At 63.8% G+C, this 56,202-nt stretch carries 53 protein-coding genes, 1 tRNA gene and 1 pseudogene (1 of these 55 only partly in view); 29 read left to right on the top strand and 26 right to left on the bottom strand.

The annotated features are described in order from the left end of the window. A protein-coding gene (locus LB571_RS25975; RefSeq protein ID WP_140662812.1) for an NrsF family protein crosses the window boundary here: on the top strand, positions 1-198 show its end. It extends 441 nt beyond the left edge of the window; only the last 198 of its 639 coding nucleotides appear in the window; its start codon lies off the left edge, out of view; its stop codon occupies positions 196-198. Positions 199-362: 164 nt separating this feature from the next. After that, positions 363-2,345, top strand: coding sequence for a PAS domain S-box protein (locus LB571_RS25970; RefSeq protein WP_015315561.1), 1,983 nt, complete (start codon positions 363-365; stop codon positions 2,343-2,345). A 12-nt stretch (positions 2,346-2,357) separates the two neighbouring features. On the opposite strand, the gene LB571_RS25965 is transcribed toward LB571_RS25970, so the two are convergent. The 7 genes from LB571_RS25965 to LB571_RS25935 form a co-directional block, all read right to left on the bottom strand. Continuing rightward, positions 2,358-3,236: a 3-hydroxybutyryl-CoA dehydrogenase gene (locus tag LB571_RS25965; RefSeq protein WP_015315562.1), complete on the bottom strand. Its 879-nt coding sequence runs from the start codon at positions 3,234-3,236 to the stop codon at positions 2,358-2,360. Positions 3,237-3,445: 209 nt separating this feature from the next. Continuing rightward, a complete protein-coding gene (locus LB571_RS25960) occupies positions 3,446-4,375 on the bottom strand; it encodes an electron transfer flavoprotein subunit alpha/FixB family protein (protein ID WP_140662810.1) in 930 nt (309 codons plus the stop codon). Positions 4,376-4,395: 20 nt separating this feature from the next. Next, positions 4,396-5,145 carry an electron transfer flavoprotein subunit beta/FixA family protein gene (locus LB571_RS25955; RefSeq protein ID WP_140662808.1) on the bottom strand — a complete coding sequence of 250 codons (750 nt, stop codon included), beginning with the start codon at positions 5,143-5,145 and terminating at the stop codon, positions 4,396-4,398. A 232-nt stretch (positions 5,146-5,377) separates the two neighbouring features. Then, complete coding sequence (locus LB571_RS25950; protein WP_140712902.1) at positions 5,378-6,178, bottom strand: rhomboid family intramembrane serine protease; 801 nt, start codon at positions 6,176-6,178, stop codon at positions 5,378-5,380. Between the two features lie 31 nt (positions 6,179-6,209). Beyond that, a complete protein-coding gene (locus LB571_RS25945; protein ID WP_015315566.1) occupies positions 6,210-6,791 on the bottom strand; it encodes a cob(I)yrinic acid a,c-diamide adenosyltransferase in 582 nt (193 codons plus the stop codon). Positions 6,792-6,809: 18 nt separating this feature from the next. Further along, entirely contained in the window at positions 6,810-7,001 is a 192-nt protein-coding gene (locus tag LB571_RS25940; protein WP_015315567.1) for a twin transmembrane helix small protein, read from the bottom strand. Between the two features lie 26 nt (positions 7,002-7,027). Further along, a complete protein-coding gene (locus LB571_RS25935; protein WP_224599144.1) occupies positions 7,028-7,894 on the bottom strand; it encodes an SDR family oxidoreductase in 867 nt (288 codons plus the stop codon). 58 nt (positions 7,895-7,952) lie between these two features. On the opposite strand from LB571_RS25935, the gene LB571_RS25930 reads away from it, so the two are divergent. Continuing rightward, positions 7,953-8,804: a YihY/virulence factor BrkB family protein gene (locus LB571_RS25930; protein WP_015315569.1), complete on the top strand. Its 852-nt coding sequence runs from the start codon at positions 7,953-7,955 to the stop codon at positions 8,802-8,804. On the opposite strand, the gene LB571_RS25925 is transcribed toward LB571_RS25930, so the two are convergent. Both LB571_RS25925 and gluQRS read right to left on the bottom strand, forming a co-directional pair. Further along, positions 8,774-9,676: a DMT family transporter gene (locus LB571_RS25925; RefSeq protein ID WP_140662803.1), complete on the bottom strand. Its 903-nt coding sequence runs from the start codon at positions 9,674-9,676 to the stop codon at positions 8,774-8,776. The two genes, LB571_RS25930 and LB571_RS25925, sit on opposite strands and share 31 nt — an antisense overlap. Positions 9,677-9,813: 137 nt before the next feature. Then, positions 9,814-10,689: a tRNA glutamyl-Q(34) synthetase GluQRS gene (gluQRS, locus tag LB571_RS25920; protein WP_224599141.1), complete on the bottom strand. Its 876-nt coding sequence runs from the start codon at positions 10,687-10,689 to the stop codon at positions 9,814-9,816. A gap of 75 nt (positions 10,690-10,764) precedes the next feature. On the opposite strand from gluQRS, the gene LB571_RS25915 reads away from it, so the two are divergent. Both LB571_RS25915 and LB571_RS25910 read left to right on the top strand, forming a co-directional pair. Then, complete coding sequence (locus tag LB571_RS25915) at positions 10,765-11,406, top strand: DNA-3-methyladenine glycosylase family protein (protein WP_140616848.1); 642 nt, start codon at positions 10,765-10,767, stop codon at positions 11,404-11,406. A gap of 128 nt (positions 11,407-11,534) precedes the next feature. Continuing rightward, on the top strand, positions 11,535-12,092 hold the full coding sequence (locus LB571_RS25910) for an HNH endonuclease (RefSeq protein WP_006328497.1): 558 nt from the start codon (positions 11,535-11,537) through the stop codon (positions 12,090-12,092). A 156-nt stretch (positions 12,093-12,248) separates the two neighbouring features. Here the strand turns inward: LB571_RS25910 and LB571_RS25905 are convergent, their stop codons facing one another. Together LB571_RS25905 and LB571_RS25900 are read right to left on the bottom strand one after the other, a co-directional pair. After that, the gene (locus LB571_RS25905) at positions 12,249-12,767 is read right to left on the bottom strand and encodes a disulfide bond formation protein B (protein WP_140720265.1); all 519 of its coding nucleotides are present in this window, start codon (positions 12,765-12,767) and stop codon (positions 12,249-12,251) included. Between the two features lie 84 nt (positions 12,768-12,851). Next, positions 12,852-13,436 (bottom strand): YqaA family protein, encoded by a 585-nt coding sequence (locus tag LB571_RS25900; RefSeq protein ID WP_140720267.1) that lies wholly within the window; start codon positions 13,434-13,436, stop codon positions 12,852-12,854. Positions 13,437-13,615: 179 nt separating this feature from the next. On the opposite strand from LB571_RS25900, the gene LB571_RS25895 reads away from it, so the two are divergent. Continuing rightward, positions 13,616-13,700, top strand: a tRNA-Leu gene (locus LB571_RS25895). Here LB571_RS25895 and LB571_RS25890 read toward each other — a convergent pair. After that, on the bottom strand, positions 13,689-14,063 hold the full coding sequence (locus tag LB571_RS25890) for a hypothetical protein (protein WP_224599139.1): 375 nt from the start codon (positions 14,061-14,063) through the stop codon (positions 13,689-13,691). The genes LB571_RS25895 and LB571_RS25890 overlap by 12 nt on opposite strands. 106 nt (positions 14,064-14,169) lie before the next feature. Beyond that, positions 14,170-14,664 (bottom strand): MarR family transcriptional regulator, encoded by a 495-nt coding sequence (locus LB571_RS25885; RefSeq protein WP_210161499.1) that lies wholly within the window; start codon positions 14,662-14,664, stop codon positions 14,170-14,172. Positions 14,665-14,684: 20 nt separating this feature from the next. On the opposite strand from LB571_RS25885, the gene LB571_RS25880 reads away from it, so the two are divergent. Next, a complete protein-coding gene (locus LB571_RS25880) occupies positions 14,685-16,220 on the top strand; it encodes an FAD-dependent oxidoreductase (protein WP_224599137.1) in 1,536 nt (511 codons plus the stop codon). A 201-nt stretch (positions 16,221-16,421) separates the two neighbouring features. On the opposite strand, the gene LB571_RS25875 is transcribed toward LB571_RS25880, so the two are convergent. From LB571_RS25875 to LB571_RS25855, 5 genes are all read right to left on the bottom strand, one after another. Continuing rightward, positions 16,422-17,702, bottom strand: a complete 1,281-nt coding sequence (locus LB571_RS25875; RefSeq protein ID WP_140616852.1) for a GNAT family N-acetyltransferase — start codon at positions 17,700-17,702, stop codon at positions 16,422-16,424. Continuing rightward, a complete protein-coding gene (locus LB571_RS25870; RefSeq protein ID WP_224599135.1) occupies positions 17,702-19,102 on the bottom strand; it encodes an oligosaccharide flippase family protein in 1,401 nt (466 codons plus the stop codon). The genes LB571_RS25875 and LB571_RS25870 overlap by 1 nt, the downstream gene beginning before the upstream one ends. Before the next feature lie 154 nt (positions 19,103-19,256). Then, positions 19,257-19,463 (bottom strand): DUF1127 domain-containing protein, encoded by a 207-nt coding sequence (locus LB571_RS25865; RefSeq protein WP_015315579.1) that lies wholly within the window; start codon positions 19,461-19,463, stop codon positions 19,257-19,259. A gap of 60 nt (positions 19,464-19,523) precedes the next feature. Beyond that, a complete protein-coding gene (locus LB571_RS25860; protein ID WP_140787749.1) occupies positions 19,524-20,021 on the bottom strand; it encodes a hypothetical protein in 498 nt (165 codons plus the stop codon). A gap of 427 nt (positions 20,022-20,448) precedes the next feature. Continuing rightward, positions 20,449-20,721: a DUF4242 domain-containing protein gene (locus tag LB571_RS25855; protein WP_023770749.1), complete on the bottom strand. Its 273-nt coding sequence runs from the start codon at positions 20,719-20,721 to the stop codon at positions 20,449-20,451. A gap of 213 nt (positions 20,722-20,934) precedes the next feature. Between LB571_RS25855 and LB571_RS25850 the strand changes: the two genes are divergently transcribed. Then, positions 20,935-23,520 carry a helix-turn-helix transcriptional regulator gene (locus tag LB571_RS25850; RefSeq protein WP_224599133.1) on the top strand — a complete coding sequence of 862 codons (2,586 nt, stop codon included), beginning with the start codon at positions 20,935-20,937 and terminating at the stop codon, positions 23,518-23,520. A 56-nt stretch (positions 23,521-23,576) separates the two neighbouring features. Here LB571_RS25850 and secA read toward each other — a convergent pair whose 3' ends face one another. Beyond that, on the bottom strand, positions 23,577-26,309 hold the full coding sequence (gene secA / locus LB571_RS25845) for a preprotein translocase subunit SecA (protein ID WP_140720276.1): 2,733 nt from the start codon (positions 26,307-26,309) through the stop codon (positions 23,577-23,579). Between the two features lie 261 nt (positions 26,310-26,570). On the opposite strand from secA, the gene LB571_RS25840 reads away from it, so the two are divergent. After that, positions 26,571-27,506 (top strand): peptidylprolyl isomerase, encoded by a 936-nt coding sequence (locus LB571_RS25840; RefSeq protein WP_140616859.1) that lies wholly within the window; start codon positions 26,571-26,573, stop codon positions 27,504-27,506. A gap of 61 nt (positions 27,507-27,567) precedes the next feature. On the opposite strand, the gene LB571_RS25835 is transcribed toward LB571_RS25840, so the two are convergent. Continuing rightward, positions 27,568-28,167 (bottom strand): TetR/AcrR family transcriptional regulator, encoded by a 600-nt coding sequence (locus LB571_RS25835; RefSeq protein WP_140616860.1) that lies wholly within the window; start codon positions 28,165-28,167, stop codon positions 27,568-27,570. Positions 28,168-28,388: 221 nt separating this feature from the next. On the opposite strand from LB571_RS25835, the gene argJ reads away from it, so the two are divergent. The 5 genes from argJ (at position 28,389) to LB571_RS25810 (ending at position 31,568) form a co-directional block, all read left to right on the top strand. Beyond that, positions 28,389-29,630, top strand: a complete 1,242-nt coding sequence (argJ, locus tag LB571_RS25830; protein ID WP_140823952.1) for a bifunctional glutamate N-acetyltransferase/amino-acid acetyltransferase ArgJ — start codon at positions 28,389-28,391, stop codon at positions 29,628-29,630. Positions 29,631-29,659: 29 nt separating this feature from the next. Then, positions 29,660-30,412, top strand: a complete 753-nt coding sequence (locus LB571_RS25825) for a GNAT family N-acetyltransferase (protein ID WP_140824012.1) — start codon at positions 29,660-29,662, stop codon at positions 30,410-30,412. 8 nt (positions 30,413-30,420) lie between these two features. After that, entirely contained in the window at positions 30,421-30,843 is a 423-nt protein-coding gene (locus LB571_RS25820) for a (deoxy)nucleoside triphosphate pyrophosphohydrolase (RefSeq protein WP_140823951.1), read from the top strand. 120 nt (positions 30,844-30,963) lie between these two features. Continuing rightward, on the top strand, positions 30,964-31,278 hold the full coding sequence (locus LB571_RS25815; protein ID WP_015315589.1) for a hypothetical protein: 315 nt from the start codon (positions 30,964-30,966) through the stop codon (positions 31,276-31,278). A gap of 110 nt (positions 31,279-31,388) precedes the next feature. Then, the gene (locus tag LB571_RS25810; RefSeq protein ID WP_015315590.1) at positions 31,389-31,568 is read left to right on the top strand and encodes a Flp family type IVb pilin; all 180 of its coding nucleotides are present in this window, start codon (positions 31,389-31,391) and stop codon (positions 31,566-31,568) included. Positions 31,569-31,588: 20 nt separating this feature from the next. On the opposite strand, the gene LB571_RS25805 is transcribed toward LB571_RS25810, so the two are convergent. Continuing rightward, positions 31,589-32,461, bottom strand: coding sequence for a methyltransferase domain-containing protein (locus LB571_RS25805; protein ID WP_140713095.1), 873 nt, complete (start codon positions 32,459-32,461; stop codon positions 31,589-31,591). Positions 32,462-32,526: 65 nt separating this feature from the next. On the opposite strand from LB571_RS25805, the gene LB571_RS25800 reads away from it, so the two are divergent. Genes LB571_RS25800 through LB571_RS25785 form a run of 4 tightly spaced genes read left to right on the top strand, consistent with a single transcriptional unit; the run spans position 32,527 to position 34,945 of the window. After that, positions 32,527-33,339: a ComF family protein gene (locus tag LB571_RS25800; RefSeq protein ID WP_140713097.1), complete on the top strand. Its 813-nt coding sequence runs from the start codon at positions 32,527-32,529 to the stop codon at positions 33,337-33,339. Positions 33,340-33,364: 25 nt separating this feature from the next. Continuing rightward, entirely contained in the window at positions 33,365-33,634 is a 270-nt protein-coding gene (gene grxC, locus LB571_RS25795) for a glutaredoxin 3 (RefSeq protein ID WP_127280365.1), read from the top strand. Positions 33,635-33,644: 10 nt separating this feature from the next. Continuing rightward, complete coding sequence (locus LB571_RS25790) at positions 33,645-34,523, top strand: carbon-nitrogen hydrolase family protein (protein ID WP_015315594.1); 879 nt, start codon at positions 33,645-33,647, stop codon at positions 34,521-34,523. Beyond that, positions 34,520-34,945, top strand: a complete 426-nt coding sequence (locus LB571_RS25785; RefSeq protein WP_023770735.1) for a DUF1178 family protein — start codon at positions 34,520-34,522, stop codon at positions 34,943-34,945. Before LB571_RS25790 ends, LB571_RS25785 begins: the two co-directional genes overlap by 4 nt. 4 nt (positions 34,946-34,949) lie before the next feature. On the opposite strand, the gene LB571_RS25780 is transcribed toward LB571_RS25785, so the two are convergent. Continuing rightward, positions 34,950-35,435: a MarR family winged helix-turn-helix transcriptional regulator gene (locus tag LB571_RS25780; RefSeq protein ID WP_015315596.1), complete on the bottom strand. Its 486-nt coding sequence runs from the start codon at positions 35,433-35,435 to the stop codon at positions 34,950-34,952. A 100-nt stretch (positions 35,436-35,535) separates the two neighbouring features. Between LB571_RS25780 and LB571_RS25775 the strand changes: the two are divergent. Next, positions 35,536-36,425: pseudogene (locus LB571_RS25775) on the top strand (DMT family transporter). A 75-nt stretch (positions 36,426-36,500) separates the two neighbouring features. Here the strand turns inward: LB571_RS25775 and ubiG are convergent. Both ubiG and LB571_RS25765 read right to left on the bottom strand, forming a co-directional pair. Next, positions 36,501-37,250 (bottom strand): bifunctional 2-polyprenyl-6-hydroxyphenol methylase/3-demethylubiquinol 3-O-methyltransferase UbiG, encoded by a 750-nt coding sequence (gene ubiG / locus LB571_RS25770; RefSeq protein ID WP_015315598.1) that lies wholly within the window; start codon positions 37,248-37,250, stop codon positions 36,501-36,503. 203 nt (positions 37,251-37,453) lie between these two features. Then, positions 37,454-39,292, bottom strand: a complete 1,839-nt coding sequence (locus LB571_RS25765; RefSeq protein ID WP_224599130.1) for a CHASE3 domain-containing protein — start codon at positions 39,290-39,292, stop codon at positions 37,454-37,456. A 243-nt stretch (positions 39,293-39,535) separates the two neighbouring features. Here LB571_RS25765 and LB571_RS25760 point away from each other — a divergent pair, with 243 nt between their 5' ends. The 8 genes from LB571_RS25760 to LB571_RS25725 all read left to right on the top strand — a co-directional run bounded on the left by LB571_RS25760 (position 39,536) and on the right by LB571_RS25725 (position 51,269). Continuing rightward, entirely contained in the window at positions 39,536-40,789 is a 1,254-nt protein-coding gene (locus LB571_RS25760) for an aspartate kinase (RefSeq protein WP_015315600.1), read from the top strand. Between the two features lie 81 nt (positions 40,790-40,870). Then, the gene (gene ptsP, locus LB571_RS25755; protein ID WP_015315601.1) at positions 40,871-43,141 is read left to right on the top strand and encodes a phosphoenolpyruvate--protein phosphotransferase; all 2,271 of its coding nucleotides are present in this window, start codon (positions 40,871-40,873) and stop codon (positions 43,139-43,141) included. Positions 43,142-43,150: 9 nt separating this feature from the next. Next, complete coding sequence (gene prfA / locus LB571_RS25750; protein WP_015315602.1) at positions 43,151-44,230, top strand: peptide chain release factor 1; 1,080 nt, start codon at positions 43,151-43,153, stop codon at positions 44,228-44,230. Further along, on the top strand, positions 44,223-45,101 hold the full coding sequence (prmC, locus tag LB571_RS25745; protein ID WP_140720293.1) for a peptide chain release factor N(5)-glutamine methyltransferase: 879 nt from the start codon (positions 44,223-44,225) through the stop codon (positions 45,099-45,101). Before prfA ends, prmC begins: the two co-directional genes overlap by 8 nt. Positions 45,102-45,405: 304 nt before the next feature. After that, positions 45,406-46,386, top strand: a complete 981-nt coding sequence (locus tag LB571_RS25740; protein ID WP_224599128.1) for a DUF4167 domain-containing protein — start codon at positions 45,406-45,408, stop codon at positions 46,384-46,386. Between the two features lie 218 nt (positions 46,387-46,604). After that, entirely contained in the window at positions 46,605-49,211 is a 2,607-nt protein-coding gene (gene clpB, locus LB571_RS25735) for an ATP-dependent chaperone ClpB (protein ID WP_224599126.1), read from the top strand. 59 nt (positions 49,212-49,270) lie between these two features. Further along, positions 49,271-49,636, top strand: a complete 366-nt coding sequence (locus LB571_RS25730; RefSeq protein WP_015315606.1) for an MmcQ/YjbR family DNA-binding protein — start codon at positions 49,271-49,273, stop codon at positions 49,634-49,636. Positions 49,637-49,784: 148 nt separating this feature from the next. Further along, positions 49,785-51,269, top strand: a complete 1,485-nt coding sequence (locus LB571_RS25725; protein WP_224599124.1) for a L,D-transpeptidase family protein — start codon at positions 49,785-49,787, stop codon at positions 51,267-51,269. 51 nt (positions 51,270-51,320) lie between these two features. Here LB571_RS25725 and LB571_RS25720 read toward each other — a convergent pair whose 3' ends face one another. After that, on the bottom strand, positions 51,321-51,953 hold the full coding sequence (locus LB571_RS25720) for a TMEM175 family protein (RefSeq protein WP_224599122.1): 633 nt from the start codon (positions 51,951-51,953) through the stop codon (positions 51,321-51,323). Positions 51,954-52,207: 254 nt separating this feature from the next. On the opposite strand from LB571_RS25720, the gene LB571_RS25715 reads away from it, so the two are divergent. Continuing rightward, positions 52,208-53,773 carry an MFS transporter gene (locus LB571_RS25715; RefSeq protein ID WP_224599101.1) on the top strand — a complete coding sequence of 522 codons (1,566 nt, stop codon included), beginning with the start codon at positions 52,208-52,210 and terminating at the stop codon, positions 53,771-53,773. A gap of 3 nt (positions 53,774-53,776) precedes the next feature. Here the strand turns inward: LB571_RS25715 and LB571_RS25710 are convergent, their stop codons facing one another. Then, positions 53,777-55,747, bottom strand: coding sequence for a M23 family metallopeptidase (locus LB571_RS25710; RefSeq protein WP_224599083.1), 1,971 nt, complete (start codon positions 55,745-55,747; stop codon positions 53,777-53,779). Between the two features lie 203 nt (positions 55,748-55,950). Here LB571_RS25710 and LB571_RS25705 point away from each other — a divergent pair. Next, a partial coding sequence (locus LB571_RS25705; protein WP_224599080.1) for a hypothetical protein occupies positions 55,951-56,202 on the top strand: 252 nt, incomplete at its 3' end.

The following is a 56,202-nucleotide window of genomic DNA, read 5'->3' as shown; positions in this document are numbered from 1 at the left end:
CTGCGCTATGGCGCGCCGACACGGCCGGTGCTTGCCGGCGCGGTCGCGGGGCTGCTTGCCGGCGGGCTGGCGGCGACTTTCTATGCGGCGCACTGCTTCGACGATTCGCCGCTTTTCGTTGCCACCTGGTACACGATCGCCATCGCGGCTCTCGCTCTGCTTGGCGCGCTCGGCGGGCGGTTTTTCGTGCGCTGGTAGCAGGATACCCACGCCTACACCCCGTGAATACCGATCCTTAATCATGCCGGCAATTGTTTGCCGGTTTTCCATGTCGCCTATGCCCTGGGCGCAACCTTTCCTTAAAATCGATCCTTCAGGGTTTTAACGGGAAAAAGCGATTGCCCACGGGGGTGGCACGAATCGTGACATTGCGAGGTATCATCGGGCCGGGACGGCACAAGCATGCAGCTCTGGCGCTGCTTGTGGCCGGTCTGGCCGTAGTGGCCGCCTCGCTTGTGCTGTCAGGGCTGGACCTTGGCGCGCAAGCCCTCAGACTTTGCCTCCAAATATCGGTCGCTGTGACGGTCTGCGCGCTTTTCGCGGCCTATCTGTTCATCGGTCGAATCTCGGAGGATCGACGGCAGATCACGGACAGCGAGCAGCGGTTCCGCCGGGCCATGGAGGACTCGGCGATCGGCATCGCTATCGTCGGTCTCGACGGGCGTATTCTCCAGACCAATCCGGCCTTTGCCGCCATGCTTGGCTACAGCCGCGACGAGATCGAGGCACTGACCTTCTTCCAGCTCACGCATCCCGACGATGTGCAGATCGGCAGCGAAACGATGGCCGGCCTGAAGGCGGGCACCGTCGATGCCTTCCACTTCGAGAAGCGTTATCTCAAGAAGGACGGCACACCCGTCTGGGCTCATCTTGCCGGCTCGGTTATTCGCGACGAGAAAAGCGGCCGGCCACTCTATCTCGTCTCGCAGATCGAGGACATCGACGCGCGCAAACAGGCCGAGGCGCGCATCACAGAGGCCGAAACGCGCTGGAACTTCGCGCTGGCCGGCGCCGGTCAAGGTGTCTGGGATTTCGACATGCGCAAGGGGGGCACCACCTATTCCTCCACCTGGGTCAAGATGCTGGGCTACGGGGATGGCGAGCTCGATGGTGACCCCGATCGCTGGCTGACGATGATCCATCCAGACGATCGCGCCACGGTCGCGGAGGCCGATCGCGCCCATCTCGCCGGCGAGACGGAATTTTTCGAAGCCGAGTTCCGCATGCGCCACAAGGACGGCCGCTGGATCTGGATCCTCGACCGCGGCAAGGCCATCGAGCGCGATGCGGACGGACACCTGGTCAGAGCGATCGGCAGCTTGATGGACATCACCCGGCGAAAGCAGGCCGAAGAACGGCTCATCGTCTCGGCGGCGATGCTGGCCGACGAGAAGGAGCGGCTGAGGGTGACGCTGCAATCGATCGGGGATGCCGTCATCTGCACCGATGCCGCGAACCGCGTCACTTTCATGAACCCGGTGGCCGAAAAGTTGACCGGCGTTTCCAGTGACGATGCGCTGGGCAAGACGCTGAGCCATGTCTACTGGGCAGTCGACGAGGAGACCGGCCACAGGATCGGGATGACGCGGCCGGTGACAGGCGAAGAGGCGCGCTCCGACCAGAACAGCCGCGCGGTCCTCATCCGCCGCGACGACACGCGCTGCAGCATCCGCCAGGTCGTGTCGCCGATCCTCAACGAACGCAACGAATTCTGCGGTCTGGTGATCGTCTTCCAGGACTTCACCGATGCGCGTGCCCTGCAGCGACAGCTTGCCCATGCCGCCGCGCACGACGCACTGACGGGCCTTGCCAACCGCTCGAGCTTCATCCGCGCCATGGAGGGGATGGTCGATCAGGCGCGCAAGGACGGCACGACGACAGGGGGCCGCCATCAGTTCATGTTCATCGACCTCGACCATTTCAAGCTGGTCAACGACACGGGAGGTCACGCTGCCGGAGACGCCCTGCTGAAGCGGGTCGCTGACGCCGTGCGCGGCGTGCTTGGTCCTGAAGACATCGTCGCGCGCCTGGGTGGCGACGAATTCGCCGTGATCCTGAAATCGGCTTCCACCACCGACGCGAGGATCGCGGCGCGTTCCATCATCGATGCGATAGCGGGCCTGAACTTCACCTGGGATGGCCGGCCGCACGGGATCGGCGCCAGCATCGGGTTGACCGCGATCTGCGCCAATTGCGGCGAAGTCGACGAGATCATCGCAAGGGCCGACGCCGCTTGCTATGCAGCCAAGGCCGCCGGCCGGGGATGCGTTTCGGTGGCGCCGGACGGCAAGGTCAGCGACGATGACAGGTCAGAACCGCCCAAGCCACTCGCCGCGGCCTCGTGAGCGGCAATCACGTCAGCGCGTCGGAACGGGATGCTCGCCGCGATAATCGTAGAAGCCGCGCCCGGTCTTGCGGCCGAGCCAGCCGGCCTCGACATATTTGACCAGCAGCGGGCAAGGCCGGTACTTCGAATCCGACAGGCCGTCATGCAGCACCTGCATGATCGACAGGCAGGTATCCAGGCCGATGAAATCGGCAAGCTGCAGCGGTCCCATCGGATGGTTGGCGCCGAGCCGCATGGCGGTGTCGATGGCATCGACCGAGCCGACGCCCTCATAGAGCGTGTAGATCGCTTCGTTGATCATCGGCAGAAGGATGCGGTTGACGATGAAGGCCGGGAAATCTTCCGAGACGGTGATCGTCTTGTCGAGCTGCTTCACATAGGTCTTGGCCGCCTCGAAGGTCTGGTCCTCGGTGGCGATGCCGCGCACCAGTTCGACCAGCTTCATCAGCGGTACCGGGTTCATGAAATGTATGCCGATGAACCGCTCTGGCCGGTCGGTCTGGGCAGCTAGCCGTGTGATCGAAATCGACGAGGTGTTGGTCGCCAGGATCGCTTCGGGATTGAGCTGCGGACAGAGCTGCGCATAGATCTTGCGCTTGACGGTTTCGTCCTCGGTCGCCGCTTCGATCACCAGATCGGCGCCGGCGAGATCGGCCATCGTCGGTGCCGACGCGATGCGTGCCATGGCCTGATTGCGCAGCTTCTCGTCGAGCTTGCCGGACCCCACCTGACGGGCCATGTTGCCGCTGATTGTGGCAATGCCCTTCTCGATGCGGTCGGGCGATATATCGTAGATCAGCACCTTATAGCCCGAAAGCGCGGAGACGTGGGCGATGCCGCCGCCCATCTGGCCCGCACCAATGATGCCGATCGTCTCGATCTTGCTCATTACCCGATCCCGTCCGGAGCGTTTTTCGCTGGATCGCGAACCGCCCCATCTCTTTGTTTTCCCGCAATTCCCGGCGCAAAAACCCCTGCGCACTGCTGCTGGAATTGCTCTCAGCCTTTGTGGCCTGCTTATTGTGCGGTGCAAACTAAAAGGGTGGGGCGACTTCGTCTACCCCACCCCTCACAATTTAATACGGTTGCGCGGAAGCGTCAAAGCGCCTTCTGCAACTCCGGCAGGATGACGAAGAGGTCGCCGACGAGGCCGTAATCGGCGACCTGGAAGATCGGCGCTTCCTCGTCCTTGTTGATGGCGACGATGACCTTGGAATCCTTCATGCCGGCAAGGTGCTGGATGGCGCCGGAGATGCCGACCGCGATGTAGAGATCGGGGGCGACGACCTTGCCGGTCTGGCCGACCTGCCAGTCGTTCGGCGCGTACCCGGCATCGACGGCGGCGCGGGAGGCGCCGACGGCGGCACCGAGCTTGTCGGCGACCGGCAGGATGACCTCCTGGAATTTCTCCGAGGAACCGAGCGCGCGGCCGCCCGAGATGATGATCTTGGCCGAGGTCAACTCCGGACGGTCGGTCTCCGACAGCTTGTTCTCGACGAAGGTGGACAGGCCGGGATTGGCTGCCGCATTGACCGTCTCGACCGAAGCCGAGCCACCGTCGGGCGCGGCCTGGAAGGAGGCGGTGCGCACGGTGATGACCTTCTTGGCGTCGCTCGACTGCACCGTCTGGATGGCATTGCCGGCATAGATCGGCCGCTTGAAGGTATCGGGCGACACCACTTCGATGATCTCGGAGACCTGCGCGACATCGAGCAGGGCCGCCACGCGCGGCGCGATGTTCTTGCCGGCCGACGTCGCCGGCGCGATGACCGTGTCGTAGGCGCCAGCCAGCGAGACGACCAGTGCCGCCGTCGGCTCGGCCAGGCGCTCGGCGAGTTCGTCGGCTTCGGCGAGCAGCACCTTGCTCACGCCCTTCAGTTTCGCTGCTGCGTCGGCGGCAGCCTTGGCGCCTTTGCCGGCCACCAGCACATGAACGTCCGAGCCGATCTGCAGGGCGGCCGAAAGCGCTTTGGCGGTCTGGTCGGAAAGGGTGGCGTTGTCGTGTTCAGCGATGAGGAGAATTGCCATGTTGTCTGTTCCTTCCGATCTCAGAGCACGCCGGCTTCGTTCTTGAGCTTGTCGACCAGTTCGGCGACGCTCTTGACCTTGACACCCGCCTTGCGGCCGCTCGGCTCCTCGGTCTTGATGACCTTGAGGCGTGGCTTGACGTCGGCGCCGTAATCGGCCGGGCTCTTCTCGTCGAGCGGCTTCTTCTTGGCCTTCATGATGTTGGGCAGCGAAGCATAGCGCGGCTGGTTGAGGCGAAGGTCGGCGGTGACGATCACCGGCATCTTCAGCTCCACCGTCTGCAGGCCGCCGTCGACTTCGCGCGTCACCTTGGCATGATCGCCCTCGATCACGACTTTGGAGGCGAAGGTGCCCTGCGCCCAGCCGAGCAGGGCCGCCAGCATCTGGCCGGTCTGGTTGGAATCGTCGTCGATCGCCTGCTTGCCGAGAATGACAAGGCCTGGCTGTTCCGCATCGACGACGCCCTTCAGCACCTTGGCGACGCCCAGCGGCTCGGTCTGTTCGTCGGTCTTGACCAGGATGGCGCGGTCGGCGCCCATGGCGAGTGCGGTGCGCAAGGTTTCCTGCGCCTGCTGCGGACCGATCGACACGACGATGATCTCTTCGGCCTTGCCGGCTTCCTTGATCCGGATCGCCTCTTCCACCGCGATCTCGTCGAACGGGTTCATCGCCATCTTGACGTTGGCCAGCTCCACCGCCGAACCATCAGCCTTCACGCGCACCTTGACGTTCGCGTCCACAACCCGCTTCACGGGCACAAGGATCTTCATTTGCCTGTCACCTCTTCACGCTAGTTGGGCGCGCTATAGCAGCCTGCGCCCCTTCTGAGTTGTCGAAAGCCGACATTCCTGACTGAATTCCGGCCAGACGGAATTCTGGCCGGATGGAAATTCTGTCTTTGCCCGCCCTGGCTGCTCCTTAAACGCCTTGGGCCGCGGCGGAGACGTTTCCGTAATTGTGGCAACCCGTGCCGTCAATACGCTGAAAGCCGCTCAAATCGGTTCAGTTTGGGCCAGAAGGGTTTCCACGTCCCCAGCGCGTCGTGGTGGCGGCCGTTTGGGGCGCCGCTGGTTCGCCGACCACCGGCGGCTGTTCAGGAGTAGGTACCACGGCATCCTCGTCGGCGGGTGCGAACAGCGGCACGCCGCGGCTGCGCAGGACCAGCACCAGAACCGCGCCGGCAATGATGCCGCCGATGTGGCAGGCCCAGGATATCTGATCCTCGCCGCCGGCCGCGAACATGACGATCTGGAACAGCACCCACAGGATGAGCGGGATAAAGGCTGGAATGCGCAAAGGGATGCGGGCGAAGGCAAGCACCCACACCTTCACCCTGGGATAGAGGATCAGGTAGGCGACGACCACGCCGGCGATAGCACCCGACGCGCCGATCAACGGCGCCTGCGAATCCCAGGCGACCAGCCCCTGGAAGGCGGCTCCGGCGATGGCGCACAGCAGATAGAAGATCAGGTAGCGGATGTGGCCGAGCGCGTCCTCGACATTGTCGCCGAAAACCCAAAGGAACAGCATGTTGCCGCCGAGATGGAAAATATCGGCATGCAGGAAGGAATAGGTGAGATAGCTCAGGCTCTCGGGGATGATGACAAAGCGGGGGTCGAGTTCGGCCGTGTCGTGAACGACGGACGGGATGAAGCCGAGACCAAGCACGGCGGCATTGGTGAAGTTCTCGCCGCCGAGCGCCGTGGCGCAATAGATCACGGCGTTGGCGACAATCAGACCGATGGTCACATATTGCAGCCTGATGTGGCGCAGCCTGTTGGTGTCGTAAAGCGGGATGAACATCGGTCGCCGGCCCCTCCCGCCTCTGGTCCGTTCAGCGGTTCTTGCCGGGAACCCATAGCACGTCGGCATTTCCGTTGTCATTGACCGCCCGGGCGGCGACAAACAGGAAATCCGAGACGCGGTTGATGTATTTCAGCCCGTCGCGGTTGACGTGTTCGGCCGGGTCCTGAGCCAGGGCGACCATCAGCCGCTCGGCGCGCCGTGCCACCGTGCGGGCGAGATGAAGCGCCGCCGCTGCCGGCGTGCCGCCGTTCAGCACGAAGGATTTCAGCGGCTGGAGCTTCTTGTTGAGGACGTCGATGTCGTGCTCGACACGGTCGGTCTGCGTGGCAACGATGCGCAACGGCTCGTAGCCAAGCGGCTTGCCGTCATCAGGCACGGCGAGGTCGGCGCCGAGGTCGAAGAGATCGTTCTGGATGCGCGAGAGCATGGCGTCGATCGCCTGGTAGCTCTGTTCGGTATGCACGCGAGCCATGCCGATGCAGGCATTGGCTTCGTCGACCGTGCCGTAGGCGTCCACCCTGAGATCGGATTTCAGCCGCCGCTCACCAGTGCCAAGGCCCGTAGTGCCATCATCGCCGGTGCGGGTGTAGATCTTGTTGAGCTTGACCACATCGCCTCCCGAAAAGCCTCACTTGCGGGTGAAATACACGGCCAGCAGGATCAGCGCCAGCGCCACGGCCTGCAGCAGAACGCGGGCCTGCATCAGCTTGTTGGAGGTCACTCCGGAGCCGCCGCGCATCATGTTGATGAGCCCCCTGATCAGCACGACCACGACGGCGGCCATGACCAGAATGGCAAGGATGTTGAAGGCAGTGGCCATTTTTGCGTTTCCAGTTCTTTGCTTGTTCAGGCGCGCTTGGCGAGCAGGCGGTGGAGCATCGAGGCCGGCAGGACGCGTTTGAGCATGGAACCGATCCTGGCCGACATCGTTACCACATAGTGCGGGCGCGGGCGCCGCGACAGAAGTGCATGGCGGAGCACCTTGTGGACCACTTCAGGCCCGGGCTTCCGCGTCGATTGGCTGCCGCCGGCGCGCATGCGCTCCACTTGCGCGGCATAGTCTGCGCGATGCGCGGAATTCTCATGGTCGATATTCCTGAGGAACCAGGGCAGGCCATTGCTGGCGATCTTCGATTTCACCGGCCCCGGCTCGATCAGCGAGACATGGATGCCGCTGCCGGCCAGTTCCTGGCGCTGGCACAGCATCAGGGCCTCCAAGGCATGCTTGGAGGCCGAATAGGCGCCGCGGAAGCGCACAGGCACGAGACCGAGGATCGACGAGCAATGGACGAGGCGGCCGTGGCCCTGGCGTCGCATCACCGGAACCAGGCGGCGGGTCAGGTCGTGCCAGCCGAAGAAATTGGCCTCGAACTGCTCCCTGAGCGCTGCAACGGGCAGATCCTCGACGGCGCCTGCCTGCGCGTAGGCGCCGTTGTTGAACAGCGCGTCGAGCCTGCCGCCGGTGCGATCGAGCACCGCCGCCGCTAGGGCGGCTATGGAGTCCGGTTCGCTATAATCGAGGTAAAAAGCCTCGATGCCGTCGGCTTCGAGGGCGGCGATGTCCTCCGGCTTGCGCGCCGTCGCGAACACCCGCCAGCCCTCAGCCTTCAATGCACGGGTGCAATAGGCGCCTATGCCGGAAGACGCGCCGGTGACGATGATGGTGCGCAAGTCTGCAGCTGGAGAATTCGGGGTTTGACGAAGGGTTGCCATTTGCCGCATTCATTTCCCATATTCGCGGCGTCGAGACAATCGAGGGGAGCGCGCGTCCTTGCTGCGGAACATTGTCGCCCTGCGCCGCGTGCTCTACGACGCGCTCGGCCACTTCAACACCGATGACGGCTGGGCGATGGCCAGCCATCTGGCGATCACCTCGCTGATGGCGCTGTTTCCATTCCTGATCTTCGCCACGACGCTGGGGAGCTTCCTTGGTGCCCAGGCCTTTGCCGACACAGCCGTGCACCTGGTCTTCGACACCTGGCCGGACCAGATCGCCAAGCCGATCGCGCACGAGGTGCTGAACGTGCTGACCGTCAGGCGCAGCGATCTGTTGACTTATGGCGTGCTGCTTGCCGCCTACTTTGCCTCCAACGGCATCGAGGCGCTGCGCACCTCGCTCAACCGCGCCTATCGGGTCACGGAAACGCGCGGCATCATCTATCGCCGGGTGCAAAGCATCTTCTTCGTGCTGATCGCTACCGCCGGGTTCCTGGCGATAAGCGTGCTGCTGGTGTTCGCGCCCCTGCTGGCGCGGCTGGCGGAAGCCCATTTCGAATGGATCAAACCCTATACGGGCACGATCACGCTGTGGCGGTACGTCATCGCCTCAACCGTCATCATCGGCGGACTGTTTGCCGTCCATTACTGGCTGCCGGCCGGCAAGCGCCGTTTCGTCTCGCTGATACCCGGCATCATCTTCACACTGGCCGCATGGCTTATCGGCTCGACCATGTTCGCCACCTATCTCGACCATTTCTCGTCCTATGTGACGACCTATGCCGGTCTCGCCTCGATCATGATCGCGGTGGTCTTCCTCTACATCGTCTCGGCGATCTTCATCCTCGGCGGCGAGCTCAACGCCGCGATCAGCCGTTATCTAGAGGCGCGTGCCCGGGTCGGCTGAAGTTTGCCTGTTCGGGCGGTTGCCAGGCCCACGCCGAAAGTGGTGATGGCCATGCCGACGATCTGCAGCGCATTGAGCTGCTCGTTGAACAAGGCCCAGGCGATGACGGCCGTCACCGCCGGCACCAGGTAGAACAACGAGGCCACTTTCGACATCTCGCCGTCACGGATCATCACCATCAGGAGAAAGATGGCGCCGAGCGACAGCACCAGCAGCAGCCAGCCCATGGCGAAGACCAATTCGCCATTGATGACGACGGTTTGGGTTTCGAAGGCAAGCGAAGCCAGGATCATCAGCGAAGCGCCGCCGACATATTGCCACATGGTGGCCGCCACGAGGTCGCCTCCGGACGCAAAACGCTTTTGCCAGATCGTGCCGGCGCTCATGCCGAGCACCGAGACCAGCGAGGCGGCCAGTGTCGCCGCCGTCACGCCGCCACCGAGCGCCCCGAGTTTCGGCCACAGCACGATGACGATGCCGACCAGCCCGATAGCGAGGCCAAGCCAGTGGCGCGGCAGGATGGCCTCGCCCAGAAACTTGCCGGCAAGCACCGCGGTGATCAGCGGCTGCAGGCCGACGATCAGGGCCGAAAAACCGGCCGGCATGCCTCGATGGATGGCCCAGAAGACGGCGCCGAGATAGATGCCATGCATCAGCACGCCGGCGCCGGTGGCATGCAGAGCCTCCTCGCGGGTGGCTCGTTTCGAGCCCAGCACCAGCATCAGCACGGCCAGCAGGATGGCGGCGAGCACGAAACGCGCGGCGAGGAAGGTGAACGGCTCCGCCCATGGCATGGCGTAACGCGCGCCGATGAAGCCGGTCGCCCACAGGACAACGAAGGTGGCGGGGATGAACCGCTTGATGCTGGACATTTTCCGGGATCGCCGCGCTGGTGAGAATTGACCGTGAGGATGCTCTAGTCCTGTTCAACCCCGCGCGCAAAACGAAACGATTGATCCATGCGTCAAGGAGGTTGAACGGGTGGCGTGTCCGGAGAGCGTTTCTCCTGTCAGAGCCCAATCATCCTTCTGACTTCCTCCGGCGAGGCGCCTGCGTCGCGCAAGGCGGCAAGGCCCGTATCCCTGAAGCTCTTCGACAGTTTTCGCCCATCCGGCCCGAGGATCAGCCGATGATGGAAATAGGCGGGTGGCTGCAATCCCAGAATCTCCTGCAGCAGGCGTTGCACCCCGGTCGCGGAAAACAGGTCCTGTCCGCGCACGACATGGCTGACGCCTTGCAGGGCATCGTCGATGACTACGGCGAGGTGGTAGCTGGTCGGGATGTCGCGGCGCGCCACGATAACGTCGCCCCAATCCTGGGGACGCGCCTCGACGGAGCGCGTCGTGGACAGCGTCCCGTCGCTGAATTCGGCCCATGCCAGGTCCCTGCCGGCACGCGCCATGGCGGCGCCGACGTCCAGCCGCCAGGCGAAGGGCGCATTCTCGGCAATCCGCCGGTTGCGTTCCTTCATCGAAAGCGCCTTGTCGGCCGGGGGATAGAGCGGCACACCGTCGGGATCGCGCGGCCAGTCGCGCCCGCGCTTTTCGCCGTCGGCGATGAAGGCACGTATCTCGCCGCGGCTCATGAAGGCGGGATAGACGAGTTCCTCGCGGATCAGGCGCCCGAGCACCGTTCCATATTCTGCAAAATGCTCGGACTGGCGGCGCACGGGCTTTTCCCAGTCGAGGTCCAGCCATTTCAGATCGGCGATCATGCCCGCCTCGAACTCCGGCGTGCAGCGCGTGGTGTCGATATCCTCGATGCGCAGCAGCAGGCGGCCGCCACTGGTATTTGCGAGCTTCTGGTTGAGCAGCGCCGAATAGGCGTGGCCCAGATGCAGTTCGCCGTTGGGGCTGGGCGCGAAGCGGAATGTCAGGAGCGTCATGTCTCGAGCGGCAATCGGGTTGTGCTGTGGTTTTGGCGGTTGCTACCTTGCTGCACATCTTCGGACAAGGATACCATGCAGCGCATCGCGACACTGGACGACGTTGAGCGGGGGCTGGACGCGCTTTGCCTCATCGACCCGCGCCTGGGGAAAGTGCGCGGCATGGCCGGCGAGGTGCCGCTCAGGCTTTCGGAGCCGGGCTTCAGGAGCCTGGCCTCGATCATCGTCTCGCAGCAGGTGTCGCGGGCGAGCGCCGATGCGATCTTCGGCCGGCTGACGAAACTCGTCGATCCGCTGACGCCGCGGGCGATCCTTGCCGCCGGCGAGGACATGTTTCGCGAGGCCGGCCTGTCGCGGCCCAAGCAGCGCGGCCTGATCGCGGTCGCCCAGGCCGTGGCCGATGGGCTCGATCTGCATCACCTCTGTTCGCTCGATGCCATGGAGGCGATCGCCAGGATGACGGCGGTGCCCGGTATCGGTACGTGGACGGCGGAAGTGTATCTGTTGTTTGCGGCCGGGCATCCCGACATTTTCCCGGCGCGCGACGTCGCCCTGCAGAGCGCTGTCGGCCATGCGCTCGGCATCGACCCTCGTCCAGCGGAGAAAACACTGATCGCGCTGGCCGAATCATGGAGCCCGTGGCGAGGTGTCGCATCGCGGCTTTTCTGGTCCTATTATCGCGAAACCAGGGGCCGGGACGCCGCGCCGCCGGCCTGAATCCGCAAGAAAGCCTAAAAATCATGTGTTTTTGGCGCTTCGTGCCAGCGACAATCCGCTTCACATCCCTGTCATGTCAGGCTTACAGTATCCACGCCGAACGGTTCTAGAACTAGGAGGTCAACAAGGTGACGGTTGCCGTATCTCCGGATGGGCTTCCAGCGCTGGTGCTGAATGCGGATTACCGTCCGCTCAGCTATTACCCCTTGTCGCTCTGGTCCTGGCAGGACGCCATCAAGGCGGTGTTCCTCGACAGGGTGAACATCGTGGCCGAATACGAGCACGCCGTATCCTCGCCGACCTTCTCGATGAAGCTGCCGAGCGTGGTTAGCCTGAAGGCCTATGTGAAGCCGTCCAGGCATCCGGCCTTCACCCGTTTCAACGTCTTCCTGCGCGACCGTTTCCAGTGCCAGTATTGCGGTACCCCCGAGGACCTGACCTTCGACCATGTCATCCCGCGTCACCGTGGCGGCGCCACGACATGGGAGAATGTCGTGGCCGCCTGTTCGCCCTGCAATCTGAGGAAGGGCGGCATGATGCCGGCTCACGCCAAGATGTGGCCGCTGCAGAAGCCGTTTCAGCCGACGGTGCATGATCTGCACAATAACGGCCGCCTGTTCCCGCCCAACCATCTGCATGAAAGCTGGATGGATTATCTCTACTGGGATGTCGAACTGGAGCCTTGAGTTCGTTCGAGATTTCGGGAGGTTGGCCGTCTGGAGCAATTGTCTGTGCTTCCGATGTTCACGGACCAAATGTCCGCTGCGTTTCGGTTCTCGACAGTCACTCCATGCGACTCAGCCTGCCGAATTCTTTGAACGATCTCGCGTCGGCTCTGTAGCTCAATCGCGGGCCAGCGCGCCACGGAAGGCGACGGCGGCGAGGATAAGGCTGGCAATGGCGTTCCAGCCGGCCAGCGACAGGCCGAGAATGCGCAAGGCGGCCTTGTCGCAGGAGGGCGGCACGAATTTGTCAAGCGCGTCGAGGACGCCCTTGCCGCCGGTGTCGACCGGGCCGGCGCCCGCGGTGCAATCGGCCGGGCCCTGCCACCATGCCCATTCGACGCCGGAGTGATAGACGCCGAGATAGAGCCCGTACAGCATCAAGAGGCCGCCAATGGCCAACAGGCCGCGCGTCAGCCATGCCGGTGCGCGCAGCATCGACGCTATCGCCGCCAGCACCATCAACGGCACGCCGATGTAATACGGCGTGCGCTGTTCCAGGCAGAGGTGGCAGGGGATGTAGCCGCCAATATGCTGGAAGCCGAGCGCCGAGCCAACGGTCGCTGCCATCGCGACGGCGAGAAACAGGGCCGCGCGTGTCCGCTGGCGGCCGGTATCGGCATTCATGGTCGCTGTCATGGCGTCTTTCGTCCGTTGTGTTCGCCGTCCGCAAGGTCTGCTCGCCGCGCTGCCAAAACCGTTGCGCGGTTTAAGCATCAAACCTCAGAAGGCGTATTTGATCAGGATATAGAGCAAAATCAGGGCGACCGAGGCAGCGCCGACGATCAGGCCCAGACGCTTTTCGATGAATTCGCGGATCGGCTCGCCATAGCGGCGCAAAAGCCACGCCAACAGCAGGAAGCGGGCGCCGCGCGCGATGATGGCCGAGACGATGAAGACAACAAGGTTGATGTGGAGCGCGCCGGCCAGAATAGTGACCACCTTGATCGGCGGCAGGTGCGCAACGCCGGATGTGACGAGCAGCACCAGCATTAGCCCGGTGCCGGAAGACTGCCACTTCTCGAACGTGGCAAGGCCGCCGAAGTGCTCCAGGATCGGCCGTGCTATTGTGTCGTAGGCATAGTAGCCGATCAGCCAGCCGGCGATGCCGCCCAGCACGGACGCAACGGTGGCGGTCAGCGCATAGCGATAGGCGCGTTCGGGGCGCGCCAGCGCCATGGGCAGGAACAGAACGTCTGCCGGTATGAAGAACACCGAGCTCTCGACGAAAGCGATGAAGGCCAGCCACCATTCGGCGGATTTGCGCGCCGCCAGCGACAGGGTCCAGTCGTACAGTCCGCGAAGCATCGGCTCTCCTATGGAACGGCCCGTCTGTCTAGAAAGGTTTTTCGCGCTGCACAATGGCTGTGGTCTTACAAATTGGAAAGGTGCCGTCTGGTCGCGGCAGAGGCTGGTTTGGAAATTGGCCTGTTGACGAACAGGCCTCCGACCGTATAGTCCGCGCCCATCCAGGCCGCCCGGCCTGAGCCCCTATGGCGGAATTGGTAGACGCGCTCGACTCAAAATCGAGTTCCGCAAGGAGTGCTGGTTCGATCCCGGCTAGGGGCACCATCCTTCAAAATCAGAGCAAAGCTTAGCCATGTTGGGGCAGCTATTGCGGGAGGCGCTCAGGCCATGCTTGCCGTCGCCACTTAGCCACGGAACGAGAAGGCGGCATAGAAGAAGCTCGACATCCGAGAACCCGGCCTCGCAAAGCAGATCCTCTTCGGCGCCGGAAAGCAGCGGCAAACGGCCGGCCATTTCTGCCCAGGCCGCGGCCTTTCCCCGATCGACGCCGGCGCGGTCGGCGAAGGCGGACGAACGCGCCAACCAGCGCTTCGCCGTTCCGTTCGGCACGCTGTGATGGGCGACAACAAGGCGCGCGCCGGTTTCAGCCGCTCGCTTCTGTCGAGAAAGTGCAGCGTAAGCAGACATGTCGCGCCTGCTGCACTTTCATCAGGCGCGTGTATAACACACACATTGCTGAGTGAGAGCGCAGGTCGATCCTTGCAAAGTGCGACACTTGCTGTTGGGTTATGGTCTAATCCTTCATCGTATCGACGAGCATTCGCATCAAGCGGACTAGATCGTCGAAGTCCTTGCGGTCCCAGTCGGCGAATTTCGCAACGGCTATTTGCTCCCGCGCCGCATCCAGCGCGTCCGTCGCCGCTTTTCCCTGCGGTGTGACAACGGCCTCGCGAACTCTCTTGTCAGCAGCGCTCAAGCGCCGCGTGACCAGTCCCAGCTCCTCCAGTCGTGACACCTGTCGACTGACGGTCGTGTAATCGCGACCGACGCGGCCAGCCAGATCGACAACGCCGATCGGGCCAAGTCTCTCGACAAGAACGAGCAGCGGGAAGAGGGCACGCTCGAGCGTGAGGCCCGCCTTGGTGAGCAATTCCACATCCCGCTCGGGTCGGTTCATGATGGTGACGATGTCAATCAGCGAGCGATGCAGCTCGGGCAACAACACTTTAATATGTGCGTTATGCACTTTCTTTATTGACACCGGCTTGGCTCCCTTTAATATGTGCATTATGCACATTGGAGCCGAAAATGGAAGAGCGAGCTGAAATTGACGTCCTGATCTGCGGCGCGGGAGCAGCCGGGCTGACGCTTGCAATCGACTTGGCGAGGCGAGGCGTGTTGTTCCGCATCGTTGAGCAGATGGAACGTCCCTTCGCCGGCTCGCGCGGCAAGGGCTTGCAGCCACGCACGCAGGAGGTGTTCGAGGATCTGGGCATAATCGACCGCATCATGGCAGCCGGCGGTGTCTATCCGCCGATGAGGGAGTATCGCAACGACGGCGGCTATGACGAAAAGGCAGTTTTCGAAGCGCCCGAACCCTCGCCCGACGTCCCCTATTTCATCGCGCTCATGATCCCGCAGTTCCTTACAGAGGGCGTGATGCGCGAGCGCCTCGCGGAGCTGGGCCATCGTGTCGAGTTCGGCACCGCATTGATCGACTTCGAGCAGGACGATGATGGCGTCGGCGCCCGCCTCAAGTCGTCTGGCGGCGAGGAGCGGGTCCATACGCGCTATCTGGTTGGTGCTGACGGTGGCCGCAGCTCGATCCGCAGTGCGCTCGGCATCGACTTTCCCGGTAAGACGCTGGGTGTCCGTGCTATCGTGGCGGATGCCCATCTGAGCGGACTCGACCGCGCTGCCTGGCACCAGTTCAATGACGGCGACATGGAGCGGCTCGTCATGATCTGCCCGCTCGCCGGCACGGACCTGTTCCAGCTGCAGGCGCCGATCCCGCTGGACGGCGAGCCTGACCTTTCCGCGGATGGATTGACGCGGATGATCGCCGAGCGGACTGGCCGTAGCGACATCGATGTTCAGTCGGTGGCCTGGGCATCCGCCTACGCGATGAACGCGCGTCTGGCTGACCGCTACCGGGTCGGACGGGTTTTGCTAGCCGGCGACGCCGCGCATATCCATCCGCCAACGGGCGGACAGGGCCTCAACACCAGCGTTCAGGACGCCTACAATCTCGGTTGGAAATTGGCCGCAGTCTTGGCCGGCGCCCCCGCAACGCTGCTAGACACCTATGAGGAGGAGCGACGCGCCGTTGCGGCGGATGTCCTGGGGCTTTCGACCCAGTTGCTCGACCGTCAGCGCGAACAAGGCGGCATGCGGCGCGGCCGCGACACACATCAGCTCGACATCGGCTATCCCCACTCATCACTTTCTCACGACGGAGGTGGTCGGACGATTGGCCCGCAGGCCGGTGAGCGCATGCCGGACGCGACCCTAACTGGCGCCGCTGGACAGCCCCGCCGTCTGTTCGACGTGATGACCGGCACGCACTGGACTCTGCTTCTATCGAGCCCTGACTACTGGCCGATCGTGGCTGCGCGCGCGGGCCTGCGAGTGGTCACGGTGGGCGAAGGCGCGGAACTGCGCGACCCCTCCAATCAGCTCAGCTTGGCCGAGGGCGGCTGCCTGCTCATCCGGCCGGACGGCTATGTTGGCGCCACTTTCGATGCCGCGAGTTCCACCCTGGTCGGTGACTATCTGGCGAAGGTACTTCCTTCCGAGAACGCCTGCTCTCAGTCAAACGGGAGGGTCGACGTTGCACCAACATGACGGACTTGCGAGATCAGGACGGCCTGCGGAGGCCGTCCCCGGACACGACAGCCGCTGGAACGCATGTCGGCCGTTCGACTGTCCTAGGCCCGCCATGCCAGAGGACATTTCTGAATGGGATTGCAAGGCCGACCAGTAGCGCGACCCACCGGGCAGGTTGTCGCCAATCTACGGTTTTGCATCACCCACGCCAGCGCAGGTCTAGCGCCGTCTGAGCAAACTCTTCATCCGGTTGCGCAGCAGGCGCGCCATGTTGCGGGTTTCGCGGTAGAGATGCAGCTGCGAGGCGGCCTGGCGGGCGAGGCGGTCGGCGTCGCGAGTCAACCCGATCACCAGTGTGCCGACCGGCTTGCGCTCGCTCCACAGCCGGCTCATCACCGGGTGGTCGGGCACGGCGCAGGAATCGGTCATCATGATGTTGGGATCGTCGAGATGCTGCCTCGTGACCTCGATCATCAGCAGCGTGCCCGGCGAATAGGCGGCCAGCGTCTCGTCATAGGCCGTCTTCCAGGTGTAGGCGACGCCAGCCTCGACGAAGACGATCAGGCAAGCGATGGTGCGGCCGTCGAGCGTCAGCGAATGGATGCGGCACATGTCCTGTTCGGCGAGCCGGTGCACCGCCTCGCGGGCGAAGGCGGCGCGGAAGCGGTCGATCGCCATGGCGGTGCGCTCGCGGCCTTTCCAGCCGGACGCCTCCAGCGTCAGGAAGTGCTCGATGGCGTGGCGGATTTCCTCGGGGCCGCGTGCCACGACATGTTCGAGCTTGCCGAGATCGCCGAGGCGCCGCTTCAGGCGGCGGAATTCGCGATAGTGGTGCGCGCGCAGCGAAGCCTTGAGATAATCGTCGCCGTCGAGTTCGCTCTCCAGCACGGGGCGTGAAGTCTGGCCCGTGGTGACCAGCGCCAGGCCACGCGTCTCGGCCACGGTGGCGACCAGGCTCGACACCGGACCGTCGAGCCTGATGTCGGGCAGGACCAGAACTTTCGGCAGCTTGAGATGCGGGCGCGACAGCATCGAGAAGAAGTCCTCGACCACACCGACCGGATCGTCGCGGTCGATCAGCGGCGTGCCGAGCGGGCCGAATGGGCTCGACCAGGTGCGCATGACCGGCACGCCGAGCGGCACCACCGGCCGTTCCACCGAGATCGGCACCAGCAGCCGCAGCCGGTTGCGGTATTCATCGCCGTCGCGGATCACGGCAAGGCGCACCTCGCGATCTTCCAGCCGGGGCATGGCCGGCGCCAGGAAACGCGGGTTGAAGAAGACGTTCGGCTCGATCGTGCGGGCGCAGAGATAGTCCAGTTCCTCGACTAGGTCGAAGCCGGCCGACGCCGGGTAGATGGCGAGTTTGCGCTCGGGCCGGTTGTTGGCGAGGATCTCGATATGAGCGGGATCGGCGTCGCGCGCCAGCCCGGCAAGGCCGGACACCATGGCGCCGGCGGGACCGCCGCTGGTTTCCTCGAGCAGAGGGATGGCGGCCATCAGGCGGCTCCTTTGGCTGGCACGAAGATCGCCATGACGATGCCGAGCTTGCGCCAGACCGTGAAGGACAGTGCGCCGGCCTCGAAGATCATGGCAAAGGCGGTGGCCATGGCTGCGCCCCACAGGCCGAAAAGCGGGATCAGCACCACATTGAGCCCGATGTTGAAGGCCAGTGTCATGGCATAGACGGCGGCGCAGACATTCTGGTTGCCGCTCATGGTGAGCAGGCTTTCGCAGGGGCCAACGGCGGCGCGCGCCACGACGCCGAAGACGAGCAGGAACAGAAGCGGATAGCCCGATGTAAATTCGGGGCCGAACAGCACCAGCATCGGTTCGCCCAGCGCCAGCACCAGAAACGCCATCAGCAGCGAGGGCCAGAAGGTCCATGATACCGTCTCGCGGGCGAAGGCGGCAAGCTTTTGCGGCTCGCCATGGGTGAACTGCGCGTAGCGCTGGGCGACGCCGGCCTTGACCGCGAAATAGACGAAATGCACCAGCGCCAGCGTCTTGACCGTGGCGAAATAGACGGCGACGTCATTGGGATCCATATAGGCGCCGACCATCAGCACATCGGCGTTGGTGAGCAGGAAGAAGAAGCTCTCGACCAGGAAGATCGGCAGCGAGACGACGAACCATTGCGCGAAATGCACTTTCATCGGGCCGGCCGGAATTTGCCTTTCCATGCGCTGGGTGACCCCGATGAGCTGGGTCAGCGTGGTGGCGTAGGTAGCGGCGATCGAAGCGAAGATCGCCGTCCGCGCGTCGGCGGCGTAGCCCGCCCAAAGCATCAGCGCCATGAACAGCAGGATCAGCACCGGCCGGATCAGGTAGGTCGGCGACAGCGCGAACAACGCCCATGAATTGGCGCGCGCCAGCCCTTGCAGCAAATCCGACAGCGCGATCATCGGCAGGCAGATGACGCCGAGGATGAACGGTATCACGTAGTAGTCTTCGATCCAGGGCGCGGCCAGCCAGACGCCGAGGGCGCCGAGCCCGGCGATGACCGTCGAGGCGATCAGCACGAACAGGCGGCTCGCAACGACGATGCCGCGCAATTCATCCATCAGGCCGCGCTCGCGGTATTCGGGGATGAAGCGGATGACCGATGTGTGGAAGCCGAGGCAGGCGAGGTTGCCGACGATGACCATCGTCACCCAGACCAGCACGAAGATGCCGTATTCGAAGGAACCCATCCAACGCGCCATCAGCACCTGGCTGATGAAGGCGATGACGGCACTGACGATGCGGATGGAGAAGGCGATGACCGACATGCGCCCGGCCTCGCCGCGTTCGTCGGCGGTGAACAGCACGGCGTCCAGACGGCCAAGCAAAGGCTCCACGCGCAGCGCCAAACGCTGCGGCAAGAACCGCCCGGCAGTCGTGGCCGCGGAAAAGCGCACCCCGATTTCTCTCCGTTTTCCGCCTCTTTTCAGGCTTTGGTGTAGCGAAGACACCTTAAGAAAGCGTGGGTGGGGAGGGCGTGCGTAATGGCTGAGGGTCGACGAACGGTGAAGGTGCCGCACAGGCGCGGCGCCGTTTGTCGCCCAGTCGGATCTACCGGCGGCGCGCCTCTCCGCGCGTTGCGACATGGTCGATCGCGCAACGGCTGATACCGATGTCCTTCAGCATGAAACCGGGCATGGCCTCCAAGCGGCGCCGGCCATGCCGCAGGTGCCATCCGTGTGCAAGCCAAGCGGTAACGGCCATCAGGCGCGAAGGCCGGGTGCGCGGCCTCGCCAGGACGACATCGATTTCGGGCATGATTTCTCCTCGCGATGCGCGCGAAAGGCCTGCCGGACTGGACCGGCAGGCCGGGTGCCGTCAGTCGGCCTTTTTCATGGCGTCGCACGAGACGTTCGGGTTCATGTCGGCGAAGGCGCCGGTCGGGTTTTGCTTCCAGGCCCAGACATGAAGTTCGTAGAAAGGGCCGAGGCCATAGCGGTTGGGAGCGCTGTTGAAGTTGAACAACTGGCCTCCGAGCGAGGCCGGACCCTTCGCGGTGATGTATTCGACGGCCACCAGCTTCAGCGTGCCATCGGACATCGGCTCGTACATCACGGCCTCCGGCTTGGCGAGGTCGATCGCATCGTCCTTCAGATAGGCGCCATTGACGTAATGGATGCCCATGGCGCCGCCAGTGATGCCACTGGCGCAAGGAATCGGCGCATAGCCCTCGGCGGTGGCCGCCGCGACGTTCGCGAAGCGGCTGTTGGCCGCCCGCACCTCGTCGGCGAGCGGATTGTCCTTCCCCGCCGATGCGGCGGTGGAGGCGATCGACGTGATGAACAGCGCGGCAAGGCGCCAGAAATTGACGTTCATTTTGTTCTCCATTGATTGTTGATGATCCGGCAGGCGCCCAGGCCGGCCAGCAAGGCCAGGCCTGGCTGCAGACGCCCGCGGCATGGGATTGGCAGTACGGGACGGGTTCGATCCTCGTCCATCCCGTCTAACCGGACCGCGGTCTCATTGGTGCCCCCACCAGTATTCCCAGTAGTCCCGCCGCATCTCGTGCTCCGGCAGACCGACGTCCCGTCTCAAATAATCGTCTTGCGGAGGCAGGCGCCCGCGCCGGCCTCGCAATGGCGATAGCAGCGCGGAGACAATCCGCGATGCGAGACCGCGCCGGTGGGGTGCAGGGTCGAACGCCATGCCGGCGGCCGTTTCGGGAGGGGACAACAGGGAAAACCGCCCGCTATCATTGCCCAGGACAATTTCACGCTCATGGCTCCATCCTTGCTCCATTGGATCAGCGATAAAAGTAGGGGTCCAGGACCCTCACCTCCGTGATCTTGTCCACCGGCAGGGAATTCTTCTGCGCCGTGCTGCGGATGGCCTCCGGCGAGGGGGCGTCGTAGATGCAGAAACTCTTGCTCTTGTCGGGCGAGACGAAGGACTGCACCCAGGTGACCCCCTTCTCGGCATTGCGCATGATGATACCGCCAAGCGCCGTTGCGCCGATGTCGTTCATCGGCAGGTTGAGTCCGTCAGGGAATGTCCGTTCGATCAGATAGCGAGGCATGGAATGGCTTCCTTTTACGATTGATTCACGCTCGAAATGAGCGCGGTCGGAGAAAAACCATGGCCTTCGAAAGCGCGCATCGGAGCCTTTCCCCATATTTCGCGGGACGATTCCCTATGTTTTCGACGTTCGATCTTGGAGCCACACTGCGGATACCGAAGCGTGGGTATCCTGGGGGATGGGGCAGACGACGATACTCATGGGCCAGTAACGATGCTTCTGGAGCGGCAGGCGCAACTTGATCAGTTGGAGGAACTGCTCGCGGCGGCGGCGCGCGGTCGCGGCCGCGTGGCGGCATTGCTGGGTGAGGCCGGCGCCGGCAAGACGGCACTCGTCGAGGCGTTCGTAAGCGGTGTTGGGCAGCACGTTTCCATATTCCGCAGCGCCTGCGAGGATCTGTCGATCCCCGATCCGCTGGGACCCCTCTACGATCTGGCCCGGGACGCGCAGTGGGCACTGCCCCGGGCGATCGATGACCGGCAAGGCCAGCGGCTGCCCCTGTTTTCAGACGCTCTCGAGGTTTTCGAGGCGAGGTCTCGGCCGGGCCTGCTGGTCATCGAGGATATGCACTGGGCCGACGACGCGACCCTGGATTTCGTCCGTTTCCTGGGCCGACGCATCGCCAACACGCATATGCTGGTGCTGTTCACGGCACGCACCGACCGCAGCGAAGGACAGATGCGCGCGCGTCGGGTGCTCGGTGAAATTCCGGCCGCCAACGTCCAGCGTATCGAAGTGCCGCTGCTTAGCGAAGCGGCGGTGTTGTCGCTTGCCGAAGCCGCCAACCGCGACGGCAGCGCAATCTATCGCGCCACCGCGGGCAACGCCTTCTTCGTCACCGAGTTGCTGGCTGCCGAAAGCGAGATGATCCCGCCGGCCAGCGTCCGCGACGCTGTGCTGGCGCGTGCCGAGCGCCTGTCGCCGGGCGGGCGCTCTATGCTCGACGCGGTGTCGGTGTTTCCACGCCGCGCCGATGTCTGGGCGCTGCGCGGCCTCTGTGGTGTCGCCAGCGCGGGCCAGCTGGCAGAGTGTGTCTCGAACGGCCTGCTCGACGACCTCGGCGATGGCTATGCCTTCCGCCACGAGATCGCCCGTCGCGCCGTCGAGATGGCGCTGACGCCAAGCCATCGGCGCGAATTCAACCAGCGCGCGCTTTCCGCACTGCAGGAAAACGCCGAGGTGGCTACGGCAAGACTTGTCCACCATGCGGTGGAGGCCCAGAATTTGGAAGCGGTGCGCGAGCTTGCCCCGCTTGCGGCGCGCGAGGCTTCCCGCGTCGGCGCGCATCGCGATGCGGCCGGCTATTACGAGGTCGCCCTGCGGCACGCCGACAGCCTGCCTATGGGCGACCGGGCGAGGCTTTACGAAAGCTATGCCTTTGAATGCCATCTGATCGGCCGCATCGATATGGCCATCGAGGCGCAGGGCCAGGCGCGGCGGTTGCAGCAGGCGTTGGGCGACACGCTCAGGGAGGGCGACAGCCTCAGATGCCTGTCGCGCTTCGCCTATCTGGTGGGTGACCGAGAACAGGCGGACCTGTTCGGGGCACAGGCGGTGGAGTTGCTGGAACAGGCGCCGGCCAGTCCGGAGCTTGCCATGGCCTATTCCAATCTCTCGCAGCTGGCGATGCTGGCCGAGAAGCTCGACGAGACGTTGCTGCTCGGCTGCAAGGCAGTCGGTTTGGCCGAACGGTTGAACAAGCCGGAGATAGTCTGTCATGCGCTCAACAATCTTGGCTCCGCCGAGCAGTGGCTTGACCTGGCCAAGGGCCGTCTGCATCTCGCCCGCAGCCTTGACATCGCGCTCGGGCAGAATTTCCAGGAGCACGCCGCACGCGGCTTCACCAATTGCGCCTGCGCCGAAATGAACCAGCTCGACCTTGTCCGGGCGCAATCCTTTCTCGACCGGGGCATTGCCTATTGCGTCGAGAATGACCTCGCGACCTGGCGCGACTATATGCGGGGCGTGCAGGCGCAATTGCTTTTGCGACGCGGCCTTTGGGACGATGCGGCCGCGATGGCTCACGACGTCATCGACGATAATGCGACCACGGCCCTGGTGCGTTACCCATCCTTGGTCGCGCTGGCGAAATTGCGCATAAGACGAGGCGATCCGGCCGCGCCCTTGCTGGACGAAATGAAGCGGTTCCTAGACAAAGGAATGGAGCTGCAGCGGCTGGTCCCCTACACGGCGTCGATGGCCGAACTGGCATGGCTCGGGCAAGGCGACACCGAAGAGGCACTTCGCCTGATCGACCTGGCCGAAAGCCTGTCGCCGACGAGAGCGATGTTCGCCGAGTTGGCCGTCTGGCGGCTGCTCTTGTCACCTGAAAGCGATCCTGGCGACACGACCGGCATGGCGGAGCCCTATCGCCTGCTGCTCACCGGCGACTGGCGTGGTGCCGCGATGCTGTGGGCCCGGCTGGGCGCTCCGTTCGAACGGGCGCTCGCCCTGTTGTACGGCGACGAGCCGGCGCTGCGCCTGGCCCTGGACATATTCGAAGGGCTCGGTGCCCGGCCGGTGGCCCAGCACGTCCGCGCCGTCATGCGGCAGAATGGCGTCCATAACATCGCCAGGGGACCGCGGCAGAGCACACGCGCCAATCACGCTGGCCTGACGCTTCGCCAAATGGAGGTTCTGCACCTGATCGAGCGCGGTTTCTCCAATAAGAGAATCGCCGAGCACCTAACCATCTCACCGAAGACCGTCGATCATCATGTCTCAGCGGTGCTGGGCAAGCTGGACGCCGTTTCGCGCGGCGAGGCAACCGCCGCGGCGCGCGATTCCGGGCTGATCTGACAATATGGGAGCCGCCCCCGGATCAGAAGTCCGGGGAACACCGATCCTGCAGGTCTTTACGCGAAAGTCCCGTGGCAGTGCTTGTATTTCTTGCCGGAGCCGCAGGGGCAGGCTTCGTTGCGGCCGACCTTGCCCCAGGTTGCGGGGTTGTTAGGGTCGCGGTCCTCGGGAGCGACGATGGCGGTGCTTTCCTGGCGTACCAGAAGGGCCGTTTCGCCGCCTTCGAAATCATTCTCGCCGGTGGTGCCGTCAATATGCGTGCCGAACATGTCGGGCGCTTCAGGCGGCGGCGCTTCGGCGGCCTGGCGGACCAGTTCGACGCGCATCAGCTGCGCGGTGACGGCCTGGCGCAGATTGCCGAGCATCGCCTGGAACAGCTCGAACGCCTCGCTCTTGTATTCCTGCAGCGGATCGCGCTGGGCGTAGCCGCGGAAGCCGACGACCGAACGCAGATGGTCGAGATTGACGATGTGTTCGCGCCACAGATGGTCGAGCGTCTGCAGCACCACGGAGCGCTCGACATAGTTCATCACCTCGGGACCGAAACGGTCTGCGCGTTCTTGTGCCGCGGCGTCGGCGGCTTGAGAGATGCGCTCGCGGATGTCGTCCTCGGCGATGCCTTCTTCCTTCACCCAATCCTCGATCGGCAGGTCTAGATTGAGGAATTCGGCGACCTCGGCCTTCAGGCCGGCGACGTCCCACTGTTCGGCATAGGCGTTTTCGGGAATGGCCTTGGCGACGATCTCGTCGATGACGCCCGCGCGCATCTCGCCGATGGTCTCCGAAAGGCCCTCGCCGTCCATCAGCTCGATGCGCTGCTCGAACACCACCTTGCGCTGGTCGTTGGAGACGTCGTCATATTTCAACAGGTTCTTGCGGATGTCGAAGTTGCGCGCCTCGACCTTCTTCTGCGCCTTTTCCAGCGCCTTGTTGATCCAGGGATGGATGATGGCCTCGTCTTCCTTGAGGCCGAGCTTCTGCAGCATGCCGTCCATGCGCTCGGAGCCGAAGATGCGCATCAGATCGTCCTGCAGCGACAGGAAGAATTTCGATCGGCCGGGGTCGCCCTGGCGGCCAGAGCGGCCTCTGAGCTGATTGTCGATGCGGCGCGATTCATGGCGCTCGGTGGCAAGCACGTAGAGGCCGCCGGCGGCCAGCGCCTTTTCCTTCAGGCGCTCGACGTCGGCATTGATTTCCTTTTCGCGCGCTTCGCGTTCGGGACCTTCCGGCATGTCGCCCAGCTCCTCGGCAATGCGCATCTCGGCATTGCCGCCAAGCTTGATGTCGGTACCGCGGCCGGCCATGTTGGTGGCGATGGTGATGGCGCCGGGCTTGCCCGCCTGGGCAACGATTGCCGCTTCCCGCTCGTGGTGGCGGGCGTTCAGAACCTCGAAATCCGTGAAGCCCTCCTTGCGCAGGCGCTCGGCCAACTGCTCGGACTTTTCGATCGAGGTCGTGCCGACCAGTGTCGGCTGGCCCTTGGCGCTGGCTTCGCGGATCTCCCTGACGATCGCCTTGTACTTCTCCTCGACCGTCCGGTAGACCTCGTCGTCCTCGTCCTTGCGGATGACCGGCAGGTTGGTCGGGATCTCGGTGACTTCGAGACCGTAGATGTTGCCGAATTCCTCGGCTTCGGTCAGCGCCGTGCCGGTCATGCCGGAAAGCTTCTTGTAGAGGCGGAAGTAGTTCTGGAAGGTGACGGAAGCAAGCGTCTGGTTCTCCGGCTGGATCGCCACGTGTTCCTTGGCTTCAAGCGCCTGGTGCAGGCCTTCCGAATAGCGGCGGCCGGGCATCATGCGGCCGGTGAACTCGTCGATGATGACGATCTCGCCGTTGCGCACGATGTAGTCCTTGTCGCGCTGGAACAGCCGGTGCGCCTTCAGCGCGTTGTTGACGTGGTGGACGATGGCGACGTTCTCGACGTCGTAGAGCGACTCGCCCTTGAGCAGGTCGGCATCGCGCAGCATGTTCTCCAGCTTCTCGGTGCCTTCCTCGGTGAAGATCGAGGTCTTCTGCTTCTCGTCGATCTCATAATCCTGCGGCTGCAGCTGGATGATGAAGGTGTCGATGGTGTTGTACATTTCCGAACGGTCCTCGAGCGGACCGGAAATGATCAGCGGCGTGCGCGCTTCGTCGACCAGAATGGAATCGACCTCGTCGACGATCGCGTAATTGTGACCGCGCTGCACCATCTGGGCGCGCTCGTACTTCATGTTGTCGCGCAGATAGTCGAAGCCGAGCTCGTTGTTGGTGGCGTAGGTGACATCGGAGGCGTAGGCGACGCGACGCTCCTCGTCCGACAGGCCGTGGACGATAACGCCGACCGAGAGGCCGAGGAATTTGTAGACGCGGCCCATCCATTCGGAGTCGCGGGTGGCGAGGTAGTCGTTGACGGTAACGACATGGACGCCGTTGCCGGCGAGCGCGTTGAGATAGACCGGCAGCGTCGCGACCAGGGTCTTGCCCTCGCCGGTGCGCATCTCGGCGATGCCGCCATTGTGCAGCACCATGCCGCCGATCAGCTGGACGTCGAAGGGGCGCATGCCAAGCACGCGGCGCGCGGCCTCGCGGGCGGTTGCGAAGGCTGGGATCAGCAGATCGTCGAGGCTGGCGCCGTTGGCGATATCCTGGCGAAATTTTTCCGTGCGGCCGGCAAGCTCGGCATCGGAGAGCGCCCGCATCTCGTTTTCCATGGCGTTGATCGCCTCGACACGGGGGCGGGTCGATTTGACCCGACGGTCGTTGGAGGAACCGAAAACCTTACGGGCGAGACCGCCGAGACTGACCATCCAATGGTCCTTTCGATAGAATTCTCAATCTTGAGACAGGCGCCGGCCGGCCCCATCACATCCACGTGAACGCACCGCCTGAATACGGGCAAACACAAAAAGCGCCCGGAAAACGGTTCTGGACGCCAAGTCGATGGACAGATAAGAGGGGGCTCAACTGATGTCAACGCCGCGCTGGCCCTGCCGGTCGCGCCAAATTCCGCCACAATCTGGCTGATCTGGAAGCCACCCTCCCTACAATCCCTGACCGGAGTCATCCTTATGTCCTTGTTGTTCAGCCGTGCGTCGCTTGCCAGCCTTGGCCTGGCCCTCGGCCTGTCGGCTCTTTGCTTGTCGCCTGTCACGGCGCAGGAGACCGCTCCCGCTCCGGCCGCCCCCGCCGCGCCGGCGGATGCGGCTGCCCCGGCCGCAGCGCCGGTCGACCCGAATACGGTGATCGCCACCGTCAACGGCCAGCCCTTGACCGAAGCGGATCTGGTGCTTGCCGAAGGCGAGCTGTCGCAGCAGTTCGCGCAGTTGCCGCCCGAGCAGCGCCGCGCCGCGGCACTTTCGGCGGCCATCGAAATCCGCGTCATGGCAGCCAAGGCGGTCACCGACGGTCTCGACAAGGATCCTGACTTCCAGCGCCGCATGGCTTTCCTGCAGCAGCGCGCGCTGCATGGCGAGATGGTCGAGAAGGGTGTGGTCGACAAGGTCACCGACGCCGAGGTTCGCGCCCGCTACGACCAGGAAATCGCCAACACGCCGCCGGTCAACGAGCTGCATGCCCGTCACATCCTCGTGAAGACGAAGGAAGAGGCCGAGGCGATCATCAAGCAGCTCGACGGCGGCGGCGATTTCCAGAAGCTCGCCAACGAGCACACCAGCGATCCCTCGGGCAAGTCCAATGGCGGCGATCTCGGCTGGTTCGGACCTGGCCAGATGGTGCCGGAGTTCGACAAGGCGGCCTTCGCGCTCGAGGTCGGCAAATACACCAAGGAGCCGGTGCAGACGCAGTTCGGCTGGCATGTCATAAAGCTCGAGGACAAGCGCGCCAAGCAGCCGCCGGCCTTCGACGACGTCAAGGACCAGGCCAAGCAGGCGGTCATCCGCGACAAGTATTTCGCGCTGGTCAAGTCGCTTCGCGCCGGCGCCAAGGTCGAGATTCCCGACGCCAATCTGAAGAAGGCCGTCGACACGCTGGAAAGCGCCAAGTAACACACGCAATCAGGAACGGCGCGGCGAGTGATAGCTCGCCGCGCCTATTTTTTGCCGTTCTTTAGCGCTTGGGCGTGACGATGCCTCGCGTGACATAGCCAACAGCGGTTCGTATCGTGGCTTCATCCACGTCGAGACGGTTGGTCAAAAGATGCTTCCAGGCGAAGGACCCGATCAGATCGGCGACCACCTCTGAATCGATATCGTCGGCAATCTCACCCCTTGCCTTGGCGCGGTCCACGATCTGGCTGTTGTGAGTCCGGCGCCCCGTGGCATAGCCGGCGAGCGCCGCGCCGGCGGTCTCGTCCGATTGCGCCTCGGCAATCAGCGACCTGTACACGCTGCCCGAAGGCGTGTCGCGCCAATGCGCGAACAGGTTTTTCAGGAAGCCGACGAGGTCTTCTTCCAAGCTTCCGCTGTCTGGGATGTCGACGCGTTTCTGGCGCTGATAGACTTCGAGCAGCAATGCCGCCTTGCTTGGCCACCAGCGATAGATGGTCGGCTTGCCGGCGCGCGCGCGGCGCGCCACGGCCTCGATCGAGAAGCCGGCATAGCCGCCTTCGACCAGCACTGCCTCGGCCGCCTCCAGAATGGCGTCCGCGCTGTCGGGATTGCGCCGCGCACCGATCGATCTGCGCGCCGTATCCGCCTCCTCGGCCATGCCTGTCGTCCTCGTTTCAATTCGCTGGCAACGATAAGTGATCCCGCCTGCCAATGTGGAAGATCATAGCGCCACGGACCCCGGCGACGCCAACAGATTTGAAATGCAAGCTTGATCCTGAACGGGTTTGCCCTCCGCGGGAGCGACGAAAACGCGCTTGCACCGGCTCGCCGTATCGGGCAAACCGGCCTTCCCTTGCGATTTTCCCGCCCGAGGTCTGAATGTCCACGACGATTTCCCCGCTTGCGCCGAAGAAATACCCCAAAATGCCAGAAATCGAAGGGGTGCGCATCGCCACCGCCGAAGCAGGGATAAAGTACAAGGGCCGCACCGACCTGCTGGCCATGGTGTTCGATGCAGGCACCGCGGTCGCCGGCGTGTTCACCAGGTCGAAATGTCCCTCGGCGCCGGTTGATTTCTGCCGCCAGAACCTTGGCTCGGGCAAGGCGCGGGTGCTGGTCGTCAATTCCGGCAACGCCAACGCCTTCACCGGGCAGAAGGGCCGCGAATCCACCGCTCTGACGGGCGAAGCGGCGGCGAAGGCCGCGGGCTGCACGGCAGGCGAGGTTTTCCTGGCCTCGACCGGCGTCATTGGCGAACCGCTCGACACGGCCAAGTTCAGCCATCTGCTCGCCGGGCTGGTCAGCGACGGCAAGCCGGACCTGTGGACAGAGGCGGCAAAGGCCATCATGACCACGGATACGTATCCGAAAGTGGCGACGGCGACGGTCAAGCTCGGCGACGCCGATGTGACCATCAATGGCATTTCCAAAGGCGCCGGCATGATCGCGCCCGACATGGCGACGATGCTGTCCTTCATTGCCACCGACGCGCCGATCGCGGCTCCTGCCCTGCAGGACCTATTGTCGCGCGGCACGGCCAAGACGTTCAATGCTGTCACCGTGGACAGCGATACCTCGACCAGCGACACGCTGCTGTTGTTTGCCACCGGCAAGGCGGCAAAGCGCGGCGCGCCCGAGATCACCGATCCCAGGGACGCCCGCCTTGGCCAGTTCCGCCGGGCGCTCGGCAAGGTGCTGAAGTCGCTGGCGTTGCAGGTGGTGCGCGACGGCGAGGGCGCCCGCAAGCAGGTCGAGGTCACCGTCACCGGGGCCAAGTCGGCCCGCTCGGCCAAACGCATCGCGCTGTCGATCGCCAATTCGCCGCTGGTCAAGACGGCGGTCGCCGGCGAGGACGCCAATTGGGGCCGCGTCGTCATGGCCGTCGGCAAGGCCGGCGAGCCCGCGGATCGCGACCGGCTGTCGATCTGGTTCGGCGACAACAGGCTGGCGCATGAGGGTGAGCGCGACCCCAGCTATTCGGAAGAAAAGACCTCGGCCTATATGAAGCGCGACGACATCCGCATCCGCGCCGATATCGGCATCGGCCGCGGCAAGGCGACGGTGTGGACCTGCGATCTCACCAAGGAATATGTCGCCATCAATGGCGACTACCGGAGCTGATCGCCTTGGTTTCGCGTCATCCCGCAAGCATGCTCGCGACCGTGCGCCGCTATGAGGCGGCCGGCTTTCGCGCCTGGCCCGCGGCCGCCATCCACTATGACGGCACCTGGGTGGTGCGCCTGACCGCCGGTCATCCGGCCAAGCGGCTGAACTCGGTCAATCCGCTCGATCCCGGCGACATCCAGCACATCGCCGACCGCATCGGCCGCGCGAGCCGCCGTTTCGACGCGTACGGCCGGCCGCTGACGTTCCGCATGTCGCCATTGTCGGGTCCCGATCTTGCCAGTCATCTCGACAAGGAGGGCTGGAGTCGGTTCGACGAATCGCTGGTCATGCGGCTGCCGCTGGCCGACGCGCAGCTCGACGCCGCCATGGACCAGATCCCGCTCAAGGACATCAGCCGCTTCATCGGCGCATTGCTCAAGGTCAGCGGATCGGACGTGTCGCTGCGGCCGGGCCTGTCGGAGATCATCGGCGCTATCCAGCCTGAAGCCGGGCTGTTCGCACTCGAGGATGGGACGGAGCCGCTGGCGACGCTGATCTGCGTGCATGACGGCGATCTCGCCGGCCTGTTCGAGGTCGCTACCGACAAGGCGGCGCGCAACAAGGGCCACGGCCGCAACCTGATCCTGTCGGCGCTGAAATGGGCGAGGCTGCGCGGCGCACGGGAAGCCTGGCTGCAGGTCGAGGCCGGCAACGCGCCGGCGCTGGCGCTCTACCGCGCGCTCGGCTTCGAGGAAGTCTATCGCTACCACTACCGCCGGCCGCCTGTTCATGGGTGAAATCGGACATGAATGATGTGACGATCGCCGGCAAGCGCCTGCTTCTGGTCGCCGCTTGCGCGCTGGTCGATGCCGATGGTCGCGTGCTGCTGGCGCAGCGGCCGCAAGGCAAGCAACTCGCCGGCCTGTGGGAGTTTCCCGGCGGCAAGGTCGAGCCGGGCGAGACGCCGGAACAATGCCTTATCCGTGAACTGCAGGAGGAGATCGGTATCGAGACCGAGATCCCATGCCTGGCGCCGCTGACCTTCGCCAGCCATTCCTATGACGACTTCCACTTGCTGATGCCGCTTTTTGTCTGCCGCCGCTTCCGCGGCATCGCCCAGCCGAGGGAAGGGCAGGCGCTGAAATGGGTGCGGCCCAAACAGATGCGCGACTATCCGATGCCGCCGGCCGATGCGCCACTGATCCCCTTCCTGATCGATCTCCTTTGAGGATTTGATTGGACCACCGTCCATATCAGCCAGCGTTAATGGAAGATTTATCTCATCATGAAAAATTGATGCATGGCCGTTTTTCGTGCGGCCGCCGCCATTTCGCTGGGGAGCGATAGAATGAGCCTGGACAGGGATTGGGATTCGATCCGGCCCGAGCGCGGCTTTCGTGTCGCTGATGCGGGCATGGGCGTCCTGCGCCTCACGCTGCTGTTCGGATCGGCCGCCGTGGCGCTGGCGTTGATCGCGACCCCTTTCCTCGACAGCCAGGCGCGTTCGCAAACGGCCCGCGACGGTTTCCCCGGCCTGGACATGACGGCTACCGGTTCGATCAGCCATCGCAGCACCTATACGGTACGCCGCAGCGTGCTGCAGGCCGATCCGGGAGGCGTCTGCATTATCCGTTCCGATGGCAAAAGCAGTGGCGACTGCTGACAAGGCCAGGACATTTCCGACGGTCGGCGACTTCACCGCCTGTTAAGCCTTTGCCGTTAACCTTTCTTAACAGATCCGCGGTAAAAGTTTCGGCAACGGGGATCGAGGTCATGAAAACAGTGCTGGTGCGTTTTCTGGAGGACGAAAACGGCGCCACGGTCGTCGAATACGGTCTGATCATTGCCGTGCTATCGTTGACGATCATCGGCGGTATCGGCCAGGTCTTCAACTCGCTGACCTGGCTGTTCAGCGACAACTCCAGCAGGCTTGCCAACGCCTTTGCGCAATGAGGCTGGTGCCTGCGAATAGGTCAATGCCCATCAGGTCCCTCCAGTATAGTCTTCAGCGAAACCTTGGCTGAACCGGGTTTCAGCGGCTTTTGCTGCGATGCATCGGGCGCCCAGCCGGACATCCAGACCGTCGAGAAGCTTGCCCTGATACGACCGTCGGGGTCGGAAAAGCGTTCGGCGTAGATTTCCGCGGCGCGGGCAAACAGCTGGCGCGTGCCCGGCCGCCGGCTGCGATCGGCCAGCGCGTTGGTTTCGCCCATGGCACGCAGATCCGCCATCAGGGCAAACGGGTTGGCATAGCGCACCGTCACCGTCTCGACGTCGGCGACCGGCAGCGCGAAACCGGCGCGCTGCAGCAACGCACCGGCATCGCGTACGTCGGTGAAGGGGATGACGCGAGGGCTGACGCCGCCGTAGAGCTCTGTCTCGGCGGCAAGCAGGCTTTCGCGCAGTTCCGCAAGCGTGCCGGCGCCTGCGAAAGCGCCGAGAAAAAGTCCGTCCGGCCGCAGCGCGCGACGGATCTGGATCAACATGCCCGGGATGTCGTTCATCGCCTGCAGCGACAAAAGCGATACCACCAGATCAAGACTTTGCGGCTCGAACGGGACGGTCTCCGGCGGCGCAATCAGGCCGGCGGCACCGTTCAGGAAAGCCGCGGCCGTCTCGACACGGGCGAGATCCGCCACCTTGCCGCTCCGCGCAAGGACATCGGCCGCGGCCGATGTCTGGCAAAACAGCACCGCCGCCTTGGCGAACTTTCGCTCGACGGCGCCCAGCCGGTCGGCGAGATCCTCGGCGGCACGGCGCATGAGGAAGTCGGCGCCGTCAACCGGATGGATGAGCGCGCGCCGCTTGTGCGCCAGCCACAGAGAGGTGTCCATTATAGGCTGCAAGGGATTGATCCTTGTATGTCGGCGCCCTGATATGGTTGGTATGGTGGTGCCGAGCAACCAATCACGTGGCCGATCCGATGCCCAAGATCAAGTCCGTCGAGATCGGTAAGCTAGCCGGGTCTGCTGCCCGGTCGGCTCTGGGCTGGCCGGCGCGCATCCTGTTTCCGCCGGTCTGCGCCGGCTGCCGCCGGCAGGTCTCGCAGCCCGGTGTGTTGTGCGGCGACTGCTGGCCGAAGCTGCGGCTGCTGGAGCGGCCCTGGTGTCCGGTGATGGGCACGCCGTTCACCCATCACATGGGCGATGGTTTTCTGTCGGCGGAGGCTATCGCGGATCCGCCTCCCTTCGAACGGGCACGGGCCGCGGTCGTCTACTCCGGCGTTGCCCGCCAGATGGTGCAAGGGCTGAAATACCAGGACCGCACGGATCTCGCACCCTGGATGGCGCGCTGGATGGTCCGTGTGGGCGCCGAGCTCATCGCCGACGCGGATGTGGTGGTGCCGGTGCCGCTGCATTGGCGCCGTTTCTTCAGGCGGCGGTTCAACCAGTCGGCGGAACTGGCGCGCGCGGTTTGCGAGCTCAGCGGGCTGTCTTTCGCGCCCTCCGCCATGCGGCGCGTGAAACTCACCCGCCAGCAGGTCGGACTGGAGCGGCAGGAGCGCGAGGAAAACGTACGCGCCGCCTTTCGCGTGCCGGCAGAGGCCGAGATCGAGATTGCCGGCCGCAGGGTGCTTCTGATCGACGATGTCTACACCACCGGCGCCACCGTGCGTGCCGCCACCAAGGCGCTGAAAAGGGGAGGTGCGGCCGCCGTCGACGTGCTGACCTTTGCCCGCGTGTTGCCGGGGGACTTCCGGGCGGACGAGTCCGTGACTATATAAGTCGGCAACGGAAGCGGAACTCGTCATGGTCGATGTCACGATCTATACGCGCATGATGTGCGGCTACTGCACGGCGGCCAAGCGGTTGCTGGAGCGCAAAGGCGTCGCCTATACCGAGCACGACGCTTCCTTCTCCCCGGAACTGCGCCAGGAGATGATGTCGCGAGCGCACGGGCGCACGACCTTTCCGCAGATTTTCATAGGTGACACACATGTCGGTGGCTGCGACGACCTCCATGATCTGGAGGCAGAAGGCCGACTGGACAAACTGCTCGCCAACGGCTCGTCGATTTGAGGGTATGACAATGGGTGTTTTCAAGACGGCGGGTGTTTTCAAGGCGGCGGCAGTGCAGATGCGTTCAGGCGAGAGCCCCGAGCGCAATGCGGCCGATATGGAGCGGCTGGTGCGCGAGGCCGCGGGCCAGGGCGCGATCTATATCCAGACGCCGGAGATGACCGGCGCGCTGATCCGCGACAAGGAAGCGCGTGCCGCCTCCTTCACCTCGCAGGACAAGGACATCGTTGTCGCAACCGCGCGGAAGCTCGCCAGTGAGCTTGGCATCTTCCTGCACGTTGGCTCGACCGCCATACTGCGCGCCGACGGCAAGCTCGCCAACCGCGCGCTCCTGTTCGGACCCGATGGCGCGACGCTCGCCACCTACGACAAGATCCACATGTTCGACGTCGACCTCGATAACGGCGAAAGCTGGCGCGAATCCGCCGCCTATGAGCCGGGGACCGAAGCCGTCGTTATCCCGATCAACGATGCCAAACTAGGCTTTGCCGTCTGTTACGACCTGCGTTTTCCGCAATTGTTCCGTGCCGAAGCGATGGCCGGCGCCGAGGTGCTGACCGTGCCCGCGGCCTTCACCCGCCAGACCGGCGAAGCGCATTGGCATGTGCTGCTCAGGGCACGTGCCATTGAGAACGGCGCCTATGTCGTCGCCGCCGCGCAAGGCGGCCTGCACGAGGACGGCCGCGAGACCTATGGGCATTCGCTGATCGTCGATCCGTGGGGCCGCATCATCGCCGAAGCCGCGCATGACGAGCCAGCGGTGATTGTCGCGGAGATCGACCCGGCGCAGTCGCTTGCCGCGCGCAAGAAGATCCCCAATCTCAGGAATGCGCGGGATTTCACCATCAATACCGGCGAGGGGCCGCGTCTCAGGGGCGCCGCATCTTGATCCGCTTTTCCCTGATCTGCGAAAACGAGCATGAGTTCGAGGGTTGGTTTCGCAGCAATGACGATTTCGACACGCAGAAGAAGCGCGGTTTTGTCGATTGCCCCAGCTGCGGCTCGCACAAGGTCGAGAAGGCGCTGATGGCCCCGGCCGTTTCCACGGCCCGCAAGCAGGAAACCATAGCGCTTGCCATGGGCGAGGCGCAGAAGCAGGCGCTGGCGCAGCTGAAGGCGATGGCCGAGAAGGTGCGCGAAAACGCCGACTATGTCGGCGACAAGTTCGCCGAGGAAGCGCGCAAGATCCATTTCGGCGAAACCGATGCGCGCGGCATCTATGGCGAGGCGACGCTGGAGGAGGCCAAGGGCCTGGCCGAGGATGGCGTCGAGTTCATGCCGATCCCGGTGTTTCCGGACGACCGGAACTGAGCGATCAGCTCACGCTGCCGATCAATTTTTCCAGCAGGTGCGAAAGCGTTTCCCGTTCGGTCTGTGTCAGACCGGATAGGATCTGATGCTCGTTCGCCACATGGGCTGCAACGGCCTCGTCGATCAAGGCGAGCCCCTTTTCGGTCAGCCGCACGACGATGCCGCGCCGATCGTTGGGGTGCGGTGCACGCAGGATCAATCCGGCCTTTTCCAACCGGTCGAGCCGGTTGGTCATGGCGCCTGATGTCACCATCGTCGCTTCATAGAGAGCGGTCGGCGTCAGCGCGTAAGGCGAGCCGGAGCGGCGCAGCGTCGCCAATACATCGAACTCTCCCGCCTGCAGTCCGAAACGGGCGAACAGCGGGGCGAGGCGATCGCGTGCTATCAGCGAGGAGACCTCATTCAGACGCCCGATCACGGCCATCGGCGATACATCCAGGTCCGGCCGTTCCCGCTGCCATTGCTCGATGGCTTTCCCAGCGCGGTCCATCTATCTCACCATAGTGTATCTTGACGTTAAGAATCTTTCCATTATCTTATCTCAATATTCAACGCCGGCCAAGAGGCTGTGCCACCCATAGGGTTCCATCATGAAATATCTCTGGGATTCGGCGCTCGGCCTGCTGGTTGTCACCGGCGGCCTGCTGGGCCTGACGCTGCCCTTCGGCAAGCTCGCCACGGCGGCCGGCGTGCCAGCCATGGTCTGGGCCTTTGTCATCTCGCTCGGCGCTGGCGGCGTGCTTTTGGGCGTGCTCCTGGCGCGTGGTCAGCGCATCCGGCTCACCCCGCACAAACTGCGCTATTTCTTCGTCACCGCGGCAGTGTCCTATGCCGTCCCCAATCTCCTGATGTTTTCGGCCATTCCGCATCTGGGCGCCGGCTACACCGGCATCATGTTCACGCTGTCGCCGGTGATCACATTGGTGTTTTCGATCCTGCTCGGCGTCCGGCGCCCCAACATGCTGGGCGTATCAGGCATCGCCGTCGGCTTCGTCGGCGCCGTCATGGTGGCGGTGACGCGCGGCGAGGCTGGCCAGCCGGCCGATCTGTTCTGGGTGGTGACGGGGCTGCTGATCCCGGTCAGCCTTGCCGCCGGCAACATCTACCGCACCATCGACTGGCCGGAAGGAACCGGTCCGATCGAACTCGCGGTCGGCAGCCATCTGGCGTCCGCGGCGATGCTGCTCGTCGGCATCCTGACCTTGCTCGGAGGCAAGGCCTCGTCCAGCTTGGCGCCGTGCCGCTCATCGTCGTGGCGCAGATGGCCTCGGCATCGGCGATGTTTGCTTTCTTCTTCCGGCTGCAGGCGGTTGGCGGTCCGGTCTATCTCAGCCAGATCGGCTATGTCGCGGCAGCGGTCGGACTGTTTGCCGGCACGATCTTCCTTGGTGAACACTATCAACTGCTGACCTGGGTCGGCGCCGTCATCATCACCGCGGGCGTGTTCATCACCACCAAGGCGCAGAGCCAGAAAGCCTGACGGCTTCGAGGCGCACGTCGCACTGCCGTCAGCGTCACCGCCGGGCTCCGGCCTCGGCTGGCCGAGGATTGGCTGTCAGACCGATTCCTTTTCCGCCAGCACCATGTAGTTGACGTCCATGTCCTTCGACCGCGCCCAGCGGTCGGCAAGCGGATTGTAGGAGACGCCGGTGCGGTCGATGATGGTCAGGCCGGCGCCGCGCAGCGCCTTTTCCAGCTCTTCCGGGCGCACCAGCTTGCCGAATTGGTGGGTGCCGCGCGGCAGCCAGCGCAACACATATTCGGCGCCGATGATGGCGAGGCCGAGCGCCTTGAGCGTGCGGTTGATAGTGGCCACGAACATGATGCCGCCGGGTTTGACCATCTCGCCGCATTTGGCGACGAACAGGTCGATGTCGGCGACATGTTCGACCACTTCCATGTTGAGGATGACATCGAATTTTTCACCGGCCTCGGCGAGATCTTCCGCCGTCGTGGCACGATAGTCGACGCTGACATTGCCCTCGGCGGCATGCAGTTTCGCCACTTCGATGTTTGTTTCGGACGCGTCCGCTCCGACCACCTCGGCACCGAGCCGCGCCATCGGCTCGCACAAAAGGCCACCGCCGCAGCCGATGTCGAGGATGCGCAGGCCCTCGAACGGCCGCGCCGCCCGTGGGTCGCGGCCGAAGCGCGCCGCGATCTGGTCGCGGATATAGGAAAGCCGGACCGGATTGAATTTGTGCAGCGGACGAAACTTGCCGTTCGGGTTCCACCATTCGGCGGCAAGGGCGGAAAAGCGTTCCACCTCTCCGGCATCGATCGTCGATCGTCGGGGCTCAGGCATCGGTTGGTCTCCTCGGACGCTACAGCGCCGCGCGTCCTTCGGACGCGCAAAGGACGCTGTAGCACTTTGATTCTGCGCATGATCCCTTTCCGAAATCGAAGTCGATTTCGGGGTCATGCGCTAGGAAGTCGGGCGTGAGGCATCGAATGTCAAGGCAACATTTTCCTCTGCTGACAAAGTGGCTGGGCGATCAAAGGCCCGGCTTATTTCGTGTCCAGAACATCACGCAGCTTGGCCGCCAACTGCTCGATGGTGAACGGCTTGGCCAGGAAGTGCACGTCATGATCGAGCATGCCGTTGTGGACCACGGCATTCCTGGTGAAGCCGGTGGTGAAGACCACTTTCAGCTCGGGCTGGCGCGCGAGCGCTTCCTCGGCGAGCTTGCGGCCGTTCATCACCGGCATGACGATGTCGGTGAAAAGCAGGGCGATGCCTGGTGTCGCGGCGAGCTTCTGAAGGGCCTCCGGTCCGCTTCCCGCATGGATGACGATGTAGCCGAGTTCGCGCATGACATCCGTCGTGGAGGCCCGCACGCGGGGGTCATCCTCGACGACGAGGATCGTCTCGGTGACCTTGGCGGCGCTCTTATCGCGCCCGACGGGCGCTGCCGGCTCCTCGGCTCCGAAAAACCGGGGCAGGTAGATCTTGATCGTCGTGCCTTCGCCGGGCTCGGAGTAGATCTTGACGTGGCCGCCCGATTGTTTGACGAAGCCGAACACTTGGCTCAGCCCAAGTCCCGTGCCCTTGTTGACCGGCTTGGTCGTGAAGAAGGGTTCGAAGGCCCTGGCGATGGTCTCGGGCGACATGCCCGCGCCGGTGTCGGTTACCGCGATCATCACATATTGGCCAGGCGTGACTTCTGCGTGCGTCGACGCATAGCCGTCGTCGAGGTGGCTGTTGACAGTCTCGATGGTCAGCTTGCCCTCATTGTCCATGGCGTCGCGGGAATTGACGGCCAGATTGAGGATCGCGTTCTCGATCTGGCTGGGATCGGCGTGGGTTTTCCACAGGCCGCCCGCTAATACTGTCTCGATGCGGATGCCTTCCCCCAAGGTCCGGCGCAGAAGATCGGACATGCCGGTCAACAGCCCGTTGATGTCGACAACCTGCGGCGCCAGAGGCTGCAGGCGGGAGAAGGCAAGCAGGCGGGATGTCAGGTTGGCGGCGCGGCTGGCCGCGTCGGTCGCGGCCTCGACGAGTTTTTCGATGTCATGCTCGCCCCGCTTCAGCTTGCGCTGGGCAAGGTTCATGGCGCTGAGGATCACCGCCAGCATGTTGTTGAAGTCGTGGGCGATGCCGCCTGTCAGCTGTCCGACAGCCTCCATCTTCTGCATCTGGCGTATCTGGGATTCGGCCTTTTCACGGGTCTGGATCTCGTTGCCGAGTTCGATGTTCTTGCGCATCAGCTCTTGCTGGGCGACGACCACCTCGTGGAAGCGGCGACGGGATTGACGTATGGTGTAGGCGGCAAGCAGGAAAATCGCCAGCAACGCGGCCAGTGAGCCGATCCGCAGCCAGGCCTCGACCCGGTCGGTACGCTCTTCGCGCGCGGCCACCGCGGCGGCGCCGATGCGTCGGATTGTGTCCATGCTGGCCCGCATCTCGTCCATGGCGGCCTTGCCCTGGCCACTGCGGACCAGTTGCAGGGCCTTTGCCGCATCGCCTCGCTCGTAAAGAGCTATGGTTTCGGCCAGGTCGGCCTGCTGTTGCGAAAGCGCGTCCTTGATGTGGCCGATCTGCTGGGCGATCTGATCGTCGGGAGCGGTCGCGCTGTCGACCCGCGCCAATTGTCCCGGAATTGCCTCGACGGCCTTCCGGTAAGGCTCCAGATAGGATTTTTCACCGGTCAGCAGGTAGCCGCGCTGACCACTCTGGGCCTCCTGCGCCAATGAAAGCAGCCCGGAAAGCTGCTCCTGGTACTCGATTGTCTCACGTGCGGCGGCACGATTGGCCCTTTGGCTCTCGACGAGCACCGCACGGGTGCCGACGATCAGTGCCAGCACCGCAAAGCCCGCGACAAGCGGGAGCGATTGCAATCGCATGGCGCGCCGAAGCCGAGCAATCATCTGTTATGCCGAACCAAAAGCAATTTCCCGCGGGCAGCATTTGGTAAGCGGCGCCGGGCCGGAAGGCAATATGTCGTGCTGTTATGCAATCCGCCGTCAGCCTTGCGAAACCTTCCTCATTTGGCTATGGAGGCCGCGCATTCAGTGGCCGGCGGCAGCCGGGCGCTTTTCTTCCATTTTCGGCCGCGGGCCGGCTCCAGTCAAAGGCATTTCGCTTCCATGGCGCGTATCGTGATGAAATTCGGCGGGACCTCCGTCGCCGACATCGCTCGCATCCGCAACGTGGCACGTCACGTCAAACGCGAGGTCGACGCCGGTCACGAAGTGGCTGTGGTGGTTTCGGCGATGGCCGGCAAGACCAACGAACTGGTCGGCTGGACCCGCGAGGCCTCACCGATGCACGATGCCCGCGAATATGACGCGGTCGTCGCTTCCGGCGAACAGGTCACGGCTGGCCTTCTCGCCATCACCTTGCAGAACATGGGCGTGCATGCGCGCTCCTGGCAGGGCTGGCAGATTCCGATCAAGACCGACAACGCGCATGGCGCGGCGCGCATCCTCGATATCGACGGCGCCTTCCTGGTCAAGCGCTTCGGCGAAGGCCAGGTGGCTGTCATCGCCGGTTTCCAGGGCATCGGGCCGGACAACCGCATCGCGACACTCGGACGTGGCGGCTCCGATACCAGCGCCGTGGCGATCGCCGCCGCGGTCAAGGCCGACCGCTGCGACATCTACACCGACGTCGATGGGGTCTACACCACCGACCCGCGCATCGAGCCCAAAGCGCGGCGGCTGGCCAAGATATCGTTCGAGGAAATGCTTGAAATGGCCTCGCTCGGCGCCAAGGTTCTGCAGGTGCGTTCGGTCGAGCTTGCCATGGTGCACAGGGTGCGTACCTTCGTGCGGTCGTCCTTCGACGATCCCGATGCGCCCGGAATGGGGGATTTGCTCAATCCTCCGGGAACGCTCATTTGCGACGAGGAAGAGATCGTGGAACAGCAGGTCGTCACCGGAATTGCCTATGCCAAGGACGAGGCCCAGATTTCGCTGCGCCGCGTCGGCGACCGGCCGGGCGTCGCCGCCGGCATTTTCGGACCGCTGGCCGAGGCCAACATCAATGTCGACATGATCGTCCAGAACATTTCCGAGGACGGCAAGCTGACCGACATGACCTTCACCGTGCCGTCGGGCGATGTCGACAAGGCGCTGGCCGTGCTCGACCGGCTGAAAGCCGAGATCGGCTACGATGTCGTGCAGTCGGAAGCTGGCATGTCGAAGGTTTCGGTCATCGGCATCGGCATGCGGAGCCATGCCGGCGTCGCCGCCACCGCCTTCAAGGCGCTGGCCGACAAGGCGATCAACATCCGCGCCATCACCACCTCCGAGATCAAGATTTCGATACTGATCGACGGTCCCTATACGGAACTTGCGGTTCGCACTTTGCATTCCGTCTACGGTCTGGATAAGCAGTAGCAGGACTGAATCAGCTGTTGCGCACTTGCCGGGCGCGGCGGAAACTGCCCCGGCAAGAAGTCTATTGGAGAAGAAGCCGCGATGCGTGACACGGCCGTTGGCCCGCGCGTTTTGCTGAAACGGCTCCGCGAGCTCATGCAGGAGCCGCTGGAGCCGCAGGAGCGGCTCGACCGGATTGTGCGCGACATCGCCTCCAACATGGTCGCGGAAGTCTGCTCGCTCTACGTGCTGCGCGCCGATTCGGTGCTGGAGCTCTACGCCACCGAGGGTCTGAACCCGAACGCCGTCCACTTGGCGCAGCTGCGGCTAGGGCAAGGCCTGGTCGGCACCATTGCCGCGAGTGCCAGGCCGCTCAACCTGTCCAACGCGCAAGAACACCCGGCCTTCGCCTACCTGCCGGAGACCGGGGAGGAGATCTACAATTCCTTCCTCGGCGTGCCGGTGCTCAGGGCAGGGCGCACGCTGGGCGTCCTGGTCGTCCAGAACAAGACCATGCGCCACTATCGCGACGACGAGGTCGAGGCGCTGGAAACCACGGCCATGGTCATCGCAGAGATGATCGCCACCGGCGATCTGGCGCGGCTGACCCGGCCAGGCCTCGAACTCGACCTGCGCCGGCCTGTCAGCTTCACCGGCCTGTCCTTCAACGATGGCGTCGGGCTCGGTCACGTCGTGCTGCACGAGCCGCGTATCGTCGTCACCAATTTGTTCAACGAGGACAGCGAGGAAGAGGTCCGGCGGCTCGAAGCCTCGCTTGGTTCTCTGCGGCTTTCCATCGACGACATGCTGGAGCGCCGCGATGTCGCCTTCGAGGGCGAGCATCGCCAGGTGCTGGAAGCCTACCGCATGTTCGCCAACGACCGGGGCTGGGTACGCCGCCTGGAAGAGGCGATCCGTAACGGCCTGACGGCCGAGGCGGCGGTCGAAAAAGTTCAGAGCGACATGCGCGCCCGCATGCTGCACATGACCGATCCTTATCTGCGCGAGCGGATGAGCGATTTCGACGATCTTGCCAACCGGCTGTTGCGCCAGCTGATGGGACGTGGACCCGAGGATGTCGCGGCCTCGCTGCCCAAGGACGCCATCATCGTCGCTCGCTCGATGGGCGCTGCCGAACTGCTCGACTATCCTCGCGACAAGCTGCGCGGGCTGGTGCTGGAGGATGGCGCGGCGACCAGCCATGTCGTCATCGTCGCGCGCGCCATGGGCATTCCCGTCGCCGGACAGATGAAGGGCGCCGTTTCCATGGCGGAAAACGGCGATGCCATCATCGTCGACGGCGAGGAAGGCGCGATCCATCTGCGGCCGCAATCCGATCTTGAAGCCGCCTATGCCGAGAAGGTGCGGTTCCGGGCGCGCCGGCAGGAGGTCTACCGCGAACTGCGCAAGAAGCCGTCGACGACTCGGGACGGGGTCCAGGTCGACCTGCTGATGAATGCCGGGCTTGCCGTCGACCTGCCGCAGTTGGCGGAGGCGGGCGCCGCCGGCATTGGCCTGTTCCGCACGGAACTGCAGTTCATGGTCGCGTCGACCTTTCCGCGCGCCGAAGCCCAGGAAAAACTCTACCGCGACGTGCTTGAGGCAGCGCGCGGCAAGCCGGTCACCTTCCGCACCATCGACATTGGTGGCGACAAGGTGCTGCCCTATTTCAAGGGCGCGATCCAGGAAGAGAATCCGGCGCTCGGCTGGCGGGCGATCCGCCTGACGCTAGATCGGCCGGGCTTGCTGCGCACCCAGATCCGCGCCTTGCTCAAGGCCAGCGGCGGGCGCGAGCTCAAGCTGATGCTGCCGATGGTGACCGAGCTCGGCGAAATCGCCCAGGCGCGCGAAATCATCGACCGCGAGGTGCGGCATCTCTCACGCTTCGCCCATCACCTGCCGACCAGTCTCAAGCTGGGCGCCATGCTGGAAGTGCCGTCGCTGCTGTTCCAGCTCGACGAACTGATGAAGGCGGTCGACTTCGTCTCGGTCGGATCGAACGACCTGTTCCAGTTCGTCATGGCGGTCGACCGCGGCAACACGCAACTGGCCAACCGCTTCGATACGTTGTCGGCGCCGTTCCTGCGCGTGCTCAAGCAGATCGCCGACGCCGGCGCCCGCAATCATACGCCCGTCACCCTGTGCGGTGAACTCGCCGGCAAGCCGATCTCGGCGATGGCGCTGATCGGCCTCGGTTTTCGCTCGATCTCGATGTCGCCGGCCTCGATCGGTCCGGTCAAGGCCATGCTGACGGAGCTGCCGCTGGAGGAGCTGAAGGCTTTCTTCGACGACAATCTGATGGCGCCGGCGCAAGGGCTGCCGATGCGGGCATTGCTGCAGGCCTTCGCCGACGACCGCTCGATCCCGTTGTAGCACCTCATCATGGTCAATTTGCCCCGCGATCGTATGGATCAAGTCGTCAAGCGTTTCGAGATGCTCGAAGCGCAGATGTCGGCTGGACCGGCGCCGGATGCTTATGTGAGGATGGCATCGGAATATGCCGAGTTGCAGGAGATGGTGGCCAAGGTCAGGGAATTGCGCTCTGCCGAGCATGAGCAGGCCGACCTCGAAGCGATGCTCGCCGACAAGGGCACCGACGCTGAGATGCGGGCGCTTGCCGAGGCAGATCTGCCCGGCGTCGAGGAGCGCATCGAGACGCTGCAGAAAGACATCCAGATCCTGCTCCTGCCCAGGGATGCCGCCGACGACAAGAACGCCATTCTTGAAATCCGCGCCGGCACCGGCGGCGATGAGGCGGCACTCTTCGCCGGGGACCTGTTTCGCATGTATGAGCGCTATGCCGCCGAACGCGGCTGGCGGTTCGAAACGGTATCGGCCAGCGACGGCGATGCCGGCGGCTTCAAGGAAATCATCGCCACGATCTCCGGTAAAGGTGTGTTCGCCCATCTGAAATTCGAATCCGGGGTGCATCGCGTCCAGCGCGTGCCGGCCACCGAGGCCAGCGGGCGCATCCACACGTCAGCCGCCACAGTCGCCGTGCTGCCGGAAGCCGAAGAGGTCGACATCGACATCAGGGCCGAGGACATCCGCATCGACACGATGCGTGCCTCCGGCTCCGGCGGCCAGCACGTCAACACCACCGATTCCGCGGTCCGCATCACCCATCTGCCGACCGGCATCATGGTGGTGCAGGCGGAGAAGTCGCAGCACCAGAACCGGGCCAAGGCCATGCAGATCCTGCGCGCCCGGCTCTATGACATGGAGCGCAGCAAGGCGGATGAGGAGCGTTCCGAGTCGCGCAAGTCGCAGGTCGGTTCCGGCGACCGCTCCGAGCGCATCCGCACCTACAATTTTCCGCAGGGCCGGGTCACCGACCATCGCATCAACCTGACGCTCTACAAACTCGACCGGGTGATGATGGGTGAACTCGACGAAATCGTCGACGCGCTGATCGCCGATCATCAGTCGAAGCTGCTGGCCGATATCGGCATCGATGGCTGACCATCCGCCCGCGGCGCTGGGGTCGCTGCTGCGGGAAGCGCGGACCCGGCTTGCCGCAGCCGGCATCGATGATCCCGCGCTCGATGCGAGGCTGATCGTCGAGCACTATTCCGGCACGACGCGCACTCAGGCGATCGCCGACCCCGAGTGCAAGATCGACGGGAACGCCATCGCCGCGATCGACGGCGCCTTGAGACGGCGAGCCCGTGGCGAGCCGGTGCATCGCATCCTCGGCTATCGCGAGTTCTACGGTTTGCGCTTGTCGCTGTCGCCGGAGACGCTGGAGCCGCGACCGGACACCGAAACGCTGGTCGAGGCGGTGCTGCCCTTCGTCAAGGCAATAGCCACGCGGGAGGGCACATGCCGCATCCTCGATCTCGGCACCGGAACGGGCGCGATCGCCCTGGCGCTGCTAAGCGTCGTGCCGGCCGCGACCGCCACCGGTGTCGACATCTCCGCCGGCGCTCTGGCCACGGCGGCCCGCAATGCCGGGCAATTCGGCCTCGGCGGCCGGTTCACGGCGGTTCAGTCGGACTGGTTTAAAAAAGTTTCCGGCCGGTACCATGTAATTGCCGCAAACCCTCCCTATATACCAACACAAGAGATTGGAAATCTGCAGGACGAAGTCCGCGATTTCGACCCGCGCCTTGCCCTTGATGGCGGTGTGGATGGGCTGAACCCCTACAGGATCATCGCCGCCGAGGCGGCAAGGTTTCTGGAAGCCGAAGGCAGGATTGCGGTCGAGATCGGCCACACGCAAAGCAACGAAGTCAACGATATATTTCGCGCAGCCGGTTACGCGGCTGGCGAGGTTTTTAGCGATCTCGGCGGAAACGACAGGGTTCTTGTTTTTCAACGAGCAACGTCTTGACGCAGTGCAAAAAAAGCGCTTGGCAATACCGGGGAATGCGGCTAGGGTCGCCTAACCGGATGAGACGAAGCAGGCAGTGCTCTTAGCGATTCGGTTTTTCCTTGGAAATAGCTGCCTTCTTGCGCAAACGACGCCCAAGCTTCGTGCGGGAATCGTCCGGCAAGTGATGTAACCGGAAACAGGATGACACGTGGCGCCAACGCAATCGATGCGGGCGAACGCCGGTGAAGAAACGAAACGGCTGGCTGCATGAGCGCCTCCGTTCGTGAAGAGTTTTTCAAAATTTCAAGATGAAGAGAGTCGAATGAGGCCACAACAGCAGAACAGGCGCATGCGCGGTCGCAACAACAATGGCGGCGGCGGTGGCAATAACAATAACAACAACCGCAAGGGGCCGAATCCGCTTACGCGCAATTACGAGAGCAACGGCCCGGACGTGAAAATCCGTGGATCGGCTCAGCAGATTGCCGAAAAATACGCCACGCTTGCCCGTGACTCGCACAGCTCCGGCGACCGGGTGATGGCGGAGAACTACCTCCAGCACGCTGAACACTACAATCGCATCATTGCCGCCGCGCAGGCGCAGATGCCGATCCAGAACGTCCAGCAGGCACGCGACGAGTTCGACGAGGACGGCGATGACGATCGCGACGAGTTCGACAATGCCGGCAGTGGAGCCGGCAACAGTGGGGCGGGCAATAGCAGCGGCAATGCCGGTTCCGATCCACAGCTTCCCGTAATCAACCATGGCGCAGGTCCGCAGCCGGTGATCGAGGGCATGCCGGCGGAGGTTGCGCTGAACCGGGAAAACGGTCGCGACAATCGCGACAACAGCGGGCGCGACAACAGCGGGCGCGACAATAACGGTCGCAACCATGGCGGCCGCGACAACGGTGGCGGGCGCCATCGCGATCGCCGCCCCAATGGCGGCTACGGCCAGCGCGACTACGCTTCACCCGAACAGGGCGGACAGCAACAGCGCAACGAGGCCCCGGGGCAGACGGAAGTCCAGGCAGAGGCCGCTTCGCCGCCCGAGACGGTCGCGGCGGCCGAGCCGGCTCCACGGTTCGAGAATTTTTCACCGGCAGGTCTGGCCGCCCAGGCCGAACTCAATGAGGCGGCCGCCGAAAGCGGTGCTGCCCGCCGTCCACGGCGTCCGCGCCGTCCGCGCACCAATGCCGATCAGGTCGAGAGCAGCAGCGAAAATGGGGACGCGGCCGAGACAGCGGCGGCTCCGGCCGACAGCGGCGGTGCCGAACCCGTGGTTTCCGACATCGACAACTGAGCGAACGGCATTCAAGACCTTGAGCGGCGGAGAGAAATCTCCGCCGTTTTCGTTTGGGCTGACGTGGAATATTATGCGCCTGCCATATTACGACATCTTGAGGGGCAAGGGTCCATGCACCATATCTGGCCTGAACAGGATCCGGCTCGAATGGGCGGGTCCGTCACCGCAATCTGATCCGGTGCCGCAAAGCGGGCCGGTGATGGAAGGAGACAAATATGAACCTTGAGAAATACTCGGAGCGCGTGCGCGGCTTTATCCAGTCCGCGCAGACCATGGCGCTCTCGCGCAACCACCAGCAATTCACCCCCGAACACATTCTGAAAGTCCTCGTCGACGATGATGAAGGCTTGGCCGCGTCGTTGATCGAGCGCGCCGGCGGCAATGTCCGCGATGTCAAGCTCGGCGTCGAGACGGCGCTCGAGGCGATGCCCAAGGTGGAGGGCGGCAATGGCCAGCTCTATCTGGCACAGCCGCTGGCCAAGGTGTTCTCGACCGCCGAAGACCTGGCCAAGAAGGCCGGCGACAGCTTTGTCACCGTCGAGCGGCTGCTGCAGGCGCTTGCCATGGAGAAATCGGCCAAGACCGCCGAAATCCTGGCCAAGGCCGGTGTCACCGCGCAGGCGCTGAATCAGGTCATCAACGACGTCCGCAAGGGCCGTACCGCCGATTCGGCGAGTGCCGAACAGGGCTATGACGCGCTGAAGAAATACGCACGCGACCTCACCGCGGACGCACGCGCGGGCAAGCTCGACCCTGTGATTGGCCGCGACGACGAGATTCGACGCACCATCCAGGTGCTGTCGCGCCGCACCAAGAACAACCCGGTGCTGATCGGCGAGCCGGGCGTCGGCAAGACGGCGATCGCCGAAGGGCTGGCGCTGCGCATCGTCAATGGCGACGTGCCGGAATCGCTGAAGGACAAGCAGTTGATGGCGCTCGACATGGGCGCGCTGATTGCCGGTGCCAAATATCGCGGCGAATTCGAGGAGCGGCTGAAGGCCGTGCTTTCGGAGGTCACTTCGGCCAGTGGCAACATCATCCTGTTCATCGATGAGATGCACACGCTGGTCGGCGCCGGCAAGGCCGATGGTGCCATGGATGCGTCGAATCTCCTGAAGCCCGCGCTGGCGCGCGGCGAACTGCACTGCGTCGGCGCCACCACGCTCGATGAATACAGGAAGCATGTCGAGAAGGATCCCGCCCTTGCCCGCCGTTTCCAGCCCGTCTTCGTCGACGAGCCGACAGTGGAGGACACGGTCTCGATCCTGCGCGGCCTGAAGGAGAAATACGAGCAGCACCACAAGGTGCGTATCTCCGATTCGGCACTGGTGGCGGCGGCGACATTGTCCAACCGCTACATCGCCGACCGCTTCCTGCCGGACAAGGCGATCGACCTCGTCGACGAAGCCGCCTCGCGGCTCAGGATGCAGGTCGATTCCAAGCCCGAAGCGCTGGACGAGATCGACCGCCGCATCATGCAGCTCAAGATTGAACGCGAAGCGTTGAAGGTCGAGACGGACGATGCCTCGAAGGACCGGCTCGCCCGCCTGGAAAAGGAACTTGTCGGCCTGGAAGAGGAATCGACAGAGATCACCGCGAAGTGGCAGGCCGAGAAGCAGAAGCTCGGGCTAGCGGCCGACTTGAAGAAGCAGCTCGACGAAGCGCGCAACGACCTTGCCATTGCCCAGCGCAAGGGTGAGTTCCAGCGGGCCGGCGAGCTTGCCTATGGCAAGATCCCGGAATTGGAAAAGAAGCTGAAGGAGGCCGAAGCCCAGGACGGAAAGGCCGGCATGGTCGAGGAAGTGGTCACGCCCGACCACGTCGCCCATATCGTGTCGCGCTGGACCGGCATTCCGGTCGACAAGATGCTGCAGGGCGAGCGTGACAAGCTGCTGCGCATGGAAGACGAGATCGGCAAGCGTGTCGTCGGCCAGGGCGAAGCGGTGCAGGCCGTTTCCAAGGCGGTGCGGCGTGCCCGTGCGGGCCTTCAGGATCCGAACCGGCCGATCGGCTCGTTCATGTTCCTCGGGCCTACCGGCGTCGGCAAGACGGAGCTGACCAAGGCTTTGGCCAATTTCCTGTTCGACGATGAGACGGCGCTGGCGCGCATCGACATGTCCGAATACATGGAGAAGCACTCCGTCGCCCGGCTGATCGGCGCGCCTCCCGGCTATGTCGGCCATGAGGAAGGCGGTGCGCTGACCGAAGCGGTGCGGCGCCGGCCCTATCAGGTCGTGCTGTTCGACGAGATCGAAAAGGCGCATCCGGATGTCTTCAACGTGCTGTTGCAGGTGCTCGATGACGGCCGGCTCACCGACGGGCAGGGCCGCACCGTCGACTTCCGCAACACACTGATCATCATGACGTCTAATTTGGGCGCCGAATATCTCGTCAATCTCGGCGAGGATCAGGATGTCGATGCCGTACGAGACGAAGTGATGGGCGTGGTCAGGGCATCGTTCCGGCCGGAGTTCCTCAATCGCGTCGACGAGGTGATCCTGTTCCACCGGCTGCGCCGCAAGGACATGGACCGTATCGTCGAGATCCAGCTCAAGCGGCTCGAGAGCCTGCTGACGGATCGCAAGATCACGCTGTCGCTGGATCCCGAGGCGATCGAGTGGCTGGCGGCCAAGGGTTACGACCCCGCTTATGGTGCCCGGCCGCTGAAGCGGGTGATGCAGAAGGAACTGCAGGATCCGCTGGCGGAAAAGATCCTGCTCGGCGAGATCCTGGACGGCTCGACTGTCAAGGTCACGGCTGGTTCCGACCGGCTGAATTTCCGCTCCAAGCCGGCGATCGTCGCGGCCGAGGTTGCGGCCTGATTTCAGACGCCGCGCGTCCACCGTGCGCGCGGCGTTTTCATGCGATTGGCGGGGGATTGATGACGCTGGACGATTACAACGGCTTCTGCGCTTCGCTGCCTGCAACGAACCACGTGGTGCAATGGGGCGGCGCCCATGTCTGGAAGGTCGGGACCAAGGTGTTTGCGATCGGTGGCTGGGATCAGGGTCGGCAGCTCTTCGTCACCTTCAAATGCTCCGACATCGCCTATGACGTGCTCAAGGAGCAGCCGGGCCTGCGCCCCGCGCCCTATCTTGCCTCCCGCGGCATGAAGTGGATCCAGCGTCAGACAAGCCAGAGCATGGATGATGGTGCGCTGGAGGACTATCTGCGCGAGAGCCACCGCCTTGTTGCCCTTAAGCTGACGAAGCAGGCGCGCAAGGAATTGGGGCTTGGCGCAAGCTAGCCAATATTCCCCGAGGCGCCGGAAAACCGCCATCTTCATGCCCGGTTCATGTTGGAACCATATGGTGGGTAACTGGTTTGCTGGCGAAGGGTTCGCCGAACTGAACAATGCCGGGCGGCGGCACATACGGACCGGAGAGTTTCGCACGATGCTGCGCAGTATCTTCACCCTTTCGGCGCTTGCCGCGGGACTGGTGTTTTCCAATGCGTTCGCCGCGCCGACGCATGACGGTGCCGCCCAGCCTGTCCGTGCGTCCGGGAGCGGCGGCATTCTGCTCGCGCAGGACGGCAATCTCGACATTTATTACGATGCCAGGGGCAATCGCGTCATCGTCGATTCGGATACCGGCAAGGTGATCGCCATCCAGCCGCCGCAGACACGGCTCGACCGGCGGGCGCTGCGCCGAGAGAGCCGGATGCGCGAACTTGGCCGCGCACCCGCCGACGATGACCGTTACTATCTCGACGATCCCCAGGACATGGCCCGCTTCCGCCGCAGACAGCTGGAAGAGGAAGGCCGGGTCATTCCACCGCCCGCCGACGAATACGATCCTGACGGAAGTGGTTCAGTCGATGCCTATCCGCCGGCACCGCAGGACGACGGCAGTTACGACAACAATTATCCCGACGCGCCGCAGCCGGGTACAATCAAGCGCCAACCGCTGAACGAGGCGTCGATAGACCCCGTCCGGCCGGCAGACCCGACGGACCAGGCAGCGCCCTCGGACCAGCCGGCATTGCCGCCAAAGGCCGGCGGCAAGACGTCGGTCGATCCGTCGCTTTCGCTGGGCGCACGCCAGGATGTCGCGGCACTGCAGGTGCTGCTCGACCGGGGCGGGGCTTCGCCTGGCGTCATCGACGGGCGCTTCGGTTCGAATGTCGACAAGGCGCTGGCGGCCTACAATCAGATCAACGGCAGCAGCCTCAAATCGACCGATTCGGTCGGCATCCAGGCCGCATTGTCGCAGTCCGGTGGCGACGCGTTCGCCAACTACACCATCACCGCGGAGGATGCGGCCGGCCCCTATGTCGCGTCGATCCCGGAAGACTACAGCCAGAAGGCGCAACTCGACCGCATGGGCTTCACCTCCGTCACCGAGGCGCTGGCCGAGCGCTTCCACATGGACGAGAACTATCTCAAGGGGCTCAATCCGGACGCCAACTTCAATCGTCCGGGCACGGTCATCAAGGTCGCGAATTTCGGCAAACTGGTTTCTACCCCCGTCACCCGCATCGTCGCCGACAAGGGCAAGAAGGAAGTCTTTGCCTATGACGGGTCGGGCAAGCTGGTCGCGGCCTACCCCGCCACCATCGGCTCGTCGGACACGCCGTCCCCGACCGGCATCCATGCCGTGTCGCGTGTCGCGCTCGATCCGAACTACACCTACAACCCCAACATCAACTTCAAGCAGGGCGAGAACAACAAGATCCTGACCATTCCGCCTGGGCCGAATGGCCCGGTCGGATCGGTGTGGATCGCCCTGGACAAGCCGACTTACGGCATCCACGGCACGCCGGAGCCCTCGAAGATAGGCAAGACCGAGAGCCATGGCTGCGTGCGCCTGACCAATTGGGACGCGCGTGAACTGGCCAAGCTGGTCTCGCCGGGCGTGCCGGTGGAGTTCGTCGAGTAGGTATGTCGATATTCAAGCGATGCCGGCCTGACCTCTATCTCAATATAAATTTCAACCAATGATCCTGCGCACCCACGTCACATTCGGCGTTGCCGCGTAGATCAACTGCACCACCAGAATGAAGCCGACGCTCGCCAACGGGGTGATCAGGCAAAATGCGGCGCCGACGGCCCACAGGACCTGCGCCTTGACGATGCGCAGGTAGACCGTGCGTTTCGTTTCCGCATCGACGTCCTCCGCGACAAGGCCGCTTTTCTCCGCATACCGCCAACTGACGAACAGCGTGATGCCGAGCATCAAGAGGTTGAGCCAGTAAACCAGCACCGCGGTCCTGAATTCCAGAAAATCGGCCAGAAGGTCGGTCGAGAACGGCAAGAGCGCGATGAAGGCGAGAAAGCAGAGGTTCAGCGTGGCCAGCCGTCTGTCGGATTTGGCGATCAGACCATGCTGGGCCTGCTGGCCGAACCAGAAGATGGTCAGGGTCAGAAAGCTCAAGGCATAGGTGAGGAAGCGTGGCGCGAGTGCCGCGATGGCGGCGAGCAGATCATATTCGGAGTGGATCGCCTCATGCGCCGGCACCCTGATCTCGAGCACGATCAGGGTGAGCGCGATTGCGAACACGCCATCGGTGATACCGACAATACGGCCGCGCCCCTCAACCGATGCTTCGAGCGGACGCTTCATCGATTTCTCCTGCCCGCGGGTCCTGGAAAACCTAAAGCGCGTCTCGTCGAAACGGATTCATGCGACGCGCTTTAAATCTTGCCTGATGCATGTCGTTGTCGCAAAAGCCGAGGTCACTTTTGCGCGACATGCATTAGCATGACTGCCGCGGTTTGCATCGGGGCAGATGCAATCCCTGGCAATATGGCTGGTTTCAAGGACAACAAGCCGCTGGCCGGTTGTTGCCGCCGCGCCGACGGTCTAATGAGGGTGGCATGCATGCGCCCAATCAAGCCGCCGCCGTTCCGCTGACCGCTCCGGTCGCGAATGGCACGTTCTGCCCGCAATCGCAGCGGCGTTATGCGTTGATCGCGGCGATCCTGGCCTCGGCGCTCGGCTTCATCGACGGATCGATCCTGGCGATAGCCATGCCGGCGATCCGCGTCGACCTCGGCGCCAGCCTTGCCGAGGCGCAGTGGATTTCCAATGCCTATGCGCTGACACTCTCAGCGCTGATCCTTGCCGGCGGTGCCGCAGGCGATCGGTTCGGGCTGCGCCATGCTTTCGTGGCCGGCATTGCGCTGTTCGTCGTGACCTCGCTTGCCTGTGCGCTGGCGCCGAACGCTGTCGTGCTGATCGCATTTCGCGCGCTCCAGGGCATCGGCGCCGCGATCATGGTGCCGGGCAGTCTCGCCATCATCGCCAAGGCCTATCCGAAGAAGGAACGCGGCAGGGCGATCGGCATCTGGGCGGCGGCCTCGGCGCTGACCACCGCTCTCGGCCCCGTGCTCGGCGGCCTGGTGCTCTCGGCTTTCGGCGGCGGCATCTGGCGGGCGATCTTTGCCGTCAATCTGCCGCTCGGCCTGGTCTCGATCTATCTGCTGCTCGCCAAGATTCCGGCCGATGCGCCGACGGAGAAACGCAGCCTTGACCTTGCCGGCGGGGCGCTTGCGATGCTGGCCTTCGGCGCGCTTGCCTATGGGCTGACTTCAATGAGCGCCAGCGGCGAGAGCCATATGGCCGGTCCAAGCATTGCCGCCGGCGCCGTGCTGCTTGTCGTCTTCATCCTGTTCGAGCGGCGGCAGCGCGAGCCGATGATAGATCTCAGCCTGTTTCGCATCGGTGCTTTCGCCGGCGCCAACGTCGCGACGTTCTTTCTCTATTTCGCACTGTCAGCCAATCTTTTTTATCTGCCGATGCTGCTGATCGCAGGCTGGGGGCTGAGCACCGCCGAGGTCGGCTTCATCTTCCTGCCGCTGTCGGCGGCGATCGCGCTTCTGTCGGGACCCGTCGGCAAGCTGTCGGACCGGATCGGGCCCCGTTTTCCCATTGCCTGCGGCAGCCTGATCGTGGCGGTTGCCTTCGCCGGGCTGGCCTTGCTCGCCTATGCCGGCTTTCACCATTTCTGGACCGGCATCTTCCCCTTGATGGCGCTGATGGGGCTCGGCATGGCGTTGGTCGTATCGCCATTGTCCACCGCGATCATGACGGCGGTGGAAGACAAGGACACCGGCGCGGCTTCCGGCATCAACAACGCCGTCTCACGCATCGGCGGTTTGATCGCGGTGGCGGCGATGGGGTCGCTCGCTGCCTGGATCTACGCCAATGGCCTGGAGGTAAATGCCGCGCCCGGCGTGCCTGGCTTCGGCGAACCGCCACCAGCAGGACTTTCGCCGGCACTCGATGCGGCGAGGATCGCCGCCAGCGACGCAGCCTTTTCCGCCGTCTCCTTGGTGACGGCGCTGCTATGCCTGCTTTCCGCTGTCATTGCCTGGATGACGATTTCGGGCGAAGCGCTGCCGTGGTCGCGGCGCGCCGAACCTCGGCAGGGCGAAGGCTGAGACTCAGCCTTCGATCTTGGCGCTGGCGACCTTCAGCGAATTGCCATCTTCCTGTTTCAGCAGATCGTCGATGCGCTCGCGCTCGCGCTTGAAGGCGACGAGATCGTCGCCTTTCAGCACCTTGCCGACCGGTAGACGGACGCGCATCGGATCGACTTTGGTGCCATTGACGATCAACTCGTAGTGCAGGTGCGGGCCTGTGGCGAGGCCGGTCTGGCCGAGATAGCCGATAGTCTGTCCCTGGCGCACATGCATGCCCGGCTCCATACCTTTGGCAAAGGCACTCTGGTGATTGTACGAGGTCTCGTAGCCATTGGCATGGCGAATGATGATCTGCTTGCCATAGCCGCCGGCCCAGCCGACCTTCTCGATGACGCCATTGCCGGCGGCGATGATCGGCGTGCCAATCGGGGCTGCCCAGTCGACGCCTGTGTGCATGCGGACATAGCCGAGGATCGGATGCTTGCGGGCGCCGAAGCCGGAGCGGAATTTTCCGGCGGGCAGCGGATTGCGCAGCAGGAACTGCTGGGCGCTCGAGCCGTCTTCGTCGAAATAGTCCGTGCTGCCGTCCTGCATCTGGAAGCGGTAGAAATTGCGCGTCGTGCCGCCGAAGGTCGCCGAGACATAGAGAAGCTCGGAATTGTCCGAGGTCTGGTCGTCGCCATCAGGCTGCGAGAACAGCACTTCAAGGCGGTCGGAGGGATTGAGGCGGGACTGGAAATCGACATCGGATGCCAGGAGCTTGATCAGCCGCTGGGTCATCGCCTTGGACATGCCGTAGGAATAGGCGGCGCGGTAGATGCCGTCATAGACGTTGGGCAGATTGCCGCGCACCACTACCGGCGCCGACGAATCGTCGAATGCGGTCAGCAATTCGGGATTGGGCTCGGGCTCCTGGGCCGGCACGTACTGGCCGCGGTCGTCGAGCGCGATGGTGACGATATGCGTGGTCTTGTCATAGACGCTTGTGCGCACGACCTTGGCGGCATCGCCGTGGACCTCGAGGCCAACACGCAGCACGGTACCTGCCTTAAGCGCCGGCGCGTTGAGCAACTTGGCGATCGCTTCGGCCATGCCGGTGGCATCATCGCCCGTGTAGCCCGAATCGGCGAAAGCCTCCGTGAGGTCGGTGTCCTTGGTGAAGGGGATGATTTCCTCGGCGAAAGCCGGTGCCTGGTCGTCCGCGTTGGCGCGTGGCGATACGGAAACATTTTCCGGCACGATCTTCACATCGTAGGAGCCGGCCATGCTCTCGGCAAAGGCTTCGCCGAATCGCTGCGGATCGACATAATGAAGCGAAGCCACCTGCACGGCGCCGTCGCTTAGGTCGGTGCCGGCTTCGCGTACCACTTTTTCGACTTCGTCGGCCGACAGGTCGCTCTTCTCGTCGAAGGAAGCCGTCGCGATGGGGAAATCCACGGTCTTCAGGCTCATTTCGCTTTCGACCTTGGCGCCGTAGATCTGGCCAGAGGCGGCCGACGCTGTCGCCGGCTGCGCCGATGTATCGTCGCCGTCGTCGCCGAACACCTGCATCGGGTCGAAAGGGGGGTAGGCCCGGCTGGTGGTGTGGCCTGCTGCGAGTGCCATCTTGATCTGCACGAAAGGCATGGTGTGGATGACATCGCGGTCGCCGACCTTGGTGACCATCGACACTTCCATGCGGCGGCGATCCTTTGCCTTGGCGATCTGGCGCGGCGCCACCAGCCTGGTGGTCTTTGCCACTTCGCCGGAATCGCCGTTGCTGGCAAGGCCGATCAGTTCGGCGATCTCGGGTGGGGTCGCCAGTTGCTGGCGACCATTGAGAGCGGCGAACAGCGCGACGCCCATCAGCACGCTCGAGGTTACACCGGTGAGGAATGTTCCCGACAGCCAGCGCGCAGAAACCTCACGCCGATCGGGCGGGCCGCTGCGGCCGTCCGCGATAAGCGGCGGCTCATTGCCGAGTTCGGCTATGACATCTTCCGTATCTGGCATCCAGAAAGGCTGCTTCTTCCCCGGGCGGAACGGCTTGTCGCTTTTGTTGTGGCCATGACATTTGCCTGTCACGGCAGGTTAAGTCAACGAAGCCTCAGGCCCCGGTCGAATTCCCCTCGTGCACTTCTCTCTTATAGAGCACTTCTAAAAGCGGGCGGTGTGCCTTCATCCACAAGGCTCTCGCGCACGCCCTCACGGCGCTCTTGGAAGAGGGCGTTGCACGGCTGTGCTCGCTCCCTCTTTTGTTGGCCTTGGTGTCGAACGGCAATGCGGCGGCAATAGGGCTCCTTCGTGGCCTCCTCCTCCTGTTGTCCCGTGTTCCCCTGGGGCAGCCGGCTATCGACAAAGCGCGCCCGAAATTTCTGTCGCAAAAAGTTCAAAAACATTTGGGAACGGTGTTGACAGTTTTGGTTGGTGGCGACTATATACGCCTCACGAACGAGGGCGGTGCGCCG

Origin of the sequence: Mesorhizobium sp. BR1-1-4 (assembly GCF_020165375.1) — a bacterium.
Lineage (GTDB): Bacteria > Pseudomonadota > Alphaproteobacteria > Rhizobiales > Rhizobiaceae > Mesorhizobium > Mesorhizobium australicum.
The sequence above is the reverse complement of the archived record's forward strand: the minus strand, read 5'-3'. Positions and strand labels throughout refer to the sequence as shown.

Excerpts from the sequence above, each read along its gene's own strand:
- LB571_RS25965 (WP_015315562.1), bottom strand. The coding sequence starts at position 3,236 with ATGAGCAAGATCGAGACGATCGGCATCATTGGTGCGGGCCAGATGGGC.
- LB571_RS25960 (WP_140662810.1), bottom strand. The coding sequence starts at position 4,375 with ATGGCAATTCTCCTCATCGCTGAACACGACAACGCCACCCTTTCCGAC.
- LB571_RS25955 (WP_140662808.1), bottom strand. The coding sequence starts at position 5,145 with ATGAAGATCCTTGTGCCCGTGAAGCGGGTTGTGGACGCGAACGTCAAG.
- LB571_RS25950 (WP_140712902.1), bottom strand. The coding sequence starts at position 6,178 with ATGTTCATCCCGCTTTACGACACCAACAGGCTGCGCCACATCAGGCTG.
- LB571_RS25940 (WP_015315567.1), bottom strand. The coding sequence starts at position 7,001 with ATGGCCACTGCCTTCAACATCCTTGCCATTCTGGTCATGGCCGCCGTC.
- LB571_RS25935 (WP_224599144.1), bottom strand. The coding sequence starts at position 7,894 with ATGGCAACCCTTCGTCAAACCCCGAATTCTCCAGCTGCAGACTTGCGC.
- LB571_RS25925 (WP_140662803.1), bottom strand. The coding sequence starts at position 9,676 with ATGTCCAGCATCAAGCGGTTCATCCCCGCCACCTTCGTTGTCCTGTGG.
- gluQRS (WP_224599141.1), bottom strand. The coding sequence starts at position 10,689 with ATGACGCTCCTGACATTCCGCTTCGCGCCCAGCCCCAACGGCGAACTG.
- LB571_RS25915 (WP_140616848.1), top strand. The coding sequence starts at position 10,765 with ATGCAGCGCATCGCGACACTGGACGACGTTGAGCGGGGGCTGGACGCG.
- LB571_RS25905 (WP_140720265.1), bottom strand. The coding sequence starts at position 12,767 with ATGACAGCGACCATGAATGCCGATACCGGCCGCCAGCGGACACGCGCG.
- LB571_RS25900 (WP_140720267.1), bottom strand. The coding sequence starts at position 13,436 with ATGCTTCGCGGACTGTACGACTGGACCCTGTCGCTGGCGGCGCGCAAA.
- LB571_RS25890 (WP_224599139.1), bottom strand. The coding sequence starts at position 14,063 with ATGTCTGCTTACGCTGCACTTTCTCGACAGAAGCGAGCGGCTGAAACC.
- LB571_RS25885 (WP_210161499.1), bottom strand. The coding sequence starts at position 14,664 with ATGCACATATTAAAGGGAGCCAAGCCGGTGTCAATAAAGAAAGTGCAT.
- LB571_RS25880 (WP_224599137.1), top strand. The coding sequence starts at position 14,685 with ATGGAAGAGCGAGCTGAAATTGACGTCCTGATCTGCGGCGCGGGAGCA.
- LB571_RS25875 (WP_140616852.1), bottom strand. The coding sequence starts at position 17,702 with ATGGCCGCCATCCCTCTGCTCGAGGAAACCAGCGGCGGTCCCGCCGGC.
- LB571_RS25865 (WP_015315579.1), bottom strand. The coding sequence starts at position 19,463 with ATGCCCGAAATCGATGTCGTCCTGGCGAGGCCGCGCACCCGGCCTTCG.
- LB571_RS25860 (WP_140787749.1), bottom strand. The coding sequence starts at position 20,021 with ATGAACGTCAATTTCTGGCGCCTTGCCGCGCTGTTCATCACGTCGATC.
- LB571_RS25855 (WP_023770749.1), bottom strand. The coding sequence starts at position 20,721 with ATGCCTCGCTATCTGATCGAACGGACATTCCCTGACGGACTCAACCTG.
- LB571_RS25850 (WP_224599133.1), top strand. The coding sequence starts at position 20,935 with ATGCTTCTGGAGCGGCAGGCGCAACTTGATCAGTTGGAGGAACTGCTC.
- secA (WP_140720276.1), bottom strand. The coding sequence starts at position 26,309 with ATGGTCAGTCTCGGCGGTCTCGCCCGTAAGGTTTTCGGTTCCTCCAAC.
- LB571_RS25840 (WP_140616859.1), top strand. The coding sequence starts at position 26,571 with ATGTCCTTGTTGTTCAGCCGTGCGTCGCTTGCCAGCCTTGGCCTGGCC.
- LB571_RS25835 (WP_140616860.1), bottom strand. The coding sequence starts at position 28,167 with ATGGCCGAGGAGGCGGATACGGCGCGCAGATCGATCGGTGCGCGGCGC.
- argJ (WP_140823952.1), top strand. The coding sequence starts at position 28,389 with ATGTCCACGACGATTTCCCCGCTTGCGCCGAAGAAATACCCCAAAATG.
- LB571_RS25825 (WP_140824012.1), top strand. The coding sequence starts at position 29,660 with ATGCTCGCGACCGTGCGCCGCTATGAGGCGGCCGGCTTTCGCGCCTGG.
- LB571_RS25820 (WP_140823951.1), top strand. The coding sequence starts at position 30,421 with ATGAATGATGTGACGATCGCCGGCAAGCGCCTGCTTCTGGTCGCCGCT.
- LB571_RS25815 (WP_015315589.1), top strand. The coding sequence starts at position 30,964 with ATGAGCCTGGACAGGGATTGGGATTCGATCCGGCCCGAGCGCGGCTTT.
- LB571_RS25810 (WP_015315590.1), top strand. The coding sequence starts at position 31,389 with ATGAAAACAGTGCTGGTGCGTTTTCTGGAGGACGAAAACGGCGCCACG.
- grxC (WP_127280365.1), top strand. The coding sequence starts at position 33,365 with ATGGTCGATGTCACGATCTATACGCGCATGATGTGCGGCTACTGCACG.
- LB571_RS25790 (WP_015315594.1), top strand. The coding sequence starts at position 33,645 with ATGGGTGTTTTCAAGACGGCGGGTGTTTTCAAGGCGGCGGCAGTGCAG.
- LB571_RS25780 (WP_015315596.1), bottom strand. The coding sequence starts at position 35,435 with ATGGACCGCGCTGGGAAAGCCATCGAGCAATGGCAGCGGGAACGGCCG.
- ubiG (WP_015315598.1), bottom strand. The coding sequence starts at position 37,250 with ATGCCTGAGCCCCGACGATCGACGATCGATGCCGGAGAGGTGGAACGC.
- LB571_RS25765 (WP_224599130.1), bottom strand. The coding sequence starts at position 39,292 with ATGCGATTGCAATCGCTCCCGCTTGTCGCGGGCTTTGCGGTGCTGGCA.
- LB571_RS25760 (WP_015315600.1), top strand. The coding sequence starts at position 39,536 with ATGGCGCGTATCGTGATGAAATTCGGCGGGACCTCCGTCGCCGACATC.
- ptsP (WP_015315601.1), top strand. The coding sequence starts at position 40,871 with ATGCGTGACACGGCCGTTGGCCCGCGCGTTTTGCTGAAACGGCTCCGC.
- prfA (WP_015315602.1), top strand. The coding sequence starts at position 43,151 with ATGGTCAATTTGCCCCGCGATCGTATGGATCAAGTCGTCAAGCGTTTC.
- prmC (WP_140720293.1), top strand. The coding sequence starts at position 44,223 with ATGGCTGACCATCCGCCCGCGGCGCTGGGGTCGCTGCTGCGGGAAGCG.
- LB571_RS25740 (WP_224599128.1), top strand. The coding sequence starts at position 45,406 with ATGAGGCCACAACAGCAGAACAGGCGCATGCGCGGTCGCAACAACAAT.
- clpB (WP_224599126.1), top strand. The coding sequence starts at position 46,605 with ATGAACCTTGAGAAATACTCGGAGCGCGTGCGCGGCTTTATCCAGTCC.
- LB571_RS25730 (WP_015315606.1), top strand. The coding sequence starts at position 49,271 with ATGACGCTGGACGATTACAACGGCTTCTGCGCTTCGCTGCCTGCAACG.
- LB571_RS25725 (WP_224599124.1), top strand. The coding sequence starts at position 49,785 with ATGCTGCGCAGTATCTTCACCCTTTCGGCGCTTGCCGCGGGACTGGTG.
- LB571_RS25720 (WP_224599122.1), bottom strand. The coding sequence starts at position 51,953 with ATGAAGCGTCCGCTCGAAGCATCGGTTGAGGGGCGCGGCCGTATTGTC.
- LB571_RS25715 (WP_224599101.1), top strand. The coding sequence starts at position 52,208 with ATGCATGCGCCCAATCAAGCCGCCGCCGTTCCGCTGACCGCTCCGGTC.
- LB571_RS25710 (WP_224599083.1), bottom strand. The coding sequence starts at position 55,747 with ATGCCAGATACGGAAGATGTCATAGCCGAACTCGGCAATGAGCCGCCG.